Source organism: Domibacillus tundrae (assembly GCF_000970675.1).
In the GTDB taxonomy this organism is placed as follows: Bacteria; Bacillota; Bacilli; order Bacillales; family Domibacillaceae; genus Domibacillus; species Domibacillus tundrae.
Map to the genome: position 1 here is coordinate 1 of NZ_LAJA01000002.1, position 56,468 is coordinate 56,468.

The 56,468-nt window shown below is 40.6% G+C and carries 66 protein-coding genes and 2 tRNA genes (1 of these 68 running past the window's edge); 19 read left to right on the plus strand and 49 right to left on the minus strand.

The genetic code is table 11. From position 1 onward, the window contains the following. Window positions 1–508 precede the first annotated feature (508 nt). Together VQ00_RS04465 and VQ00_RS04470 are read right to left on the minus strand one after the other, a co-directional pair. Window positions 509–4,306, minus strand: a complete 3,798-nt coding sequence (locus VQ00_RS04465) for a hypothetical protein (RefSeq protein ID WP_046178961.1) — start codon at window positions 4,304–4,306, stop codon at window positions 509–511. 410 nt (window positions 4,307–4,716) lie between these two features. After that, window positions 4,717–5,775: a helix-turn-helix domain-containing protein gene (locus VQ00_RS04470; RefSeq protein ID WP_046178962.1), complete on the minus strand. Its 1,059-nt coding sequence runs from the start codon at window positions 5,773–5,775 to the stop codon at window positions 4,717–4,719. Window positions 5,776–6,202: 427 nt separating this feature from the next. On the opposite strand from VQ00_RS04470, the gene VQ00_RS04475 reads away from it, so the two are divergent. Continuing rightward, complete coding sequence (locus VQ00_RS04475; protein ID WP_046178963.1) at window positions 6,203–7,318, plus strand: site-specific integrase; 1,116 nt, start codon at window positions 6,203–6,205, stop codon at window positions 7,316–7,318. A gap of 130 nt (window positions 7,319–7,448) precedes the next feature. Here VQ00_RS04475 and VQ00_RS18420 read toward each other — a convergent pair. The 3 genes from VQ00_RS18420 to VQ00_RS04490 all read right to left on the minus strand — a co-directional run bounded on the left by VQ00_RS18420 (window position 7,449) and on the right by VQ00_RS04490 (window position 10,399). Beyond that, a tRNA-Val gene (locus tag VQ00_RS18420) sits at window positions 7,449–7,520 on the minus strand. A 577-nt stretch (window positions 7,521–8,097) separates the two neighbouring features. After that, complete coding sequence (locus VQ00_RS04485; RefSeq protein ID WP_046178965.1) at window positions 8,098–8,697, minus strand: lytic transglycosylase domain-containing protein; 600 nt, start codon at window positions 8,695–8,697, stop codon at window positions 8,098–8,100. A gap of 199 nt (window positions 8,698–8,896) precedes the next feature. After that, window positions 8,897–10,399, minus strand: coding sequence for a hypothetical protein (locus tag VQ00_RS04490; RefSeq protein ID WP_046178966.1), 1,503 nt, complete (start codon window positions 10,397–10,399; stop codon window positions 8,897–8,899). A gap of 219 nt (window positions 10,400–10,618) precedes the next feature. On the opposite strand from VQ00_RS04490, the gene VQ00_RS04495 reads away from it, so the two are divergent. Genes VQ00_RS04495 through VQ00_RS04505 form a run of 3 tightly spaced genes read left to right on the plus strand, consistent with a single transcriptional unit; the run spans window position 10,619 to window position 13,262 of the window. Next, the gene (locus VQ00_RS04495; RefSeq protein ID WP_046178967.1) at window positions 10,619–10,972 is read left to right on the plus strand and encodes a DUF485 domain-containing protein; all 354 of its coding nucleotides are present in this window, start codon (window positions 10,619–10,621) and stop codon (window positions 10,970–10,972) included. Continuing rightward, window positions 10,969–12,492, plus strand: a complete 1,524-nt coding sequence (locus VQ00_RS04500; protein WP_046178968.1) for a solute symporter family protein — start codon at window positions 10,969–10,971, stop codon at window positions 12,490–12,492. Before VQ00_RS04495 ends, VQ00_RS04500 begins: the two co-directional genes overlap by 4 nt. 17 nt (window positions 12,493–12,509) lie before the next feature. After that, window positions 12,510–13,262: a L,D-transpeptidase family protein gene (locus tag VQ00_RS04505; RefSeq protein ID WP_082091464.1), complete on the plus strand. Its 753-nt coding sequence runs from the start codon at window positions 12,510–12,512 to the stop codon at window positions 13,260–13,262. Window positions 13,263–13,272: 10 nt separating this feature from the next. Here the strand turns inward: VQ00_RS04505 and VQ00_RS04510 are convergent, their stop codons facing one another. The 5 genes from VQ00_RS04510 to VQ00_RS04530 all read right to left on the minus strand — a co-directional run bounded on the left by VQ00_RS04510 (window position 13,273) and on the right by VQ00_RS04530 (window position 19,961). Next, entirely contained in the window at window positions 13,273–14,499 is a 1,227-nt protein-coding gene (locus tag VQ00_RS04510; protein WP_046178969.1) for a PucR family transcriptional regulator, read from the minus strand. Between the two features lie 189 nt (window positions 14,500–14,688). Further along, window positions 14,689–14,868, minus strand: coding sequence for a hypothetical protein (locus VQ00_RS04515; RefSeq protein WP_046178970.1), 180 nt, complete (start codon window positions 14,866–14,868; stop codon window positions 14,689–14,691). A gap of 169 nt (window positions 14,869–15,037) precedes the next feature. After that, window positions 15,038–15,634: an SCO family protein gene (locus VQ00_RS04520; protein WP_082091465.1), complete on the minus strand. Its 597-nt coding sequence runs from the start codon at window positions 15,632–15,634 to the stop codon at window positions 15,038–15,040. A 101-nt stretch (window positions 15,635–15,735) separates the two neighbouring features. Continuing rightward, window positions 15,736–18,843, minus strand: coding sequence for an AAA family ATPase (locus tag VQ00_RS04525; protein WP_046178971.1), 3,108 nt, complete (start codon window positions 18,841–18,843; stop codon window positions 15,736–15,738). Beyond that, window positions 18,840–19,961, minus strand: a complete 1,122-nt coding sequence (locus VQ00_RS04530) for an exonuclease SbcCD subunit D (protein ID WP_046178972.1) — start codon at window positions 19,959–19,961, stop codon at window positions 18,840–18,842. The genes VQ00_RS04525 and VQ00_RS04530 overlap by 4 nt, the downstream gene beginning before the upstream one ends. A gap of 128 nt (window positions 19,962–20,089) precedes the next feature. Here VQ00_RS04530 and VQ00_RS04535 point away from each other — a divergent pair, with 128 nt between their 5' ends. Further along, on the plus strand, window positions 20,090–20,515 hold the full coding sequence (locus tag VQ00_RS04535) for a DUF2621 domain-containing protein (protein WP_046178973.1): 426 nt from the start codon (window positions 20,090–20,092) through the stop codon (window positions 20,513–20,515). Window positions 20,516–20,535: 20 nt separating this feature from the next. On the opposite strand, the gene VQ00_RS04540 is transcribed toward VQ00_RS04535, so the two are convergent. Both VQ00_RS04540 and VQ00_RS04545 read right to left on the minus strand, forming a co-directional pair. Beyond that, window positions 20,536–21,039: a CcdC family protein gene (locus VQ00_RS04540; protein WP_046178974.1), complete on the minus strand. Its 504-nt coding sequence runs from the start codon at window positions 21,037–21,039 to the stop codon at window positions 20,536–20,538. A gap of 23 nt (window positions 21,040–21,062) precedes the next feature. Further along, window positions 21,063–21,770, minus strand: a complete 708-nt coding sequence (locus tag VQ00_RS04545; protein WP_046178975.1) for a cytochrome c biogenesis CcdA family protein — start codon at window positions 21,768–21,770, stop codon at window positions 21,063–21,065. 169 nt (window positions 21,771–21,939) lie between these two features. Here VQ00_RS04545 and VQ00_RS04550 point away from each other — a divergent pair, with 169 nt between their 5' ends. After that, window positions 21,940–22,119: an aspartyl-phosphate phosphatase Spo0E family protein gene (locus VQ00_RS04550; RefSeq protein ID WP_046178976.1), complete on the plus strand. Its 180-nt coding sequence runs from the start codon at window positions 21,940–21,942 to the stop codon at window positions 22,117–22,119. Window positions 22,120–22,144: 25 nt separating this feature from the next. On the opposite strand, the gene VQ00_RS04555 is transcribed toward VQ00_RS04550, so the two are convergent. Next, window positions 22,145–22,669: a hypothetical protein gene (locus VQ00_RS04555; RefSeq protein ID WP_046178977.1), complete on the minus strand. Its 525-nt coding sequence runs from the start codon at window positions 22,667–22,669 to the stop codon at window positions 22,145–22,147. 505 nt (window positions 22,670–23,174) lie between these two features. Between VQ00_RS04555 and VQ00_RS04560 the strand changes: the two genes are divergently transcribed. Then, window positions 23,175–23,426, plus strand: coding sequence for a hypothetical protein (locus VQ00_RS04560; RefSeq protein WP_156153967.1), 252 nt, complete (start codon window positions 23,175–23,177; stop codon window positions 23,424–23,426). Between the two features lie 35 nt (window positions 23,427–23,461). Here the strand turns inward: VQ00_RS04560 and VQ00_RS04565 are convergent, their stop codons facing one another. After that, a complete protein-coding gene (locus tag VQ00_RS04565) occupies window positions 23,462–24,826 on the minus strand; it encodes an HD domain-containing phosphohydrolase (protein WP_046178979.1) in 1,365 nt (454 codons plus the stop codon). Between the two features lie 541 nt (window positions 24,827–25,367). Continuing rightward, window positions 25,368–25,529, minus strand: a complete 162-nt coding sequence (locus VQ00_RS18425; protein ID WP_216595824.1) for a hypothetical protein — start codon at window positions 25,527–25,529, stop codon at window positions 25,368–25,370. Between the two features lie 221 nt (window positions 25,530–25,750). Here VQ00_RS18425 and VQ00_RS04570 point away from each other — a divergent pair, with 221 nt between their 5' ends. Then, window positions 25,751–26,131, plus strand: a complete 381-nt coding sequence (locus VQ00_RS04570; protein WP_046178980.1) for a hypothetical protein — start codon at window positions 25,751–25,753, stop codon at window positions 26,129–26,131. Window positions 26,132–26,177: 46 nt separating this feature from the next. Here the strand turns inward: VQ00_RS04570 and VQ00_RS04575 are convergent, their stop codons facing one another. The 4 genes from VQ00_RS04575 to VQ00_RS04590 form a co-directional block, all read right to left on the minus strand. After that, entirely contained in the window at window positions 26,178–26,657 is a 480-nt protein-coding gene (locus VQ00_RS04575; RefSeq protein WP_046178981.1) for a DUF6884 domain-containing protein, read from the minus strand. A gap of 870 nt (window positions 26,658–27,527) precedes the next feature. After that, window positions 27,528–27,692: a YneF family protein gene (locus VQ00_RS17980; RefSeq protein ID WP_082091466.1), complete on the minus strand. Its 165-nt coding sequence runs from the start codon at window positions 27,690–27,692 to the stop codon at window positions 27,528–27,530. Beyond that, window positions 27,692–27,943, minus strand: coding sequence for a hypothetical protein (locus tag VQ00_RS04585; protein WP_046178982.1), 252 nt, complete (start codon window positions 27,941–27,943; stop codon window positions 27,692–27,694). The genes VQ00_RS17980 and VQ00_RS04585 overlap by 1 nt, the downstream gene beginning before the upstream one ends. A 246-nt stretch (window positions 27,944–28,189) precedes the next feature. Continuing rightward, window positions 28,190–28,618, minus strand: a complete 429-nt coding sequence (locus VQ00_RS04590) for an acyl-CoA thioesterase (RefSeq protein WP_046179023.1) — start codon at window positions 28,616–28,618, stop codon at window positions 28,190–28,192. Between the two features lie 558 nt (window positions 28,619–29,176). Here VQ00_RS04590 and VQ00_RS04595 point away from each other — a divergent pair. After that, window positions 29,177–29,971, plus strand: a complete 795-nt coding sequence (locus VQ00_RS04595; protein WP_046178983.1) for a VLRF1 family aeRF1-type release factor — start codon at window positions 29,177–29,179, stop codon at window positions 29,969–29,971. Window positions 29,972–30,367: 396 nt separating this feature from the next. Here VQ00_RS04595 and VQ00_RS17655 read toward each other — a convergent pair whose 3' ends face one another. The 6 genes from VQ00_RS17655 to yneA all read right to left on the minus strand — a co-directional run bounded on the left by VQ00_RS17655 (window position 30,368) and on the right by yneA (window position 34,786). Next, complete coding sequence (locus VQ00_RS17655; protein WP_052728329.1) at window positions 30,368–30,571, minus strand: site-specific integrase; 204 nt, start codon at window positions 30,569–30,571, stop codon at window positions 30,368–30,370. Between the two features lie 461 nt (window positions 30,572–31,032). Beyond that, window positions 31,033–31,248, minus strand: a complete 216-nt coding sequence (locus tag VQ00_RS04605; protein ID WP_046178984.1) for a YneF family protein — start codon at window positions 31,246–31,248, stop codon at window positions 31,033–31,035. A gap of 133 nt (window positions 31,249–31,381) precedes the next feature. Then, window positions 31,382–33,385 (minus strand): transketolase, encoded by a 2,004-nt coding sequence (gene tkt, locus VQ00_RS04610; RefSeq protein WP_046178985.1) that lies wholly within the window; start codon window positions 33,383–33,385, stop codon window positions 31,382–31,384. 119 nt (window positions 33,386–33,504) lie between these two features. Next, the gene (locus VQ00_RS04615) at window positions 33,505–33,738 is read right to left on the minus strand and encodes a DUF896 domain-containing protein (RefSeq protein WP_046178986.1); all 234 of its coding nucleotides are present in this window, start codon (window positions 33,736–33,738) and stop codon (window positions 33,505–33,507) included. Between the two features lie 73 nt (window positions 33,739–33,811). Continuing rightward, window positions 33,812–34,468, minus strand: a complete 657-nt coding sequence (locus VQ00_RS04620; RefSeq protein ID WP_046178987.1) for a YneB family resolvase-like protein — start codon at window positions 34,466–34,468, stop codon at window positions 33,812–33,814. Window positions 34,469–34,474: 6 nt separating this feature from the next. Next, on the minus strand, window positions 34,475–34,786 hold the full coding sequence (yneA, locus tag VQ00_RS04625; protein ID WP_052728331.1) for a cell division suppressor protein YneA: 312 nt from the start codon (window positions 34,784–34,786) through the stop codon (window positions 34,475–34,477). A gap of 156 nt (window positions 34,787–34,942) precedes the next feature. Here yneA and lexA point away from each other — a divergent pair, with 156 nt between their 5' ends. Further along, window positions 34,943–35,560 (plus strand): transcriptional repressor LexA, encoded by a 618-nt coding sequence (gene lexA, locus VQ00_RS04630; protein ID WP_046178988.1) that lies wholly within the window; start codon window positions 34,943–34,945, stop codon window positions 35,558–35,560. A 336-nt stretch (window positions 35,561–35,896) separates the two neighbouring features. After that, window positions 35,897–36,658: an SDR family NAD(P)-dependent oxidoreductase gene (locus VQ00_RS04635; RefSeq protein WP_046178989.1), complete on the plus strand. Its 762-nt coding sequence runs from the start codon at window positions 35,897–35,899 to the stop codon at window positions 36,656–36,658. Window positions 36,659–36,698: 40 nt separating this feature from the next. Here the strand turns inward: VQ00_RS04635 and VQ00_RS04640 are convergent, their stop codons facing one another. From VQ00_RS04640 to VQ00_RS04660, 5 genes are all read right to left on the minus strand, one after another. Next, window positions 36,699–37,484, minus strand: a complete 786-nt coding sequence (locus tag VQ00_RS04640) for an ABC transporter permease (protein WP_046178990.1) — start codon at window positions 37,482–37,484, stop codon at window positions 36,699–36,701. Between the two features lie 3 nt (window positions 37,485–37,487). Beyond that, entirely contained in the window at window positions 37,488–38,279 is a 792-nt protein-coding gene (locus VQ00_RS04645; RefSeq protein ID WP_046178991.1) for an ABC transporter permease, read from the minus strand. Continuing rightward, window positions 38,272–39,288 carry an ABC transporter ATP-binding protein gene (locus VQ00_RS04650; protein WP_046178992.1) on the minus strand — a complete coding sequence of 339 codons (1,017 nt, stop codon included), beginning with the start codon at window positions 39,286–39,288 and terminating at the stop codon, window positions 38,272–38,274. The genes VQ00_RS04645 and VQ00_RS04650 overlap by 8 nt, the downstream gene beginning before the upstream one ends. Before the next feature lie 143 nt (window positions 39,289–39,431). Continuing rightward, window positions 39,432–40,751 carry a D-serine ammonia-lyase gene (locus VQ00_RS04655; protein WP_082091468.1) on the minus strand — a complete coding sequence of 440 codons (1,320 nt, stop codon included), beginning with the start codon at window positions 40,749–40,751 and terminating at the stop codon, window positions 39,432–39,434. After that, window positions 40,748–41,938 carry a DNA polymerase IV gene (locus VQ00_RS04660; protein ID WP_046178993.1) on the minus strand — a complete coding sequence of 397 codons (1,191 nt, stop codon included), beginning with the start codon at window positions 41,936–41,938 and terminating at the stop codon, window positions 40,748–40,750. Before VQ00_RS04660 ends, VQ00_RS04655 begins: the two co-directional genes overlap by 4 nt. Before the next feature lie 93 nt (window positions 41,939–42,031). Between VQ00_RS04660 and VQ00_RS04665 the strand changes: the two genes are divergently transcribed. Then, window positions 42,032–42,367, plus strand: a complete 336-nt coding sequence (locus tag VQ00_RS04665) for an SH3 domain-containing protein (RefSeq protein WP_046178994.1) — start codon at window positions 42,032–42,034, stop codon at window positions 42,365–42,367. 59 nt (window positions 42,368–42,426) lie between these two features. Here VQ00_RS04665 and VQ00_RS04670 read toward each other — a convergent pair whose 3' ends face one another. From VQ00_RS04670 to VQ00_RS18435, 8 genes are all read right to left on the minus strand, one after another. Next, a complete protein-coding gene (locus tag VQ00_RS04670) occupies window positions 42,427–42,906 on the minus strand; it encodes a CSC1 family protein (protein WP_046178995.1) in 480 nt (159 codons plus the stop codon). A gap of 87 nt (window positions 42,907–42,993) precedes the next feature. Beyond that, window positions 42,994–43,758, minus strand: coding sequence for an STAS domain-containing protein (locus VQ00_RS04675; RefSeq protein WP_046178996.1), 765 nt, complete (start codon window positions 43,756–43,758; stop codon window positions 42,994–42,996). A 72-nt stretch (window positions 43,759–43,830) separates the two neighbouring features. Beyond that, window positions 43,831–44,124, minus strand: coding sequence for a Dabb family protein (locus VQ00_RS04680; protein ID WP_046178997.1), 294 nt, complete (start codon window positions 44,122–44,124; stop codon window positions 43,831–43,833). A 402-nt stretch (window positions 44,125–44,526) separates the two neighbouring features. Continuing rightward, window positions 44,527–44,727, minus strand: a complete 201-nt coding sequence (locus tag VQ00_RS04685; RefSeq protein WP_046178998.1) for a hypothetical protein — start codon at window positions 44,725–44,727, stop codon at window positions 44,527–44,529. Window positions 44,728–44,848: 121 nt separating this feature from the next. After that, a complete protein-coding gene (locus tag VQ00_RS04690; RefSeq protein WP_046178999.1) occupies window positions 44,849–45,031 on the minus strand; it encodes a hypothetical protein in 183 nt (60 codons plus the stop codon). A gap of 578 nt (window positions 45,032–45,609) precedes the next feature. After that, window positions 45,610–45,780 carry a hypothetical protein gene (locus VQ00_RS18430; RefSeq protein WP_156153968.1) on the minus strand — a complete coding sequence of 57 codons (171 nt, stop codon included), beginning with the start codon at window positions 45,778–45,780 and terminating at the stop codon, window positions 45,610–45,612. A gap of 105 nt (window positions 45,781–45,885) precedes the next feature. Beyond that, window positions 45,886–46,107, minus strand: a complete 222-nt coding sequence (locus tag VQ00_RS04695; RefSeq protein ID WP_046179000.1) for a hypothetical protein — start codon at window positions 46,105–46,107, stop codon at window positions 45,886–45,888. A gap of 51 nt (window positions 46,108–46,158) precedes the next feature. Then, on the minus strand, window positions 46,159–46,317 hold the full coding sequence (locus tag VQ00_RS18435) for a hypothetical protein (RefSeq protein ID WP_156153969.1): 159 nt from the start codon (window positions 46,315–46,317) through the stop codon (window positions 46,159–46,161). A 343-nt stretch (window positions 46,318–46,660) separates the two neighbouring features. Here VQ00_RS18435 and VQ00_RS04700 point away from each other — a divergent pair, with 343 nt between their 5' ends. Beyond that, window positions 46,661–48,130 (plus strand): recombinase family protein, encoded by a 1,470-nt coding sequence (locus VQ00_RS04700; RefSeq protein ID WP_046179001.1) that lies wholly within the window; start codon window positions 46,661–46,663, stop codon window positions 48,128–48,130. On the opposite strand, the gene VQ00_RS04705 is transcribed toward VQ00_RS04700, so the two are convergent. The 7 genes from VQ00_RS04705 to VQ00_RS04735 form a co-directional block, all read right to left on the minus strand. Further along, a complete protein-coding gene (locus tag VQ00_RS04705) occupies window positions 48,117–48,401 on the minus strand; it encodes a hypothetical protein (protein ID WP_046179002.1) in 285 nt (94 codons plus the stop codon). The genes VQ00_RS04700 and VQ00_RS04705 overlap by 14 nt on opposite strands. A gap of 171 nt (window positions 48,402–48,572) precedes the next feature. Then, entirely contained in the window at window positions 48,573–48,773 is a 201-nt protein-coding gene (locus tag VQ00_RS04710; RefSeq protein WP_046179003.1) for a hypothetical protein, read from the minus strand. 52 nt (window positions 48,774–48,825) lie between these two features. Continuing rightward, window positions 48,826–49,080: a hypothetical protein gene (locus VQ00_RS04715; protein WP_046179004.1), complete on the minus strand. Its 255-nt coding sequence runs from the start codon at window positions 49,078–49,080 to the stop codon at window positions 48,826–48,828. A gap of 268 nt (window positions 49,081–49,348) precedes the next feature. Next, window positions 49,349–49,939 carry a YiiX/YebB-like N1pC/P60 family cysteine hydrolase gene (locus tag VQ00_RS04720; RefSeq protein ID WP_046179005.1) on the minus strand — a complete coding sequence of 197 codons (591 nt, stop codon included), beginning with the start codon at window positions 49,937–49,939 and terminating at the stop codon, window positions 49,349–49,351. Between the two features lie 158 nt (window positions 49,940–50,097). Beyond that, window positions 50,098–50,667 (minus strand): manganese catalase family protein, encoded by a 570-nt coding sequence (locus VQ00_RS04725; RefSeq protein ID WP_046179006.1) that lies wholly within the window; start codon window positions 50,665–50,667, stop codon window positions 50,098–50,100. A 24-nt stretch (window positions 50,668–50,691) separates the two neighbouring features. After that, window positions 50,692–50,955 carry a spore coat protein CotJB gene (locus VQ00_RS04730; RefSeq protein ID WP_046179007.1) on the minus strand — a complete coding sequence of 88 codons (264 nt, stop codon included), beginning with the start codon at window positions 50,953–50,955 and terminating at the stop codon, window positions 50,692–50,694. Next, on the minus strand, window positions 50,948–51,193 hold the full coding sequence (locus VQ00_RS04735; protein ID WP_046179008.1) for a spore coat associated protein CotJA: 246 nt from the start codon (window positions 51,191–51,193) through the stop codon (window positions 50,948–50,950). Before VQ00_RS04735 ends, VQ00_RS04730 begins: the two co-directional genes overlap by 8 nt. A 148-nt stretch (window positions 51,194–51,341) precedes the next feature. On the opposite strand from VQ00_RS04735, the gene VQ00_RS04740 reads away from it, so the two are divergent. The 3 genes from VQ00_RS04740 to VQ00_RS04750 all read left to right on the plus strand — a co-directional run bounded on the left by VQ00_RS04740 (window position 51,342) and on the right by VQ00_RS04750 (window position 52,572). After that, window positions 51,342–51,572: a hypothetical protein gene (locus VQ00_RS04740; RefSeq protein ID WP_046179009.1), complete on the plus strand. Its 231-nt coding sequence runs from the start codon at window positions 51,342–51,344 to the stop codon at window positions 51,570–51,572. 261 nt (window positions 51,573–51,833) lie between these two features. Next, entirely contained in the window at window positions 51,834–52,334 is a 501-nt protein-coding gene (locus VQ00_RS04745) for a hypothetical protein (protein WP_046179010.1), read from the plus strand. A 167-nt stretch (window positions 52,335–52,501) separates the two neighbouring features. After that, window positions 52,502–52,572: transfer RNA gene (locus VQ00_RS04750), tRNA-Cys, on the plus strand. Window positions 52,573–52,875: 303 nt separating this feature from the next. Here the strand turns inward: VQ00_RS04750 and VQ00_RS19320 are convergent. Both VQ00_RS19320 and VQ00_RS04760 read right to left on the minus strand, forming a co-directional pair. Beyond that, window positions 52,876–52,998, minus strand: coding sequence for a hypothetical protein (locus VQ00_RS19320; RefSeq protein WP_281175899.1), 123 nt, complete (start codon window positions 52,996–52,998; stop codon window positions 52,876–52,878). A 308-nt stretch (window positions 52,999–53,306) separates the two neighbouring features. Continuing rightward, window positions 53,307–53,948 (minus strand): MBL fold metallo-hydrolase, encoded by a 642-nt coding sequence (locus VQ00_RS04760; protein ID WP_046179026.1) that lies wholly within the window; start codon window positions 53,946–53,948, stop codon window positions 53,307–53,309. A 316-nt stretch (window positions 53,949–54,264) separates the two neighbouring features. On the opposite strand from VQ00_RS04760, the gene VQ00_RS04765 reads away from it, so the two are divergent. Both VQ00_RS04765 and VQ00_RS18440 read left to right on the plus strand, forming a co-directional pair. Beyond that, a complete protein-coding gene (locus VQ00_RS04765; protein ID WP_046179011.1) occupies window positions 54,265–54,456 on the plus strand; it encodes a hypothetical protein in 192 nt (63 codons plus the stop codon). Further along, entirely contained in the window at window positions 54,434–54,610 is a 177-nt protein-coding gene (locus tag VQ00_RS18440) for a hypothetical protein (protein WP_156153970.1), read from the plus strand. Before VQ00_RS04765 ends, VQ00_RS18440 begins: the two co-directional genes overlap by 23 nt. A 57-nt stretch (window positions 54,611–54,667) precedes the next feature. Here the strand turns inward: VQ00_RS18440 and VQ00_RS04770 are convergent, their stop codons facing one another. Further along, complete coding sequence (locus VQ00_RS04770; protein ID WP_046179012.1) at window positions 54,668–54,970, minus strand: IDEAL domain-containing protein; 303 nt, start codon at window positions 54,968–54,970, stop codon at window positions 54,668–54,670. 474 nt (window positions 54,971–55,444) lie between these two features. Between VQ00_RS04770 and VQ00_RS04780 the strand changes: the two genes are divergently transcribed. Continuing rightward, window positions 55,445–55,666, plus strand: coding sequence for a DUF2188 domain-containing protein (locus VQ00_RS04780; RefSeq protein ID WP_046179014.1), 222 nt, complete (start codon window positions 55,445–55,447; stop codon window positions 55,664–55,666). 155 nt (window positions 55,667–55,821) lie between these two features. On the opposite strand, the gene VQ00_RS04785 is transcribed toward VQ00_RS04780, so the two are convergent. Beyond that, window positions 55,822–56,468, minus strand: the 3' portion of a protein-coding gene (locus VQ00_RS04785) for a glycoside hydrolase family 25 protein (protein ID WP_052728333.1). It continues 115 nt past the right edge of the window; only the last 647 of its 762 coding nucleotides appear in the window; the start codon falls outside the window, past its right edge; it ends in the stop codon at window positions 55,822–55,824.

Here is a 56,468-nt window from a genome sequence, read left to right on the forward strand (position 1 = left end):
AATTAATATTCTATATACAGTTATCTATTAATTCGCTAAAAATCATTTAAAGATTGTAAACAATATATCATATTTCCAAAAATTCTTTTCACTCAATGTTGGTAATTCCTTACACTTTTATTAATTATTTTACTCCTAGGTTTTTCTTTTTATAATTTTATGATATGTAACGAATACCCTACTCGATTGTAGACAAATAAAAACTCAAGTTAAATAACTTGAGTTTTTTTAAAATTTTATTAAAAAATGGAGAGATTATAATTAGTACCTTAGAATTTAATCCTACTCAAATTCCAACAAAACTACTAGCTGCAAATAGGAAATAGTGTGTATAGGTGCGTTGTTATAATATTTAAACGCACCACCGATCACCATTTCAGGTTATTTAGAAGAAAGGAACTAAGTACATAAGACAGAAATACAGATCTGGAAAGAAAAAGTCTTATCTAGTTGTCAATTATGACATTTTCAAGTTAATTGTTCTCTTCAGTTTCTATTTCCATTATTACTATTCAAAGCGCTCGTTTCGTTCTCTTTCTCGCTTCAACTCGTTATTTCGTTCCAAGCGTATTATTTCCTTAAATTCTATCTCTTCTTTTTCTGCCCAATCAGCGATTGATAAGTTTTCACATTTTTTTAAGATTGATATCAACCCCAAGCGTCTTTGTAGTTTCTCTGCTAATGACCCCGACCAGGATCTCGGCCAAAAGGAAGATTTGAATATATCTAAAATTAGCGTTGGTTCGTCAACGTTCTCAAGAATTCGTTTTGCTAAAGGAGTCCACTCTAAGGCATCCTCCTCATTTCTTTTTCGAAACGGGATGATCGCAGAAGCTAGGAATGGGTACCTGTTAGTTGGATCAGTCTTACACCAGTTAATAATTAAATCATTGTCAATTTGTAGAAAGGGATTTATATTCTTTAAAAAAAGACGTTTTGTCCTCTGATTAATGCTATTCTGTTCTAAAAGCTCATTTAGGAACATTATTGGCTGATTTCTGGCAAGAGCGTTTAATACGCCTTCCCAATCCATTACATTAACACTGTTGCTTTCTATAGATTTAAAAAGTTTTTTGTATAGAACTTGAGCATTAACTTTTGCAGATTCACCCATAAAACATTTGTCAGTAATATCCGTTAACTCATAACTTATCCTCCCTCCCTTATTTATTTCTCGCGTCAATTGACACTTTAATATTATCTCTTGTCCTACTATTTTTAAAATATCGCTAATTTTACCTTTCTCTGAATAAAAGCTAAGTCTCGTAGACAATATATCAACCGCAACTTCAATACCATCTGGATATGAAGCTATTGTGTTTATCAATTCTGATAATTCAGCGTCACTTATAGCCTCATGAATCCTACCGTAGTTTAAGTAGTTGTACTGCCATACTGGTGCTGCTCCGTATTGTAATGATCTTTTCAACCTCTCAATAGCTTGAATGTCGATCCGCACACCAGTTTGTAAGAAAGGAAACTCAGCAGAAAGTAAATCATTTTCAACGGCCTCGTCTAATATTTTTTCAACCAAACTTTCATTAATATTAAAAAGACCATTCAAAAATCCACGGAATACTTGGTATTTGCGTTTTGATTGTTCTACAGAAACCAATTGATCACACAAATCGCTCCACATTTTTTCTGGATTTTCACACCCTTCAGCCAGTCCTTGACCAAAAGCAAACAATTTTTGATTATCATTGCTTACTAGCTCTACTAAAGTCTCCTTAAAGATATCTTCCTTTAACCCAACTTCTTTACCGAGGGACCTAACTCTCTCTTCTAGTTGAAAATATTTACTTTCACCTTCAATATTGAGAGTCTCGATCAAGTTCAAAACGTTACTATTCAATAAAACATAAACTCTAACTTTTTCAACAAGAGAATCTGGTTTAAGGGCTCTACTTAAATCATTTAAACGACTAAGAGTTATTTCATCCATTCTTTTGGAGTCAAATCTTTTAGTTTCTTGAATTGCTATCCATCCTTCGCCCCAAGAGTTCTTAGTAGAAATAATTTTTGAAGCGGTCTCGAGTTGGTCGTACATACTTGCTTTTGTCCAAAGTCCTCTGAATTTTTTTGCCAACAGATTCTTAGCTTTTGGGGCTACCTTGTATTGTGATGTCGAGAGATTCACAGTATATTCTATAAATAATTGATACCAATCAGTTTCTTCTCTTTTATCTTTTGGAACAAATCCATAATCTCTTGAATGTGCACCGAATTCAAAACTTTCAAAAGAACTAAAATGCCATGACTCTAATGCTGCATCTAATAAGAAAAGACCTAATTCATTTTCTTTTTCACTATTTGATTCGGTCAAATTTTTAATTATACTTAGCCTTTGTTCAGCGGAGGCATGGGTACCTGACAGGTAAAGATAAAAAAGAGACTTAACTAACCTTCTTATAGGATTGTGATTCTCATTATTTTTTTCTGACAAAGCAAATCGGCAAAGTAATTCAGCAGAGCGAACAAACAAATTTTCATCGTATGCTAATGAACGAAGGATCCTCGTAAAAAAATTATAATTAATGTTATTACGCGAAAAGAAGATGTTTGTGTTCTCCCTCTTTGTTACTCTTTCAATTGAAGCAAGCGTTAAGTCTGGATTTAAGGGGGCGACGTTTTTAAGCAAATTGATGCCTAATTCATTTAAGTTACTTACATCTCCCAATAATCCATCTTCCTCAAGCCATTTTCTAGAAATCCCCACAGCTACTTCACTTTCGTGTAAATAGCTTAATCTTCTAGAAAAAGACTTTAAGAGCCTTTCAGAGCCACCTTTTTCAAATACATAGCAAATTCTTTCTACAGGTATATTTTCTAATGCTCTTTTTGCAAGTTTATTGGCTATTGCATGAGGCAAGACTGCCCTCCATAGGCTCCGTTTCTGCACTAGATCACGTCTCATTAACTCACTTACGTTCTCATAAACCTCTCTAGCTTCCATGCCAACTAATGAACCAAGAAGTCTTAATTCTATATCTGTATCTTCAGCCATTTGATTGTTAAAGGAGTATACAAGTGAACACGCTTCTGCAGCTCTTATTAGTGACTTATCATAATCATTCCTCTGTTGAAACAACCTGTTGAATAGTTCACTATCTTTCAATTCGGCTAAATTCTCTCCACGCTTAACCCTGCTGCTTAGCGCTATTGCAATTCGTGCGTTACCTCCTGAAAAATCGGCAATACTGCGGGCCCCTATTTCATTAATATAAGGAAAACGTGCTGATATAACTTTTTCGATCAATTCAGTTGAAGCTGGTTCTAAACGAATTACTTCAGTTTCTTCCGGCTGATCTTCCCGAACATCGTACTCTATTGTAATTAGCCTGACTTGACTCCCATTTGCCGCACATATAGAAGTTAAACGTCTGTGTAAACTTGGAGGACAATTATCTATAGCGAGAATTGCGGGCTTCTTAAGAGAAACTATACGTTCAGCAATATTGGTAGGATGCGGATTTGGACTGTCATTGATATCTGTGTAAAAAACTTGAGATTTATTTAACGGTTTTTCACCAATTCGCTCATCAAACAATGCTTGAAGAAATCTTGTTTTTCCAACCCCTGAAAGTCCAACCAAACGAATAGAAGATTTAGGCTTGTGAAGCATTGATCTCACTTCATTTATCCCATCAAGTGCAGAGAGGCCGTTCGATTTAGATTGGGGGTTATTATACAAACGAATATGTTTATCTAACATGTATTCTTCTTCCACACCATTAGGAGAAGCTGCCCAATTCCCATAAGGTCTCCACCCTTGAATTGGCTGTCCTATTTTGTCTCTTACCCAAAGAACAAGAGGTGGATGACTCCGAACCCATCCTGCAATTCTTTCACGGTCATAAAAGTCTAACTTAATATTTGTAGCATTAGGGTAATCCTCTAGTGCTTCTTGCATGGCTTTTTTCCTGTCTTTGAGTGCAGAGTCAGCAGTTGAGCCTTGACTACTCACAATAATATATGCGCCCTTAGCATCAGCTAAATCCTGTATAACTTGCCTAAGTTTCCCTGACGGTTTCATTTCACTAATTATTGCTGCTCGATTCATATCAGGTTTTTTTACTTGAAAACCCGTTTTTGACCTTGGAACATAGCCGTCATTTTGTAAAGCAGTTGAAAGGTCGACTCTAACATCAATACCACCATCTTTTGCATTTTGATGCCCGCCCCACGTAACACCTGCCGTTGGCAAATTCAATGAACGGAGATCGGCTTCGCAAAGAAGACCAATAAGCGATCTCAAATCGCTATCACTTAGTCTACTAATATCTTCCCCATAGATTTCAATCATAATAACCTAAGACCCCTTTATTGTTTAATTCAAATGATAAATTAAGCATAATTAATGATCAAAATTTCACAGTAATTATGATGTACTTATTCTTATTATAACTATTACTACGATAATTGAATGCACTAACTGTTTTTTATAACAAGAGTTTAAGACTGAATCATAACTTTAAGCCCTCGATTTCTTTAGAAATCGAGAAGACTTATACAGGATACTTATATTATTTCTTTAATATTACCTTATATTATTTATAGCTATGTTTTAACCTATCCATAGGTATAATTATAGCTATATAGTAGCTTTCTTTCTCTCTCCCCCTAGCTATTAAATTAACCCAGGGGGGATTAGAGTTTAACTTAGCTAAAATAAAAAAACTAACTCATTTACGAGTTAGTTTTTATCAATCCAGCTTAAAACTTTTGTAGATGACGTTCAGCTTCAAGCATTTTCAAACCGACTAAGAACCCTTTAGGATCGTCTCTTATGACCTTCCTTACAAGCGAAATATAATCTCCGTTCGATTCCTTCAATTTTTTAAATTCCTTGTAACTCTCGGTTTCGATACCAAAATAAGCATAAGGGTCGTCAAGAATGATTTCCTCACTTTCTTTCCACAACTCCTCCATACTTTTAGCTTGATAAAAAGCTTGCGCTTCTTGATACCAGAGTTCTAGGAATTCCTCATCTTCCTTTTCCCAACTCGATTCCTCCATCTCAACTATAATTGGAAGTTTATCGTATGGATTTTCAATTACTTTCTCAATTGGATGAAGAGACAGATCGTTGAATATTTCACTTCCAAAATGATCTGTCAGATGCTTATTCCAATCTATATTGATTTCCCTGTCAGTTGCAAGTTCAACGTGATAATTAAAAATATCCTTCAATAAGTAATATAGTTGATAATCATCACGCGCATGTGGATTTTTAAAAAGATAGGAAATGAACTTTCCATAAGCATCTTCCTCAGTTCCAATTAAGCTTTTAGGCTTTTCTACAATATCCAATACAGTGGAATACATTACGTCATATTGAATAATGCCTCTATAATTTTGAATAAGAACATTTACATAATAATGTGTAAACTCACTCATAATAATATAAGGATTGTAAGATAAATTTTGAACTTTGTAATGATTTGTTCCAAGATCGGCTCCACCAGCTTTCCAATTTATAAAACCTTTCTTACAAAGAGAATTTAAAGTACTTTTAATTGAAGCTGTGCTCTTTTTCCCTTGTCTAAAAGCTAGTGTCCCATGACTTGGAAAAGCATAGCCTCTTTCTCCCATTAATGAAAGTAAATCTATTAATAGGATTTTTTCGAAATCGGTCAATCGGTAACACCTTAAAATTTTCTGAGGAGTTACAACAAATCCCCTATTTGATACTAGCTTCAATTCCTTATCGTCTAAAGCAAAATCCGTCAGTTGTTTGGCTGTAAATATTGGTTCATCAAAATTTAATTTCATAATAATAATCCCCTTTAAAAGTTTTTTAACGTTCTAGTGTAGTTATACGTTCCCCTTAGACGAAAGTTAAGAAAGACCGCACCACTTTTTATAAAAAATTTCTTTGGTATTAAATTAGCCACCCTCACAAATTTCATATAAACTTTGATTTCATAGGCACTGGGGGGGTTGGGTTAATGAGTTCATATATATTTTTATTTGCTTTAAATCACAATTCTTGGCCTAGTGCATTGAAAAGCTTATAAAATAAAACTCGTCCTTAACTCCCTTTACCTATATTCGTATAAGTGTGAAGAGTAATTCTTTATACATTACGGAGGGGATTTACTATGAATTTTATTGTAAGCAGCACGGTTGTTTGCTACATTATCAATAGAGAAGCTTGTCATACCTTTAGAGGGCACCTCATGAAAAGGAGTTGTCAGCTATGGGTTATGTAAAGAAAGATGGTTCAAGCTGGTACTATACAGCAGAACTAGGCGTTGACCCTGTTACAGGGAAGCGTAAGCGTAAGAAACAGCGCGGTTTCAAAACAAAAAGAGATGCTGAAAAAGCTCTTGCTTTAGTAGAGGCTGATGTACTTAAGGGCACATACTTTGAGCAGTCTGACATTTTATTTAAGGATCATTTGGAAGACTGGTTTAAAACAAAGAAACACAGCATCAATTTCCAAACAGCAAAAACATACGACTCTTATATAAAGAATCGTATCGTTCCTAAGCTTGGATACGTCAAGCTAGCTCATCTAAGTCCGAAGCTTTTACAGGGATATGTAAATGATTTGATTGAGGATGGGCTGGCCAGCAGTACGATTAAAAAAGCGTACAATATAATCAAGTCTTCGTTGGATTATGCAGTTGATATGGAGCTGCTTTCAAGCAACCCTGTGAAGAAAATACAGCTGCCGAAGCCAAAAAAGGCGGAAATTACAGTATGGGAATTGCGAGAGGTCCAAGCTTTCTTGAAAGCCTCCACCTATCATCGATGGTACGCTGCTTTTCATTTAGCCATTACAACGGGAATGAGACGTGGGGAGATCTTAGGGCTTCGGTGGAAGGACGTTAACCTAGAAAAGGGTGTCTTGTATGTACAACAAACCCTTAGTAAGGACGGAAAACAGTTTCTAACGGGTGCTAAGACCGCTTCAGGGGTAAGAAGCATTAAGCTTTCTAATGAGACGGTAGTGGTCTTAAGAAAGCATAAAGCGACAGTTGCAAAAGAGAAATTACAGATCGGTCCTTTATATCAGGATTACGATTTAGTTATTTGCACAGAGGCAGGGACTCCCGTGAATCCCGAAAACTTGAAAAAGTCCTACAGCCGACTAATTCAAGCAGCGGGTGTTCCAAAGATCCGCTTCCACGATCTGCGTCATACTCATGCTACTATGCTTCTATCGCAGGGTGTAAATGCAAAAGTAATTTCTGAAAGGCTGGGTCATAGTAATATCAAAACGACTCTGGACATTTACTCCCATGTACTTCCTAATATGCAGGAAGAGGCTGCAAATCAAATTGATGTCCTGTTCTCAAAATCAAAATGAACCGCTTCGGCACCAATATGGCACCAAACCCGCTTTTTAGGATCATAAAACAAAAAAGACTACCTCAGAAGAAGTAGTCTTGTCCGCTTAAGCCCTTGCTATATAAGGGTTTAAGCTATTGAAACATTGATGATTCCTACTGGGTTCGAACCAGCGACCTCTACCCTGTCAAGGTAGCGCTCTCACTCGCCAGATGATAATCGTGCCCATTCTGCTTAGTCCTTCCCCAGTTTTTATTTAACCTTCAAGCCTTATAGCTGCTACTATTTCTTATTAAAGTGAAAGATCATCCAGGTAGCAGTGCATGTCTTAGGATCGGTCCAGTTTCGTATATTCTCCTTAACAACCAGTTGAATGAGCAACAGAAATGGCAGGCTCAAGCTTTTGTCTATCATTGGAACAGATTTCAAAAAATTTCTACTCCTAAATATGAGGATGGTGTGAACGAAAACTAGCTCATGCCCTCAGAATTACGCCTATTTATCACCGGAGCAAAAGAGTTTGAAACCATTAGCCAACTACAGTTTAATCCTTCTCCTGGCGTACACAGGGCTCCATAGAGGCGAAGCCCTTGGACTTACCAATACCCTTGATTCAAAAAAGAAAAGAGTCTCCGTAAAGCGGACAAGAGACTCTTACGGGGCCCATTCGCCCAAAAAGAAAAATAGTTATCGAATGGTCTTAGAGGACGATATTATTTTTCAGCAGAAGGTTTTTATAAGATACCGACTACTATAATAAAAAAGAACAATAAAATCCGCCGGGTTTCCGGCGGATTTTTATTGTTCCTGTTTCGTGTACTCGTCTACATAATATAAGATATCAGCCACATATTGATCGCTTTTGTTATACGCAAAAATCGCCCGTTCAACGTCGCCGTCCGCTGCGCCATTTTCGCTTAAATAATGAGCTGCACTGTAAATGGCATCTTCTGCATTAAATGGGTCTGATTTGCCGTCTTTGTTCCCATCTACACCGTATCCTCCGTATTTTGCGATAACGTTTGGATCTGTTTTTTCCGCTTCAGGAATATTACCTTCACCGAGACCGCTGCAGGTCGGGTGTTCCCATCCAACAAATGTGCATGGCATAAACTGCATCGGCCCTTCTGCACCAACTGGAGAAATCATCGGGTCCATCGTGGAGAATTTTGTTTCTACCCTGTGATGCGCCGCCAGAAGCTCCCATTGAATTCCGTATTCTGCTGCTGCAGCTTTATAAATGGGAATATATTCTTCAGGAATCGATTTAGACTGCAGAAATTTTGGCGTTTTGTCCGTCATTGAAAAAACAGCCAATAAGAGAATGGCGGCAAGTAAAAACGGGACCGCCAGACAGCCATATGCCCGCTTTTTCAGTTTTCTTCTTTTTTTTGCCATGATGTTTTTAACTCCTTTAATGCTCTTGCTTAACCCATCATAGAAAAGACGGAACGAAACTTCAAGCAAAATAAATCCCCAATGAGAAACTTCGGGGATTTATGATCATTAGTATGTATCCATTGCAAAATGATATAGTTGTACTGTCACATTTCTTATTGAGATACCTTTAATGACGTACCAAAAGAAAAGAGCTCTATTAAGCGATAGGACTCTCGGCAAGCACTTCCTCGGCACCCAGCTGTTTTAAACCCGGCGTTTTGGAAGCGGATTCCGCCGCTTTCTCGCGCAGTTTCAGCTCTTCGCTTTTCATTTCGGCTAAAGATTTTGATGCTTCTGCTTCTTTTTTTCTGAGCCGGTCGCTTTCAAACTGCCATCCGTTTACGGTTGTACGTGCGGCCGTTAACTCCGCAATTAAATCGGCTTCATAATACGGATACTTTTCCATTACTTCATCTGCCATTTTTTCATACGATGCTTGAAGTTTTTTCTCCAATGTATTTTTTTCCGTTTGGAAGTACGTATTTGACAGCCACGCCCCGGTCGCTTTTAAGACGCCCTTTTTTAACTTGTTTGTTTCCATTTTGGTCGTCACCCGTGTTAATTTTTCTCTTAATCGTGTATTTGACACACTGACATCTCCGAGAAACGGACGCGCACCGTCTGTTTTTAACAGCACAATCAGACGCTCACGCAAATTATGATAAACAACTCGCGCACGTTCTTCCGCACTTTCCGCTAAAGCAAGCTCTTGCTTAATTTGAAGAATGTTTGTTTCTTCTTTTTGCTGGTCCATTTTCAGTTCATTTATTTGTCTAAGCAGCAGCAGGTAAGCAGATTCTCTCGTCATCCATTCAGATGACAAAATCGATTCATCAACAGCTTGAGCACTTTCATCCGGCATATACAAAACCATCATAGCTGCTGGCAGCGACCAGCTTCCCGACAATAACGTTTTAATCGCCGCATCTGCTGTAAATAAAGCATCGGGGTGAAGAATCCATAATTCCTTCGGCAATCCCGGCGGCACATCTTTTTGAATAGGCGGCAAAATAGCGCCATACATGGCGAGGCCTGACCGAGTGCCCATTTCAAAGAGAAGTGAAGCTGTACCTATGTCTGCAATGATAGCGTCAAATGAGGCATCGCGGCTTATTTTCAAGTGTTCAAAAATTTGCACTTTTTTATAATCTGGAAGCTGTTCCCAATAGCGCCGAATGTTTTCTTGCAGCGGTTCTTTTTCCTCATCCGCTTTTTCATTTTTTAAAAACCGTTCCAGCAGCTTTACATATTCATAATGAAGCATAAACTCCAATTTATTTGACAGAAGAGACGCTTCAAATTGTTCTTCAATTGATTTATCCTTTTTCGCTTTTTTTTCAAACCACTTATTGTCAATCTCTGCCGCACGTGCCGTCACTTTTTCTTTTTCATTTAAGCGCGAGGCCGGCAATTTCAACAATTTAGACAAAGCCATGAATACATCAAGCTGCAGCACTTGATCCGAAACGTTATTGCGCTTTTTCATTTCATCCGCAATTGCTTTAAAGTAAGGGACAGCCTCTTCTTTTGAAAAACGGCTTTTCGCTTTCAATGCAAGCAATTCTTTTGCTTGAATTGAATAGAGGATAGCGTGAATAATCCGGAGTCTCGCACCTGTTACATTTGAGACAGCCACTCCAACCGATTTTATTTCTGTCATGTCGATCCGCTCCATTTACTGTCTTTTTTCTGATTGTACACGAAAAAGAATGGAAAGAAAATGAAAGACTATTTTTCTGACCGATTAGTCTTTTTTTCATAAAAAGTTCACTTTTTTGTCGAAAACAGTTGCTAATTTAAGATTGTTTTCTTAGAATGAAGATACAATTCTTGATTGAAAGCGATTACAGAATTGATTACGGCCTAGGGGAGGGCTATTATGGAACAGAAAATGGAACGTGTCGTACCTCAGCAACCGAAGCATGATTATGAAACTATTGCTTCCAGTCCGGAGTTTAAATCGCTGGTCAGAAAGAAAAACAAGTTTTTGCTGCCTGTTACCGTCTTTTTCTTATTGTTTTACTTTTCTCTGCCGCTCTTGACTTCATTTTCGACTGTGCTAAACAGACCAGCTATTGGTGACATCTCATGGGTATGGCTATTTGCCTTGGCACAGTTTATTATGACGTGGACGCTTTGCATGATTTATGTGAAAAAAGCAAACGGATTTGATTCTGATGCAGACAAAATTTTGACGCAGCATAATAAATTGGAAGGGCGTGACCGTATATGAGCGTTCTTGGACTCTTTTTCTTCGTCGCGATTGTGGGATTAACACTTTTTGTTACATATCTTGCTTCAAAGCGGACAAACTCAGCCAGTGAATTTTATACTGCTGGCGGCGGACTGACCGGTTGGCAAAACGGGATCGCCATTGCGGGTGACTATTTGTCCGCTGCTTCTTTCCTTGGAATTGCGGGCGCCATCGCGCTAAACGGATTTGATGGGTTTTTCTACAGCATTGGCTATCTCGTTGCCTACCTTGTCGTGTTGTATATTGTCGCTGAACCGCTCCGCAACTTAGGGAAATATACGCTTGCTGACATGATTACCGCACGTTTTAATCAGCAAAAAATTCGTGGAACCGCCGCCGTCAGCACATTAACAATCGTTTTATTTTACATGATCGCCCAGCTTGTTGGGGCCGGTGCATTAATTCAACTGCTGCTCGGCATTGATTACTGGATCGCCGTTTTACTTGTAGGAATTATGATGACTACCTATGTTTTGTGGGGCGGGATGGCTGCCACCAGCTGGGTACAAATTATTAAAGCTGTTCTATTAATGATTGGAACGATTGTTATTTCATTCCTTGTTTTAATGAAATTTGATTTTAATATTTTAAAAATGTTCAGCGATATGAAATCTGTTACACCTGCTGGCGATGCGTATTTAAATCCTGGCGTAAAATATACAAATGGCATTGATACGATGTCGATGATGATCGCTCTTGTATTCGGAACAGCCGGTCTTCCTCACATTCTTATGCGCTTCTTTACCGTAAAAGATGCGAAAACAGCTCGCAGTTCTGTTGTTTATGCGACCTGGATTGTCGGGGTCTTTTATATTTTAACGATTTTCCTTGGCTTTGGTGCCGCTGCTTTTGTCGGGTCAGAAGACATTGTCGCTGCAAACGCAGCCGGGAACATGGCTGCCCCGCTTCTCGCTCAAGCACTTGGCGGTGACTTGCTAATGTCATTTGTATCCGCTGTTGCCTTTGCCACCATTTTAGCTGTCGTAGCCGGTCTCGTCTTATCGGGTGCATCCGCTTTTGCCCATGATATTTATGGACAAATTATTAAAAAAGGAAATGTAACAGAAAAGGAACAAATGAAAGCAGCCCGCTTCGCTTCCATTGGTGTATCTGTCATCTCAATCATTTTGGCTCTAGGTGCACAGTCGATGAATGTTGCCTTTCTCGTATCGCTTGCATTTTGTATCGCAGCAAGCGCCAACTTGCCCGTCATCATTTACACGATTTACTGGAAGCGCTTTAATACAACCGGCGCACTTGCTGCGATGGTGACAGGCCTTGTCACCGCTCTTGTTCTCGTTGCATTGAGCCCGAATATTTGGAGCCCTGAAGGCACTGCAATTTTAACAGGAACAGCTCTATTCCCATTAACAAATCCAGCAATCATTTCCGTACCAGCCGGCTTCATTGCAGGATACGTCGGATCTATCGTTTCTGCAAAAGCAGATGAACGCAAGTATGCAGAGGTAACGGTGAAAGCCAATACTGGGTTAAAATAAACGAAGGAGCAGACGGAATGGTCCGTCTGCTTTTTTATTTTATAGAAAAGGAGATTATTCATTTGCGTAAAGCACTTGCAGTAAGTTTATGTATTCTTCTGGCAGCCGTACTCATTCCGGCACCTTCACAAGCAGCAGCGGATCCATATGCAGCAGCTCTCTTACATGTAAAAGACAGTAAACAAGTAATTCTTGCAGAAGGAAGCACAAAATCAGTCAAAGCAACAATCCGGCTTTACGAAAAAAATGGAAGCAGCTGGCAGCTAAAACGTGTTTCTCCTGCTGTAACCGGCAAAAGCGGGCTTTCATTTAACAAAAAAGAAGGCGACGGCGCGACGCCCACAGGCATGTACGAAATTGGCCGAATGTTTGGCTACGAAAAAAAACCGGCTGGTGTCCGCACGAGCTATACGGTCACAAACCGGTTTCATTATTGGGTCGATGATCCAAATTCCGTTGATTACAACAAATGGATTTATTACCGCGGCAATCCTTCATCACGCTGGAAATCGTTCGAACGCCTTAATCATGAATTGTATAAGCATGCCATTGTCATCCGCTACAACGAAAACCCGATTGTAAAAAATGCGGGCAGCGCCATTTTTCTTCACCGCTGGCGTACAGGATCTACACCGACGGCCGGCTGCCTCGCACTGAGCGAATCTCATTTAATCGTTTTAATGAAATGGCTGGACCCAGATAAGTCACCGAAAATTGTCATTGGTACACCAGACTCCATTCAGTCTGATCTAACCAATTCACCCACCTAAATACGTTCGATTATAATAAAGAATGGTCCATATGCCGGATCAATAAATCGATATACAAAATTGTTTTTTCGTTCATGTCTTTGCTGTTAAAACCGGTAATTTCGCTAATTCGCTTGAGCCGATAAGCGAGTGTATTCGGATGTACATGCATGACCCGGGCCGCATCGTTTACATTACCGTCATGAGCCAGAAATGTATAAATCGACTCAAGCATGTTTGCATTATGCGTCTCGTCGTACGCATTAAGTGCGTCAATAACGGCGTTTCTTTTGCCTAAACGGATGGCACGGAATTGTTCGATCGATTGGAAGATGCCCAGTTTGTCAAAGCAATGAGGCAGTATGATCGTGGAAAAAAGCTGCTTCATTCTAAAAACACGAAGCGTTTCCTGATAGCTGTCCTGCACATGCAGCGGATTTTGAACGGCTGTACCAGCGGCGCCCGCCGGTGAAATGCCGAGTCGTTCTGCTGATTTGGCAATAAAATCGTCAATGTAGCTGCTGACTGCGTCCAAGTCGTCCGTTTCTTTAAAGCGGATCAGCATAACGAGCTGCTCACCATCATATGTCCGGGCAATGCATGACAGCTGTTGAAGCGTTTCAGCCAAATAATCAATTTGCCGTTCAAGCGTCCGGTCAATCGGACGGCCAAAATCAAAAAGAATCACTAACAAGCTTCCGGTTAACGACAGGCCATACGTTTTATTCGCTTGCTCTACTTCATTACGGGTTGTAAAATGACCAGTTAATAGTTTCCAGAAAAATTCCTGATGGCTTTCCTCGGCGGCGCGTTTTCGCTTTTCATGCTGCAGCAGCTGATTTTTCACTGCTTTTGCTGCTTCTTTTAAAATCGTCATCTGTTCACCTGAAAAATGCGCACCAGACTGCGCCCAAATAAAACCGATCACTTTATCTTGTTTTCGGACAGAGATGGCGACGCGCTCACCGAGAGACACTTGATCAATCGCCGGAATGATAACGGGCTCTTCTGTTTCAAAAAGTGTTGGAATAGCACCGCTTTTCCATAAGCTGTTAATCACGTGCTCCGGCACTCTCCGTCTCATGATCGTCGCAATCCGAACCGGATCAATTTCTCCCTCATGACGGCTGTAGGCGATAATTTGGTGATTGGCATCTTCAATTGTAATCGGGCAAAGAAGCGCCTCGCTAATTCGGTCCGCCAGCATTTCGATTGATTCATATTCATGGGCAAAATAATGTGATTTATCGTTCGACATATCGTTCCTCCGGTGCAATAGGTTACGTTTATTATAATCGCCGATTGATCACTTGTAAAAAAAAATCAGGAAAAGCGGGCTCCATTGAACGGAACCCGCTTATTGATGCAGCATTTGACTTTTATCGGTGAAGGAACTTCTCGAAAGATAGACTCAAAATAGAAGGATTTTTGACTTAAGAATGAGGGATTAGTATTTTCTCGAACCGCATTTCGGGCAAATATAGACATCTTCCGCATCAAAAATGGATCCACACTTTGTCTGTTCGAGCACAACCATGGCACTTCGGAGTTCCGCCCTCTGCCCTTCCCATCCACACTCACATTTGACGCTGCTTGTTGAGCCGAATTTGTACATTCCATAGTTCATATTTATTCACCTCTTATTTAGATTATTCAGATAATTGTCTGTATATTCATTTTACACATTAATCCATTATCCTGCAACAGAATTTATATTAATTTTTTGTTAATTACAGAAAAGTCAAGACTTGTTTTATGAAAAAAACTCCAGATTTTCATCCGGAGCCGCCTTTATGTTACTGCGCTGATAATTGCTTTACATCTTGAACAATTTCATCAAATGGAACTTCTTCGCTTCCCTGTTTATTTCCCTGATAGCTTTTAACGACTTTCCCTTCTTGATCGACTAAATAAAAGCTTGTTCCATGCACAAATTGATCCGAATTCGGGTCTGGAATTGCGACCGCTTGAAAGCTTTTCTCCGCGAACGTGCCGATCTCCTCTTCTGTATAGCCTGTTAATAGCTGCCAGTTGGATTCATCCGCTTCATAGTGGGAAATATATTCTTTCAATGCTTCCGGTGTATCACGTGCCGGATCTATACTAAATGAAACAATTTCGTAATTTTCTACCCCCTCTTCATTCAGCATATCCTGCACGTCGCTCATGTTCCGTGTCATCGGCGGACAAACCGTTGTGCAGCTTGTAAATATAAAGTTCGCCAGCCATACTTTTCCTTCCAGATCGGCTAAGCTGACCTCTTCACCGTTTTGGTTCGCATTTGTAAAGTTTTGGACTTCTACATCCATATTACCTTGAAAATCTCTATTGCTGCATGCAGATAACATAATCAGGATCGCCGCTGCGATAAAAATAGATCGAAATGATATCAAAAAAATCCCTCCAAACCGCTTTTATATCTTTATGGTAGAGGAAACCGGCTCATTTCTCAACATTCTTCTTTTGGTTATCATGAATACTTTATGAACGTTTTTTATCCTTCTCCTGTGAAAACAAATTTTGCTTTGCTCCCAGTGTTGGACTGTCCTACTTCAAGCCGCGCATCGATTCTTTCTTTTAATTCCGGCACGTGAGAAATAATACCGACGAGACGGCCATCTGCCTGAATATCCATTAATGTTTCAATCGCCTGATCAAGCGATTCGGGGTCAAGCGTACCAAACCCTTCATCCACAAACATCGTCTCAAGCGATACACCACCTGCATAATTTTGAACCACTTCAGCTAATCCAAGTGCCAACGCCAGGGCAGCTTTAAAGCTTTCTCCCCCGGACAACGTTTTTACGTGGCGGTTAGCGCCCGTGTATTGATCAAAAACAAGCAAGTCCAGGCCGCTTTGCGCATTTCCTTTTGACCGTTCTGTTAAACGCTCTAGTAAAAACCGCCCATTCGTCATCACCGTTAACCGTGTATTGGCGGCAGCAAGAATATCTTCGAGAAAAGAGGCGAGCACATAGCGTTCAAATGTCACCTTCAGTTCATTTTTCCCGTGTGCGACTTCGTATAAATGACCCGCAAGGCGGTATGCTTCTTCAGCCCGCGCCATTTGACCGGCTATTTCTTCAACCGATCCACGAATATGAATGGATGCTTTTATTTGTGCCGTAATTGAAGCGGCTTGATCCGTCCAGCGGGCAAGCTCTTCATTTAAGGTATAAATTTCTTCTTCCAGCTTTACAATGTCTGTCCGGATACATCCATCAAGAGCCGTTTTAAGTTCTGTTATCAATAAAAGAAGATCGCGCTGCTTCTGTTCATATTGCTGAACCACGTCTTTCATTTCGGCAAGCGACTCAATCAGCTGCGTCGCTTCTTTATAACGATCAAGCGATCCAAAACCGGCTTCTTCGCACTTTTGAAGAAAAGCAGACTTCGCTTCATGCAGCATAGACTTCGCATTTTGTACTGCTTGCATACGCTCATTGAAAACGGACTCCGCCGTCTGCCGTGCTATATTTGCTTTTTGAACGGCTTCCATAGCTTGTTCATATTGGTTTTGAAGACCGGTTGTTTCTTTCCCCAGCCGGTCAAGCTCTTTTGTAAAATAGTCACTGTTCCGCATCGGTTCCGGGATGGCTTGTTCAAGCTGCTGCAGGGTACTTTTCGATTGAATAAAGGCCGAATTTGCATTCATTTCTTCGATTCTATTTTGTTCCAGTTGTGCAGTGAGCTGTTTTTTTTGCTGTTTGACGTTAAGAAGCTGCTTTTCCAGCTTTTCTTTTTTGATCATATCCTGCTCTGCCTGCTTGCGACTTTTTTCCGCTTGCTTTAAATGGGCAGCTGCCTTTTCCACCTGAAAATCCGCAGGCAGCTTCTTTTCTAATTTCTCTATATTGTCCCGCGCACTTTTCAGTGAATAGCGGGCTTCTGTCCACTTTTGTTCTGCATTGCGATTTTCTTGGTTATGGCGTTCAGCTTGTTTTTCCGCTTCTTCAAGCTCCTGTTCCGACAATTGAGAAATATTTGCTTTGGCCGGATTTGGGTGGTGGACAGCTCCACATACTGAACAAGCCTCTCCCTCTTTCAACTGCCGGGCAAGCATTGCCGACTGCCCTTTATTCCATTCGATTCGGATATGTCGTAATTCTTCCAGTGAGGCAGCAGCACTCGCAGCTGTTTTTTCAGCCTGCTGCCGTGCCGCTTCTTCCAGATTCTCTTGTTCTCTCAGCACGTTTTGAGCAACTGTCAGTTCGTGAAATTGATCAAGCAGCGCCCTTAGTTTTTCGATTAAGTGTCCCGTTTCTAAATATGTTTCTTTCGAAGACTGCAAAGCATGAAGCGACTGCTCCACTTCCTGTTCAGTGCCGGATATGTCTTGATCCTTTTTCATCACATGAAGGACGGCTTGTTTTATGTTTTCCAGGCGCTCTTCCGCTTTTTTTGCATCATCTGCTGCACTTCGATATGCATAAACGGCATCTTTAATGGACTGAAGCTTTTGCAGCTGTTTCGCTGATTCATCACGAGCTGGCTGCAGGTCTTGCTCTTTTTTTAATCGCTCACTCGCCTGTTCAAATAAACGATTTGCTTCTTGCATCGCTATCGCTGCTTCATTTCGGCGTTTGATAGCCGCCTCAGCCGCTTGACGTGCTTTTTGTTCAACCATTTCGTATGAAAGGAGCTTTTCCGCCCGTTCTGCCCGGTCAATTTGAGATTGGCTTGTTTTTATAGCTTCTTTTTTTTCATCAAGCTGTTCTTTTTCTTGAAGAGCCGTCTCCAACCGGTCAAACTGTGCATTTCGAGACAGTCCCCGTTCCCGTTCCCCTAGTAAAAAATCCCGGTGGCTGCTCACATCTTTCACATGTTTCTGCAGCAATTCATATTGCTTGTTCATCTCAGTTAAATCAATGTCGAGCTGCGTAAAGATAGCGTCTTTTTGAATGGTTTCCTGCTCAAGCAAATTACGCATATCGAGTGAATAGGCCGGCAGGTTTTTTAAAAGAGCGATTTGCTGATCCGCCGCTTTTCCAGCTTCATTTTTAAGCGCATCAGATTTTTCTTTTAACACATCTTCCACACGTTTATAAAAAGACGTTTGAAACAGCTTTTGCAAAATCTTTTCTTTTTCCTGGCTTCCGGCCATTAACAGTTTTTGAAATTCTCCTTGTGGGATCATAAGAATTTGCCTGAATTGATTCGCTTCTAGACCAATTAATTCGTTCATTTTTTCATCTGTATCCCGGACGTTTGCCGCTAGGAGCTCCTCACTGCCATCCGCTTTTTTTTCATACAGTTCAGCCGCTGCACCTGCCGTCGTCATACCGCCGCCCCGTGATTTGGGCTTTTCCTGCTGCGGCGTCCGCTTAATAAAAAATGTCCGTCCTTTTAATTGGAACAGGAGGGCGACTTCCGTCATTTGTTTTGGATCAGCAAACTGGCTTCTCATTTCTGAAGCACTCCGGTGGTCTCCGCTCGGTTTCCCATACATGGCGAAACTAATCGCATCGAAAATCGTTGTTTTACCTGATCCTGTTTTGCCGGAAATGACAAACATTTTTCGATTTTCAAGCTCTGAAAAATCAATGACCTGACGGCCTGCGTACGGACCAAATGCTGTCATTGTTAGCGTGATCGGCTTCATAAGCGGCTATCCTCCTTTTTTGCTTCTTCCAGAACGGTTGTCATATAAGCCCTTTTTTCTTCTAAAAAAGGGAGTCCTGTCATTGCGTGATAAAATTCCTGAAAGAGTTCCAGCTCATTTTGCTTTTTTTTCGTTGAAGCAGCAGATTCAAAGGCAGTGGGAGCAGCAGACATTTTTTCAAGGTGAAGAATATGTGGAAATTTATATTTCAGCTTCGCCATTGGATCGATGAGCGCCCCTTCACCTTTTATTATCACTTTTATATAGTCATCAGAGGCATCCTGCTCCATTAATTCATCAAAATAACCAGCCATTACTTTCATTTCACGCACTGGTTTTAACGTTTCTTTTGTGACAGATACCTGCTTTTGTGCATCGATTTCCACAATTGATACACTTTTTGTATGCGCTGCTTCCGAAAAAGAATATTTGAGCAACGAGCCCGCGTATTTAACGGAAGGATGATGAATCGCCTGCGGATTGTGAAGGTGCCCGAGTGCCGTATACTGAAATGGCGCAAAAAGTTCGACCCCAACATTTCCTGTTCCTCCAACAGATAAAATGCGTTCAGAATCACTCGTTTCGCCACCAGTTACAAATGCATGGCCAACCGCAACATGTATTCCGTCCGAATCCATGTTTTCACTTAATCGGCCTGTCAACACGTTCATCGCATCGTGGTGGGTATGAACAGAATCATCGTCAAATAAATGCCGGATAACACCAGGTTCAGCGTACGGCAAACAATGAAAATGAACACCTTCAATAACTGGACAAAACATATCTTTTTCCATTTTTCCGGCAAGATAAAAACGGTTTTGCCGGAACCACGTTGAGCCGAACGCAAGCCGTTCCGAGCTGTCATGATTGCCGGAAATCGCGACAATCGGTACATTCATTTCAACATTAATTGTAAAAAGCGTTTCATTCAGCAAATTCACCGCGGAAGCTGGCGGAACCGACCGATCATACAAGTCACCCGCTATCACAAGCGCATCCGGCTGCTCCCGTTCAATTAATCGAATCAGCCCTTGCAAAATAAAGCGCTGATCCTCGATCATTGAAATGCCATGCACCATCTTGCCAAGATGCCAGTCAGCCGTATGAATAAATTTCATTTCAATTCCCTCCTGCACGTATGTATGTTCCGATCATATCAGATGAATAGGATATTGAAAAGAATCAACAAGACGCCTTCTGTTTGGTATAATGAAAGCAAAGAAGATATCATAACGGGGGTTGCAGCATGCTTGAAGGCTGGTTTTCTTACTTTATCGTCGCTTGGACGTTTATTCTCGTAGGCTTGTTTGCGATTGGCGGATTTTTCATGTTTCGGAAGTTTTTAAAAAAACTGCCGAAACATGATGGCCGATCTGACATGGACTGGGAAGAATATTATGTAGACAAAACACGAAAATTGTGGGGATCTGAAGAAAAAAATATGCTTGAAGAATTGGTCAGCCCGGTTCCGGAATTGTTCCGTGATGTGGCCCGCCATAAAATCGCCGGCAAAATTGGCGAACTTGCCTTGAAGGAAAAAGCCCGCCGTATTTCCCTTGATTTAATTATCCGCGGCTATATTATGGCTACACCAAAAAGAGATCATAAATTCTTACGAAAAAAACTCGATGAAATGAAAATCGATGCCGCGCCATACAGCCATTTATTTTAACATGAAAAAACAGCCTTCACTTAAAAGGCTGTTTTTTCTGTCATGGCCACAGAACGTTCTGGCAGCTGGCATTTTAACACTTTATATTTTCTATACATTACCACCCGCCATGGAAGAATCATCGCGAAGGCGAGAATAAAAAACATGCCGCCGAGTTCTCCTACATCAATTGAAGTCGATAAAACAAGCTTTCCGACGATTCGAACGACGAGCAGCGTCATTAAAATGATCGGAAACGCTTTTGATCGTTTCAAATAAATGTCATGACCGCGTATTTCAAAATTTGATGTTTTAATAAGCAAGAGTGAAAAAAGACATCCTACGGCCGCTGCTTCAAGCAATTCAAGTCCGGTTACCCGAAACATCGGGAATAAAAACATGAACGCACCTGTGCTCATAAAAAGTGGCGGCATAATAATTTTTTTAGTTGAAGTTGGTTTTTTAGCCGCTTTCATCCGGACAAATAAAGTGGCAATCCCCATCATAACAGCTGCCACGGATGATGCCGCAACCATCCAATCCATATTGATCATTCCTTTAGGGCAAATTAAAAGCCGGTAAACCCGCCGAACAATGGTGTCAGGATCATAATGATCTTTGTCATCCAATCAAAAAACAGGATAATACCCATTCCTATCATAACATACCCGCCGATATTTACAATCTTTGCACTGTGCGTGCGTATCCATTTCATCCGTCCAATAAAAAAAGACAGAACAAAAAATGGAATGGCAAAACCAAGTGTGTACGCCATCATATAGAGCATAGCAGAGTCCGGATTCGTGCCGGCCATATAAATAACCGCAAGCAAAATAGGACCGGTACACGGTGTCCATCCCGCTCCAAATGCCAAGCCGATCAATGCCGACCCAACATAGCCGACCGGACGATTTTTAAATTCGACCCGCTTTTCGGACATCATAAATTTCGGCTGTAAAATGCCCGTCACAACCAATCCGAAAAAGATAATAAAAATCGCACCGAGCTGACGAATGAGATCGTCCCACTCTTTTAAAAATTGGCCGATAAACGATGACCCAAAACCGAGCAAAATAAACACGAGCGAAAAACCTAGAAGAAAGAAGAGAGTATGCAGCATACTTCGTTTTTGCAGCATCGCATTGTCGTTTTTCAGCTCATTGACACTCATGCCGGTAATATAGGATAAAAATGCAGGATACAGAGGCAGGCAGCAAGGAGAAATAAAACTTAAAAAACCTGCACCAAACGCCAGGAAAATATTTAAATCGGTCATGAATTCAACATCCTTTCCCTTCCCATTGTAACAGAAACGAGCGATTTTACACTTTGACATATATGTGAACAGAAAAAAGTGAAAAAACGACAAATTTTTTTGAAAATAAGTAAATGATTGGGTATACTAGATAGTGTAATTTACTAAACAATGGAAAGGGTGGTCCGCTGTGGATAAAGAAACCCTGCTTGACGCCATCGAAGCAAAGCGGACTGAACTGCTGAATATTGCTTTTCAAACCGGACTCACTTCTCCTCTTGCGATTGAATACAGCCAGGAACTGGACCGGCTTTTAAATTTATATGATGAACTTCACATTCGCAGCTTAAAAAAAGCGCAAGTAAAATAAAAAAACTGCCCTTGGGGACAGTTTTTTATTTTTTCTTATAAATGCCTATTAAACCGTTTTCAATGAATATTTGATCAAATTCAGCTATAACTTTATCACCGGGCACAAGTTCATTTCCGAATATATTTTCATCATTGAAAATAATATCGCCTGACTGCGGGCTTGTTCCTTCTAAATTCATCTGCCCATGTTCATACCACACACGATTAATTGTATAGACCACTTTTTCCGGTTTTACATATTCGGCAATGTTAAAATTGCCATCTTCCCAGTAAGTCCGGATGCGATCTCCTACAGATAATTCAATTTCAACATCCGTCGGCTTAAAACGAATTATTTCACCGTTGCTCGCAGTTGCTCGGTAATAGCCTTTTTCAATCTTAGGAGACTTGAATGTAACAATATAATGCTTTAGTGAAATACCTTCTTTTTCTAATATTTCATATGGGGTACCTGTTAATTCATCTTCATATTCTGATGCTAGTACCGGGACACTTGCGCTGATCAACATAAATGGAAGAATAAATAAAGACAAGAATCGTTTTTTCATTTTGCTGCCCCTCCTTTTCTCTCAATATTTATATGTACCCCCATCTCAATCAATTACTCTTTAAAAAAATAAAAATTTATCTAGATCAGTTAGTTCATCTGTATACTGATCCTTTTTGAGGCGCTACACTATAAGTCAGTTACTAAAAAGAGAAAAACACGTCAACTAATGACGTGTTTCAGAGTGTAGACAAAGTCAGCATTCGTCTTTTTAACGAAAATTTCTATTACCGAAAAAGGCAGGTATCTTTCAGAGAAGCAGGCTCGTTTTTTTACCTGGAGCCGGCAGGTGAAACCACCCGGACTTCGCTTTCCGCGGGCAGTGCGGGCGCTTCCTCGGCTGCGCCTGCGGGATCTCCCGACTCACTGTACGTCCCGCAGGAGTCTTCGTCCGGGCGGCTTCACCAAAAGCAGCGAGAAGAAGCAAGTCCTGATAGGCTATATGTGTGGAACAAACGCCAAGGACATGACTGCATACTCTTGCGCCATTGCCGCTGCTGCAAAAGATGGATCTGCCAGACATGGCTGTTTCGTTTAAACGCACAGGCAGTGGGCGCGCAGCGAAGACTCCTATGGGACTGACTGGCATGGCAGCTGAGATCGGATCTGCCGCAAAGCGGCGGAGACGAGCTCAGCGCCTGCCCCATGGAAAGCGAAGCCGCGCGCCCGCCGCCTTTATCGGCTCCCGTCAAAACAGCTTTCATGTGAAGAAACAAAAGGTGATTCTGTTAAAAATTTTGTTTGTCTACAGTATGTAAAGTGAAAAACACACCAAGAGAAGGCGCTTTTCCGGTCACCTTTGAGTATCAGTATACATAGCTTGTTCTTTATGCATATGTTGAAGAATTTGTTGAATTCCCAATAAAGCATCATGCTCTTCTCCCACTGATAGTTGACCAGTATCCCACCTAAGATCAATTTCTTTTATGGTTTTAACCACAACATCAATAAATACATTTTCAACAGTTAGCCCATCGATCAAATTTTTATAGTTTTCAAATGCTCTTTCCCAATCTCCAGCTATTAAATTATTTATATATAAATTCCAATACTGCTCCCTTTTAGAGCCTGCTGCTTCTTGTTCTACATGATCCCATCTGATGAATTTTGGAATCGTTACAGATAAATTTGTAGGTAATTCAAATGTGACTGAACTACCTAATTCTTGTAATGTTGGTCGATAAGGCTGCTGATCATTGACTACCTTTACTCGAGCTTTTTTACCATTTGATAACTTCACAATTGAATCTGGCGGGTATATATTTAGCAATTCAATAAAGCTGATCAAATACATTAAATCATATTTCTTTTTCTTATTTAATAGAAGCTCAATCGCTTTTGTTGCTAAAATAGGCTCACGATATGATCGCTTTAAGGTTAGAGCGGAATAAGAATCGACAATTCCCATTATCCGGATTTCTTTTGAAATATCTTTATCTGTCAATCCATTTGGATAGCCTGATCCATCTAAACGTTCATGATGAGATTTACAGATGGTCTCAAATATTTTCGGCAGCTTATTTTTCTTTGTCCAGGTTACTCCTTCCATTGTGTGGCTTTTTAAAATATCAAAGTCACTCTTTGTTAGCTTTTCTTCCTTGTTTAATAATTCTTTCGATATCTGTAACTTCCCTATATCATGAACTAAGCAGCACGCAGCAAATATATCTAATTCTCTTATTCCTACTTCATTTGCTAATAATGAACCCAGTAAAAAAACATCGAATGAATGGTAATAACTATATGAATCTAATTTCTTCAAATTAAACACTGCATTTGAAATACGGTCATCCTCCATTACATGAATAAACAAATTTTCTAGCCACATGAGTTTATCATTGTCATGAAGAACATACCCATATCTTGATTCATTCACCACATAAATCAAACTGTCATAAAAAAGCTTTTTTGTACTTAGAATTCCTTTTGAATATAAAATAGATGTCTTCTTTTTTACCTCCCAGGTATCTTGATTAGTCTGAATGCTTTCACCGGCCTCCAGAACCTCAACAGTTGAAATATTCCAATTAATTAATTTTTCTATTGCAGTACGATTGATTAGAGTTCCTCCGCTAAGCAGCAATGTTCCATTTTTATAAACATCGCTATAAAGAATATCCCCTTTAACCAAGTCTCCTAACTCTTTTACTAACGCCAAATAGCTCACCTACTCTAAAATTTTTATTCAAAATAAAATATAAAAAGAAATCATTATTTTTCCGATAATTTTGTACGTTCATTTATTTTCGCTGGAAAGTACTGTAACTGTGTTCTCCTAACCTCCTGCCCGCATTGTCGTAACTTTTACAACTAAACAACCGCGCCTTTATATCCATTTCTTTTGATATATTTATTAGGAAATCTTTCTTTGCTTGGAACATATTTTACACTTTATCACTTTGTTTGTGCTATTTATACTGTTTTTTAATTTCAGCAGTTATTTTTCTGTTTATTTTGTCGTACTTTTCATGACTTAAGTCACTCTATTTGATTTGATACTTAGCTTTTAAACACCTGTTACAATTTTAATTACCCTCACCGTTACAGAAAGGAAAAAACATACTTATATAATATATTTAAGCTATATCACTCTTATCTTTCTCCTTTTTTCATATCTACTACTGATTTCATCCTCTAAAAACACAAAAAACCACCTCTTCCTGTTTATCTTTCAACAGAAAAAGGCGGTTATCTTAGTTTTAATGAGCAGACGGATTGTTCTCTTTAATAGGTTTCCTTGCGTTAATATACAGCATCGTTGTCTGAGCACTTGCATGGCCTGCTTGATTGGCGACTTCATGGATATTCATCCCTTTTTCTAATAAATTCTCCTTAGCTACTACTAAAATTTCGATTATCAAGCATAGAACATCTTGCAATACGATTCAGTATTCTAGCTTAGTCATTTTATTTTCCATAGTTATGTATTCAACAGTATGATTCCAAGCATTTAAATTTAAATTATGTTTTACCGCTAAAAACATATTTATTTAGTGCAAAGCTGCTCCCTTCTGCTAAACCGCCGCTGTTTCATGGATACACAATAAGGAACACTGTTAGCCGTTATTTCTGGGGGAAGAAATTGCATCCTTTTGTATTGGAGCAGCAAGGAAAAAAGTGTTCTATTTGTGGCTGGACACCTGAACATGAGACTGAAATGAAACACCTTCACTTGCATGAAATAGAGGAATACGATTTCTCCAATAAAGCATGCCATTTGATCGCTATTCAACTCATTTGCAAGAAATGTCATTCGTTCCAACATATCATGCGGACTGAGTTAGTTTCGACAAAGGAACAGTGGAAGAGTTTGATGCAGCATTTCATTCGTGTAAATAGCTTCTCTCCTGAAATTGTAAATGAGTTCGGTTTGGTGATAACGAAAGCACTACAACAAGAAAGCAATAAGGAAAAGCCGTTAAAAGCACGCTCTTTAAAGGGATTGTATAAGGGACTTTCTTAAAAACAGCATCAATAAAACAATATTTAGAAGTCATATCTTTCATCGGCTAATACTTATTTTCCTTGCTCGAATCCGTTATTTCCTTATTAATAAGCAAAGAATTGTTTAGCTTTTGAAGCATATAACCGATCCCCTTACAATCATTCAAGGGGTATTTATAGCTATAGTTGCTTCCAAAAGCTTGCTCCACAACTTTTCTATACTTTTTTCCGCCTAAAACGACTAATTCATCAAAATCCGCTAATTTTTTTTCTGGAATTTGCTGTTTTAATTTATCAATGCTGATAATTTCGGGACTCTTAGAATTAAATGCAACATTGTAATTTGAATGAATCATATCTTGCGGAAATAAGAAGCCATGTTTCGCTGAAAGAATAACCCAATGTTCAAAGAAACGAGAAGCATAATTTTGACAAGAGTTATGGAACGAACCGATATAAACATTTTCCGCTTCTGTTGGTCCAGCATCCGGTTTCTTATCCCACACTTTTTTTGCTCCGCATGGAATAATACATAGTCTTTTCATTACTTTCTGTTCACTCCTTCTTGATTTAATAGTGTTTCGGGGAATAGCTCACTAGCTAAGCCAATTAGCAAGTATTCCAGAATCTTGAGCGATGTTTCACCAAATTCCTTCCATTATTATATTATCTAATGACACATGTGAGAGACCTCGTCCTTGATAGGATAAAAAATACGCATCCTCTTTAAGGATTCTGTCTTTCACATACTCTCTGCGGATTCTCTCGTACTTCACCAGCACTTTTTTCAACGCAGGACATGCTCCTTATTTCCTTTTCCATGCACAAGAATAGATGCTTCTCCTACGTTCTCACAAGGCAGTGTTCGTATCTCCATCGCTCTAAGCCCACACAGTCCGCCAGCATAGCGATGATAGCCTTGTTGCAGGCTTCTCTAGTTCTTGTAGCTGAATGCCTCTATCATGTTGTATATGTCTTCTGCATTAAAGCCTTTCATTACCTTCTTCGACACTTTAGGGGTTTCAACCTTCTTCATTTACACTGAAACGACACTTTGTGGCTGTAGCCCAGACTGCTGCATAAATATTTTCTAGTTATGTAATTTCCCGCTTCTCTTTCAAATAAAGTTTGATATTCTTTAATTCCTGCTTCTTGTTAATCAGGGTTTTTTGCGTGAATCCTTTCGGCAGACAGTAATAGATCTACTCATTAATTACATCTTCTAATTCCATAAAAAAACCACCTCTCTTAGTTAATCTTTCAACAAGAAAAGGTGGTTATCGTTATTTACAAGGGAAATAAACCAAAATAAAGTGAAAACAGCGATGAAGGTTTAACCTTTTACGCTATTTAAACAAATGAACAATGGATTAAAACTGCCTTAAACACGGTTCTATCCCTTACACAGCAAGGACTTATTTATCCTGCTGCTTGTTCATTTGTGCCATCATTTGGTTGATTTTCTTCTGCGATGGTTTCATTCCCATTTGCATCATCATACGCAGCATTTGCTCGTTAATTGGCGGATTCTTTTTCAAGTAATCCATCATGTAACGGCGTGCGATGAAAAAACCGATGATTAGATTTTCTTCGCATTATACTCAATAATGATCATTGATTTAGTTTTCAGCTCAATAATATTGCTGCTACCACAGTTATAACAATGCGAAAGAGCAAAATTTGCAATCTGAGTAAATTCAGAAGCTTTTTCTCTGTTTTCCTTTTCACAACTTACGCAATTCCACTTTAAAAGAAACGTTTCTGGAGATTCAACCTGGAAAGTTTTATCCCACATTTTCATGTATTCTTCCATTGTAACTACCTGTTTCATTATTTTATACTTCCTTTCAATCCTTCGTTAATTTCCCTATATCTTACGATTAAATCAGAATTAAATTTAGTGCCAGAAAAATCTAAAACCTCGGCTGCTTTTACTGTGTTTATTCAAAGACCGGCTATGTATCCTTCTTTGCCTTTCTTCATAATGGTGGGTTGTTGCTTGAAGGAAACGTACGACCAAGCAACCGTTGAATTATTGGGACGTTGCTGAATGGTTTTATAAACATTCCCGTCTTTGCTAGACTTTCCTTTTAATTTCTTCATATTTTTGAAACCACTCGGGAAATGCCTTACTGAATCTAACGGGTTTGAAATCACCGTTTTCCTTTTTTACGATGATATGTGTAGTAGTTCCTTCCGCGCAAATGTCACCTTCACCGTTGACAATTTGAAAACCATAGGCAGCTCTTAATGCGTGATTTTTTTCCACCCATGTCTTGACAAAGGCTTTATCTCCAAGCTTTATAGGTTTCTTATATGTAACTTCAAGGTTGTGCACTGGTGCGTAATATCCCGCTTTTTCCATATCTAAGTAGTTGTATCCAATATCCTCTATAAGTTTTGTTCTACCTAGTTCAAACCATTTTATGTAGTTTGCATGATAAACAACACCCATCATATCGGTATCAGCATATGAAAATTGAATTTCTTCAGTTGCAATATACATATTATCCATTCCACTCATTTCCTTCTTAATGATAGTTCTTGTTCGACACTTCTTAAAATAATAGCATAGGTTTTGTTTTTTTTTATTAAAATTGGCTTTATGAAAGAACAGTATTAGTTTCTATTCATATCATTTATGCTTCGAAAATAAATTTTCATAAAGATTCCCCTTGTTATCTAATCAAAAAGCTAAATACCCTGCTCTTATTACTATCAAGAACCAGATAAAACACTCAGGTTGGTACGATTGATAAATTGAAAAAGCCGCTCCGATGCGCTAACATCGAACCGGCCGGCTTCCCATAAGAGATGATCAGCAATACCGGGGAATAACCCACCAGAGCGCTCGACTCAATGGCGGGTTATTTTTTTGGTTAAATGAAAAGATCGCCGCTGTTTGCTTCAAAAAAGACAGCCGGATTAATCCACTTCCCAGCCTGCAGCTCATCTGTAGGCATTTTTAATAAACACCATACCTGTGACTAAGACTTAGTTTTATATTTGGTACTCGAAGGGCAGGCTAGTACTGTAAAGAAATTTGAGGAGGTAAAATAAATTTATGACTCTAAACAAAGAACTCCAGACCTTAAAAGAATATCACAGTGGTGAACGCGGCGTATTGAGTGTTTATTTAAACACCAACCCAGCTGATCCAGACCAACTAAACGGTGCATGGGAAATTCATTTAAAGAACGGCTTAAAGGATTTAGATAAGTATTTAACAGATTCAAAAAATGAAAATGAATTAAAATTGTTTAAAGAAATTAAGAAAAAAGTATTAAAAGAAATCGATGATAATAAGGATGATTTGCGCAAAGGAGTCGTTATTTTCGCTTCAGAGAATCCAGAATTATGGTCGGTTCACTATGTGCAAGTCCCTGTTAAATCAAGCTTTCATTGGGAAGATCATCCGGTGTTAGAACAATTGGAATACATGCACAAAGCCTATCCAGAAGCAGGAATCATTTTACCAAGCTTCGGGGAAGTTCGAATATTGGATACTGTAATGGGATTGGTCAAAGAAGATTTTTCTTACAGCTTCGACCCTAACCTTGAAGAGTGGGGGAAAAAGAAGGACATGGATCCCGGTGGTCGACATGTAATTGGGAGTAGTAAAGTAGACTTTTTAGAGTCCCGGCTTAAAGAAAATTTGCAAAGGTTCTTTAAAAGCATGGGGACAAACGTAGAACGATTAAAGAAAGAAAGAGGTTGGGTAGAAATCCATGTAGCGGGAGAAACCGAATTGGCAATCGCTTTTGCTGAAACCTTACGAGAAAAACCGGCAAGCTGCATTTACAAAAATCTAAATAACAGCAAACCGAGTGAAGTGATAAATCAAGTTTTAGAAAAATAAAAATGCTTTTACATTTTTCTTAACTTTGAAAAATACTCCTTATCAAAGAAAACGTGAAATTGTCTGGTATTAAATCGTTGCAGCGCCTGCCTCAAAAGAAATGAAACGGTAAGCGAGATATGACGTGCCATGCTGAAATGGCTCTATAATCAGACGGAATTTTCCGTTTCGAGATCGCCGTTACTACTAAAATTCCGAGGCCATCAGCTAGGCTGTTGCCGCTTGCTATCATCGATTGCCAAAGATCTTGAAAATCAGGATCGGTCTGTCCTCGCAAGAATTAATTCAGAAGAAGCAGGATTAGAATAAACTGAATAAAAACGTAACCTCCCAAACAACTTCTTTTTTGGGAGGTTGTTTGATTGCATTATTTACCTTTTTGACAAATGATGATAATCATTGAACAAGAATGGAGGTTTCCCCCACACTTTCAATGGTCAATGGACATAACTCCATCGCTCTAAGCCCATAATCCACCAGCATGGCGATGATTGCCTTATTTCGGGCTTCTTTGATAGGTCTTGTAATGCTGTATATATCGTCTGCGTTGAAGCCTTTCAGCACTTTTTTCGATACTTTAGGCGTTTCACCTTTCTTCATTAAGTTTTCTTTCCAATACCCCTCATTAGACACACCAATTAAAAAACGCTGAAAATAACCTTAAACATCGACACAATATTCAGCGGTTGCAGCCCCGACTGTTTCTTATAGTGGATATACGATCTCAAATCATCCAAGTAAATACCCTCGAACTGCGAAATTCTCCGCTTCTCTTTCAAATAAAGTTTAAGGTTCTTGAGTTCCTGGTTCTTGTTAATCAGCGTCTTTTGAGTGAATCCTTTTTACAAACAGTAATAGACGTACTCAGCAATTACATCTTCTAATTCCACAAAAAAACCACCTTCCTTGGTTAATCTTTCACAAGAAAAGGTGGTTATCGTTATTTACAAGGAAAATAACTCAAATAAATGCAAAAACAGTGAGGAAAGATTAACCTTTCACCCTTCTGCTTGAATAAATGAATAGGGAAAAATCGCTTTAAACCCTTATACAGCAAGGACTTATTTATCCTGCTGTTTATTCATTTGTGCCATCATTTGATTAATTTTCTTCTGCGATGGTTTCATTCCCATTTGCATCATCATCATACGCAGCATTTGCTCGTTAATTGGCGGATTCTTTTTCAAGTAATCCATCATGTAACGGCGTGCGATGAAAAAACCGATAGCGATGCCGGCAGCGAGTGCCAGGACAGCCGTAAGCACATACCAAAACATAAACGTGTTCCTCCTTCAAGTTATCTATTCAAAGTGTACTAAACCATTCACGATTATACAATAAGAGCCTGTAAATTTTTGCGGAATGATGGCGTAAAAAAATCCGGAACCGAGGCTCCGGACTGAAAACATTTTATTTTTCTAACAATACTTTTACACGCGATACAACATTTTCAACAGTAAAGCCATACTCTTTCATAACAATATCCCCAGGTGCTGAGGCGCCAAATTGATCAATCGCCAAAATGTCACCTTCATCGCCTGTATATTTATGCCAGCCGAATGAAGAACCGACTTCGATTCCGAGACGTTTTTTCACAGACTTCGGAATAACAGATTCTTTGTAAGCTGCATCCTGCTGATCAAAACGATCAAATGACGGAATGCTGACAACATTCGCATGGATGCCTTCGCCTTGAAGAACTTTTTGTGCTTCAACAGCCAATCCCACTTCTGAACCTGTTGCAAGAAGAAGAACATCAGGTGTTTTTTCAGCTTTTACAACCGTATAAGCACCTTTTTCAACACCCTCATGCGCCTGTTCTTTTGAGCCTGGAAGAACCGCCAAGTTTTGACGCGTCAACACAAGAGCTGTTGGCGTTGATTTGCTTGTGAGTGCCAATTTCCAGGCTGCCGCTGTTTCGTTTCCGTCTGCTGGACGAATAACAGACAAGTTTGGCATACCGCGGAACGCGGAAAGCTGTTCAACCGGCTCATGTGTCGGTCCATCTTCACCAACAGCAATACTGTCGTGTGTAAAGACGTACGTAACTGGAAGCCCCATCAACGCAGCTAAACGAATTGCCGGACGCAAGTAGTCCGAGAAAACGAAGAACGTGCCGCCAAACACTTGAAGTCCTCCGTGAAGCGCCATTCCATTCATCGCTGCACCCATCGCAAATTCGCGGACACCAAACCAGATGTTGCGACCTTCATAGCTGCCTGGCATAAAATCAGCTGTATTTTTAATGGATGTTTTGTTAGAGCCGGCTAAATCCGCTGAGCCGCCAAGGAATGTTGGAACTGCTTTAGCAATCGCGTTTAGTGCTTCACCAGACGTATTACGTGTCGCGTTTGATGTTCCTTCTTCATAAACAGGAAGAGCCGATTCCCAGTCATCCGGCAATTCGCCGTTGATAGCTTTTTGGAGCTGTCCGGCAAGCTCGGGATAACTTTCTTTGTAAGAAGCAAATAATTTGTCCCACTCAGCTTGCGCTTCGGCACCGCGATTGACCGCTTCTTCTTCAAAACGACTGTATACGTCATCTGGCACGTGGAAGTCCTTGTCAAATGTCCATTTGTAATATTCTTTTGTTAATTTCATTTCGTCTTCACCAAGCGGTGCACCGTGAGAAGCGGATTTACCGGATTTGTTTGGTGAGCCGTAGCCGATGACTGTTTTTACTTCAACAATCGTTGGAGCGTCATCGTTTTGTTTTGCTTTTTCAAGCGCGTTTAATACTTCGTCGAGATCGTTTCCATCTTCCACACGAATGTAGTTCCAGCCATATGCTTTAAAGCGGCCTTCTACACTTTCAGAAAATGACTTATCAAGTTCGCCATCTAAGGAAATATCGTTGGAATCATAAAGAACAACTAAACGGCTTAATTTCAAATGAGCTGCAAATGAAGCCGCTTCTGATGCGACACCTTCCATTAAATCACCATCGCCGCAAAGCGCGTATGTATGGTGGCCGATAACTTCATGTCCATCTTTGTTGTATACAGATGCCAAATGGCGCTCAGCCATTGCCATACCGACAGCCATTGCAATTCCTTGTCCAAGAGGACCAGTCGTCGCTTCAACACCGTCTGTGTGCTTATACTCCGGATGACCCGGTGTTTTACTTCCCCACTGACGGAAATTTTTGATTTCATCAAGCGAAAGACCATAGCCGGCAAGGTGCAGCAAGCTGTATAAAAGCATGGAACCGTGACCTGCTGAAAGTACGAATCGATCCCGGTTAAACCATTGTGGATTTTTCGGATTGTGATTCATTACTTTTGTCCAGAGCGCATACGCCATAGGAGCAGCACCCATTGGCAAACCCGGATGGCCGGAGTTCGCTTTTTCAATTGCATCGATGGATAGCGTGCGGATTGTTGTGACCGCAAGTTGATCTGTTTTATCAAACATGAGATTCATCCTTTCAAAAGGGGATTTACCACTTTATATTAAAGGTCTTTGACGGAATATACAACAAAAATACAGAACAATATGAAAAAAGAGACAGCTTTCACTGCCTCCGTTCTGGCTCAATTCATTTTTCTGCGTTTCTGGATGTCGCGCACTTTTTTCGGTGTCACCTCTTCGCCGTTCGGGTCAAAGACACGAACATGTTCGACCGTATCCCGCATAGAAGTGCGGAAGACCGTCAAATACTCTTGGCGAAGTGCCGCCTGCTCTTTCAACTCTTCGTCTGTCAATGATGATTTTTTTGATTTTTTTGCCAACTCGTTTATACGTGCAATCTTTTCAGATGATAACATTTTTTGCTGCTCCTTTCTCATACTCAGTTATCGCTATCGTACAGAAATGAACGGAGTCTGACAAGAAAAAAGCTTACATATTGCCGGATTCATTTTCAATATATTCCATGTAACGCCGGTGAACGGTTGCGCGTGAAATATCATAACCAAATCCATGGAGCGTTGCAGCTATTTCTTCATATGTAAGACCATTTTCACGAAGTCGAACGATTTCCATAGTTGGCACTTCTTTCCGGACCCGGCCATTTTCATTGCCTCTGTTTTTTAAATTTTTCTCTGGACGGTAGCCTTTTTCTACGGCTCGTTTCATGCCCCGTTTAATTTTTAAATTATGGATTTTTCGCTGGTATTCTTCTACCATACTGACAATTTGCAAAACCATCGAATCGGATTCAGACAGCTGCATCTCTCCATCATCCGCTATACTAAAAACCGAAACGCCTTCTTTGAATAAACAATGAATAAGTGCAATCTTAGCGTTTCCGCGTCCAATCCGGGTTTCGTCTTGAATCAAAACAGCTTCAATATCTTCTTGTTTAATAAGATCGAGCAATTCGAGCATTCCGGGACGATTCAACTCATAACCACTGGCCCGGTCCCTGATTACACGCACCGGCTCAAATCCCTTCAAATTAGAAAGAGCGAGGAGTTCTTCTTCCTGGCGTTCAAGCGACGATTCCTGCGCTTCTTTTTCCGTGCTGACACGGCAGTAAATAACCGCTTTTTTCATTCAGTATCATTCCCCGTCTGCCAATTGAAGACTGCTGTCAGATGTTACAGCAGGTACTGGAATGGTCAGTTCTTCCCCCGGCACTATTTTAGTTGTAATTAAATTGTTTTCATCTTGTACCCATTTAATAAATTCAATCTGATTCATTTTATGTAGTTCTTGATAATCCTCAGCTAAACTCCAAAGCGAATCGCCTTTTGCTACTTTTATGGCCTGATAAGCTGTTTCGTCTGAACCGGAAAAACTAAAATATAAAGCCGCTGATGCCATCATTACCGCTAATAATAACATAAAAGAATAATTTTTTGCTTTCTCCACTAAGAACACCCTTTCCTCGAATACTCGTTCGTGCTATAATTTCATTGTAAGGCGAACGATTGTTTCAGTCAAGAGAAAACTCGAACTTATGTTTGTTAAATTTCAGAACACATGTTATACTGTACGTAAATATTAAATAAGAGAGGTGTAGAAAAAGTGACTAAATTATCAAAACGTCAACAGGACATTCTTGATTTCATCAAAGATGAGGTTCGCCGAAAAGGCTATCCGCCATCTGTTCGGGAAATTGGTGAAGCAGTCGGACTTGCATCAAGTTCAACGGTCCATGGCCACCTTGCCCGTCTTGAAGCGAAAAACTACATCCGCCGGGATCCTACGAAACCGCGTGCCATTGAGATTTTAGATACGGACAGTTCTGTACCGAAACAGCATCCTGTCAATGTGCCGGTCATCGGAAAAGTCACAGCTGGTATTCCCATTACAGCGATCGAAAATGTGGAAGAATACTTCCCTCTTCCCGAGCGTCTTGCTCCGCCGGATGAGCAAGTTTTTATGCTTGAAATTGTTGGAGAAAGCATGCGTGAAGCAGGCATTTTAAACGGTGATTACGTTGTTGTCAGACAACAGCAAACAGCGAAAAATGGAGATATTGTTGTTGCGATGACAGAAGACGATGAAGCAACGGTAAAAAGATTTTATAAAGAGGCGGACCATATTCGTCTTCAGCCCGAAAACTCTTCGATGGAGCCGATCTTGCTTCCAAACGTGACGATTTTAGGAAAAGTCATTGGTGTGTACCGTGAAGTTCATTAAGCTTGTCTATCTTATGTAACACACACGTGCTGCATGAAAAAAATCCCCTAAATTTTTAGGGGATTTTTTTGACATATAAAAACACCTTGCCCACAGGCAAGGTGTTTCTCGAAATTTGCGGCGTCCAAACCATGTTCCACAACATGTTCCTCATAAAAGGAATGCCTGTCCGTCTTACGCAAACGAGCTCATCGCATAATTTATATTACGCTTTTTTTTATCGATTGTCAACCTTATTTTCATTTATGACAATACGATTGCGAATGCCATTCTTTTTTGCAAAATTTCATTACTTCTTTTATTGTTATAGTAGTCAAAACAAGGAGCTGAGAAAAAATGAATAAAACCGCTTTAATTACAGGAGCTTCAAGCGGGCTGGGCCTTGAATTTGCAAAAATTTTTGCAAAAGCCGAATATAATCTCGTGATCATCGCGCGCAGCAGGGACAAACTAGAAGCGTTTGCGGATTCATACCCAAATACAGAAATGAAACTAATTACGAAAGATTTAAGTAAACCTGGAGCTGCAAAAGAAGTGGCTGAAGAACTTGACCGGGTTGGGATTCAAGTGGATGTTTTGATCAATAATGCCGGTTTCGGGCTGCTCGGTTCATTCGCTGACCTAAGCCTTGAAAAGCAAACAGAGATGATGCAGCTGAATATGATAGCGTTGACGGAATTGACTCATCTCTTTTTGCCGGGCATGCTCAAGCGAAATTCCGGCCGGATTTTAAACGTCGCAAGCACAGCCGCTTTTCAGCCTGGTCCGATGATGGCTGTTTATTTCGCAACTAAAGCGTTCGTTCTGTCGCTTTCTGAAGCACTCGCGGAAGAATTGACGCATACCAACATAACTGTGACTGCTTTGTGCCCGGGAGCGACAAAGACGAACTTTGGAACGGTTGCCAGTGTTGAAGAGACGAAAATGTTCAGCCAAGCGATGCCGGCTGAACAGGTTGCCGAAGAAGCAGTCAATGGACTATTACAAGGAAAACGTGTCGTGATCACTGGCAGTAAAAACAAAGCAGGTGCTTTCGCTGCAAAACTGCTGCCGCGCAGCACAACCGCAAAAGTTGTTAAATCGTTCACTCGACCGTAACATCAAAAAAGCCAGCCCATTTGGACTGGCTTTTCATTGTTTAATTGCCTGCACCGCGATATTTTGTGACGCCTACGTTCCACATAAAAATGGAGAATGTAAAAAAGACAAGACCGACAACTGGTGTTAAAAAAGCATATGTATACCAGTCTTCACGGCCTAAAAAATACGCAGCCGGATAAACACCGACGAACGCAAACGGCAAAATCCATGTAAGCACAAAACGAATAACATTGTTATAAATATTAACTGGATAGCGGCCGTAGTTTCCGATATTATACATCATTGGCATAATACTTGTCGGGCTGTCCGACCAAAAACTGATGCTGGCAATTAACACAAAAATGGATGCATACACGAGTGTACCGCCCAGCACAAGAAGCACAAAGATAAATGGATCATACCAAGCCATACTTAAATCAAGAAGGCTCCCCGCATATAACATGACCGCGATGCCGGTAATCACGCCAAAAAGTGATTCAAGCTCCATCCGTTCAAGCACAATTTGAAAAAGGCTGTGAATCGGCCGGGTTAAAATCCGATCCATTTCCCCTTTGACGATGTACCGGTCATTAAAGTCCCAAATGTTAAAAAATGCGCCGAATATAGCGAACGGCACGAGGAAAAAGCCGTAAATAAAAATAATTTCTTCCCGTGACCATCCGCTAATCATTGTCGTATGTCCGAATACAAGCAAAATAAAAACAAAATTAACGGCTTGCGACATTAAATCCGAAAAAATCTCTACAACCATATCGGTCCGGTACGTGAGGCGTGTCTTCATATATTGCGCCGCATATTGAAAAAATAGCTGTACATATTTCATGTTTTACCCCCCCTGCACAACAAGCTGTTTTCTGGCGATCAGCCATAGAATTTGAATCGGGAGGATCAAAATGAGCACCCAGACAACTTGAAACAGCACCGCATTTATGACTTCAGATCCGCTGAAACTTTCCGTGAAAATCATACTCGGCACGTAGCTGATTCCTTGAAACGGTAAAAAATCCATAATCTTCTGTGCCCAGCCGGGAAAAAAACTGATGGGCAGCAACAGACCAGAAAACAAATCAATAACGACTCGTTTCGCCCGAATTAGTCCCATATTGTTATAGAAGAAAAAGGTTAAAATTCCCGTAAGCAAATTGATTTGCATGTTAATTAAAAAACTAAATACAAGCGCAAGGGCAAAAAGCAGCCACGTTGCCGGATTGGTTGAAAAAGCAATCGGAAAAATGAACATCACAACGACCATCCCCGGAACAGAGAAGAAAGACAAGCGGAAAATGCCTTCACCGAGCCCCTGCATCGTCTTCATCAGTAAGTAATTATACGGACGAATGAACTCGATCGCTACTTTTCCTTCTTTAATTTCCTGCGCAATTTCCCGGTCGATATTATTAAAATAAAACGCCCGCGCCATCCAGGCAATGGAAATATAAGAAGTCATTTGCAGTGCGCTCATTCCTTCAATCGATCCTTTGTCTCCATAAATCGCATTCCAAAGAAAATAATAAGCGCCAATGTTAATGCTGTAAATTAAAATGCCGCTATAATAATTGGTCCGATACGCGAGCATCATTAAAAAGCGGATCCGGATCATTTCGATATACTTACCCATTTGTAATGCCCTCTTCATAAATATTACGGATTATGTCTTCAATTGATATCTCATGTACTTTCAAATCGGTAATTTTGTGCGCAGCAACTACGCGTCCAATGACTTCTGAAATGACATGTTCTTCATTGAGCACGTTTGCAATCCAGACGTTTTGACGGTTGCCTGGTGTCCAAGCGGCGTCCAGCTCTGCTAAGAGCGGCTGCAGGGAGTGTTTTGTCACGGCTGTATCCGCAAACTGGAATTCAATTTGCTTGCCTTCTCCCCAATTCGACCGCAGGCTGCTAAGCTGCCCATCATAAATAATCTTTCCTTCATCGAGCATGACAACGCGCTCACAAAGCGCTTCAATGTCACTTAAATCGTGCGTCGTGAGCAGCACCGTTGTATTATATTTTGCATTCATTTCTTTTAAAAATTCTCGGATTTTCAGCTTTACAAGAACATCCAGCCCAATTGTGGGCTCATCTAAAAATAAAAGCGGCGGATTGTGCAGCAGTGCAGCCGCGAGTTCACATCGCATACGCTGGCCAAGCGACAGCTTACGAACCGGCTTATCGAGCAGCGGTCCAATATCAAGCGATTCAATCACATGGTTCATATGCACATTGTAAACGTCATCAGGCACGTTATAAACTTTTTTCAACAGGCGAAACGATTCTTGAACAGCGATATCCCACCAAAGCTGGGACCGCTGGCCAAATACAACACCGATCGAGCGGACAAATTGCTCACGTTCTTTATGCGGGTCCATCCCATTTACGCGAACAGTTCCGGATGTTGGCGTCAAAATACCCGTAAGCATCTTAATGCTCGTTGACTTTCCAGCCCCATTTTCCCCAATATATCCAACCATTTCACCTCTTTTTACCGAAAATGAAATGTCATTTACCGCGGGAACCACTTTATAATTACGCGTTAACAAATCACGAAACGCACCCTTCAGTCCCGAACGGCTTGAATGTGATTTAAACTCTTTTCGCAGCTCTTTTACTTCAATCATGTTTTCCACAGTACACGTCTCCTCTTTGTTTTCACCTTCAATAGTTTACCGGAGAGTGTGTGTAGACACAAATTATTTTTCTTGAATGGGCATGATCGTTTTTTCTCAAACAAAAGCATCCCTTATAAAGAAAATAGTTAGTTCCAGCCTATCTAATTCATAGTGAAACACATCATCGGAGTATTGCGGCCTTTTTTTATATACTGCTCCATAATGTCATCCGGCACCATGCTTCCTCCCGTAGCCCAAACGAGATGAACCGGCTGGCCTTTCACTTTTTTCTGACCGGCAAGCAGCGTCGATCCAATCATGCCAGCGAGAGCAGACGGTTCAAGCTTTATGTTTTCCGATTCCACAAGACCACTAAGCATAGCGAACAACTGGTCATCGTGTACCGTATAGCTGCCGGCTAAAAACGGTTCAACAAGTTTCCCGACAAATCCAGACGGGCGGCCCACAGCGAGACCGTCCGCTTCTGTTTGATTCGTTAAGCCGATATCCTGAACTGCAATTTGGTCATGAAGACCAGTGGCAAGACCAAGCAGCATGCATGGGCTTTCTGCAGGTTCCGCAAAAAAACAATGGACATGCGGCCCGAAAACGAGCTGAAGGCCAAATGCAACGCCGCCAGGTCCGCCGCCAATGCCACAAGGCAAATATACATAAAGCGGATGGTCTTCATCCACTACAACACCAGCGTCATCAAATTGCTTTTTCAATCGAAGTCCTGCCACCGCATAGCCTAAAAATAAAGTATGCGAATGCTCATCATCGACAAAGTACGCGTTCGGGTCCTGCTTTGCTTCTTCTCTTCCTTGCGCGACCGCTTTCTCATAGTCTGCTTTATGTTCAACAACGATGGCGCCTTTTTCACGAAGCAGTGCTTTTTTCCATTCTTTCGCGTCCGCAGACATATGAACGGTCACATTGAACCCCATTTTGGCGCCCATAATGCCAATACTGAGACCTAGATTTCCAGTCGAACCGACAATAATCCGGTGGGATGAAAATAGCTTTTTGAATGCTTGATCAGCAAAAGCATGATAATTATCTTTTTCAGTAATCAGACCGTCTTCTAACGCAAGCCGTTCAGCGTATGTTAACACTTCGTAAATGCCGCCACGCGCTTTAATCGATCCGGATACAGGCAGATTATGATCCTCTTTCAACCATAATTCGCCTTGGATCGGTTGAGCAGACGCTTTTTCAAGCCACATTTTCATTCGAGGGATTCGGGTAATCGACGACTCGATGATGCCATTCGCTGCCTCTAGCTTCGAAAAAGCGGATTCGAGATATGGCGCAAATCGCTCTAGCCGGTTTTCTGCTTCCTGTACCTCTCGGATTGAAAATAAAGATGAAACTTGATTCTGACGATTGTGGTTGATCCAAAGCACATTTTTTCTTTGTTGCAGTTTTTCGATCATGGATACAATTGATTCATCAAAAGAAAAATCCAGTCCGTTTCTCATTCCATCCATCCCTTTTTTATAATACTGTCGCCAAATTTCCGCTTTAATGCTTCGACAGTTGTGAAAAGCGGCTCCAGCTTGTCTGCTTCTTCTTGAAATGAAAATAAGTCCATTTGGGTCGTCTGCATCCGTTTATCAACAGCATTTTGCGCTGTTATGCCAAGGAGCCTGACCGGTTCGCCATTCCAGTGTTTGAAAAAAAGCGTTTCGGCCGCAGCAAAAAGATCTGCTTCTTCTTGAATATCTCGCTGTAACGTCTGGCTCCTTGTAATGGTTTTAAAATCATCGTAGCGAATCATCACTTGAATCGTCCGTGAGACCGCTTTTTTCTGTTTCATTCGTTCACTGACCGCACGAGACAACATACGCAGCTTAACACGAATAGAAGCCGGTTCAATGATATTTTTCGGAAAAGTAGCCGAGTTGCCGATGCTTTTATAAGACGTATTTGCTTCCGGATCAACAGGACGGTCATCGATGCCGTTTACTCGGTCACGCATCCGGACACCTCGCACGCCCATAATGGATTGAACTTTTTTCACGTCTGCTTTCGCCAGATCTCCCATTGTCAAAATTCCATGCGCTTGCAATTTCGCAGCTGTTTTTTCGCCAATTCCATGCGCGTCTAATACCGGCTTATTCCAAAGTACACGCTCCACATCCCGCTTTCTTAACACAGTGAGTCCGAGCGGTTTTTGCATGTCGCTCGCCATTTTTGCCAAAAATTTATTTGGAGCAATTCCGATGGAAATAGGGATGTCAAATCGTTTTACTGTTTCTTGCTGAATCTTCATCGCAATGTCGATTGGAGACCCAAGGTGCGCACACTCTGTAATATCGAGATACGCTTCATCAATAGACGCATATTCAATCAAAGGAGAAACCTCTGCTAAATATGCAAAAATCCTTTTTGAGTATTCTTTATAGATTGCATGATTCGGCTTGATCACGACCGCTTCCGGTACGAGCTTTAACGCTTCCCCGAGCGCCATCGTTGTATATATCCCTTTATCTTTGCACAAATAATTGGCGGCCACTACGATGCCTTTTCGTTCTTCCGGGTTTCCTGCGATGATCACCGGCTTGTTTTTCAGCGCCGGATTTTCCGCCATTTCCACGCTGGCAAAAAACGCATTTGCATCAATATGGAGAATAACGCGTCCATTTTTCGGATAAAAACCTTCCATGTTTTCACCTCCCAAGGAAAAAGTTGTCATCGTTTCTATACAAAAGTTTTGAAAAAGGTATAATTTTTCCATTGAATGCAGGGAAGATTTACTGTGAATGTTAAAAAAATCGTTATGTTTATTTTAACATCGTTTCTCGTTTTATCGGTATTTAGCCAATCAGGCAATACCGATAAAACGAAAACAGGGTATGTCAGTCTGTCAAGCGGTACATTACATGTCAGAAGCGGTCCCGGAATAAATTATAAAGTTGTCGGTTCTTTACAAAACAATTCGCAAGTTACTGTTTACTCCCAAACAAAAAGCGGCTGGTCTGAAATTCGGTATAATAGCAAAAAAGCGTTTGTCGCCACGAAGTATTTACGTTTTTATAGTTATAAAATGGATTCATCAAAAGCGCAAAGAACGGCAAGACGGTCTCTGAATTAACAAAACTGGACAAAAATTAAGCACAATTAACCCCATGGCCTCCGCCATGGGGTCTTTTCTCAATCAAATTCTTTATATACTTTCCCAAACTTCAAGACGTCATAAATCGCTTTCCCGTCACTCGGGTTTTCTTCTCCATATTCCACCGGAAGGAGCGCAAAAAACACAAGATAGACCGAAAAGTAAACAAACTGATAAAAAAACATATGTACCGGAAGAATACCAGCGTGAATAAAGCCATTGACAATCAAAATGGATAAAGTATTAAAGATAGAACCGCCTGCGTAAATAAGCGCATGCTTCCACCGGCGTTCACGTCTCAGCTGATCGTATCGGCAGGCAGAATCAATGAAATAAAGTTTGCGGATTTCAATGTTTTTCAATTGAAACAGCTTGCCGCCCCGGCCAATAATTAACGATGTTTTACTGCCGAACAAATACGCAAAGAATGCATGTCCACCTGTATGAATGAGCAGCGTCAACGGAAGAGTTATAAAAAACGCCCACATGAATGTACCCATATCGCTTAAATTAAACATGCTGAAAACTCCTTTTTAAAATCATATTCGTAAGGAGTTTACCTCATCTATCTGTATTAAAACGCCGGACATCAAAATGAAATAATTTTAATGTCTCTTTTTATTTTGAATAATATATTGAAGTCCTGCGTAAGCCGTTTGAAACGTCTGAATATGGTGTTCAAGCCGGCCAACTGTCTGTGCCAATTTTGGTTTAATGCCCGTCATAATGCATTCCGCTCCAATTAACCGGAGACAGTCAGTCAATTTTTGAATATGGTGATGAATCGCGTCATCCGCTATGAACAGACCACTTAAATCCAGCAGCACATACTGAATACGATGCTGTGTACATTCTTCCAGAACTGAGATAATCATCCGGTCTGCGCGTTCCGTGTCAAATTCGCCAATTAACGGCAAAGAGATGGTCTTTTCCCAAATGTGAATAATTGGAACGGAGAGGGCATGAATAAGTTTTTCTTTTTCCGCTTCTTCTTCCGCTTTTGTTGTGACATCCGTCAACATGACAATATAACCGTTTATATGGCCGTGTTCATTTTTCATCGGCGTCACAACTATGTCTGTCACAATCCGGTCTTTAATTGTAATACGCGTCCGGTGGCTGTCTTGAAGTGACTTCATTACTGCTTGCTGCCGTTTTGGCGATGCGTGAAACTGATCCATATTCATGCCGATTATGTCATCAACGCTCGTTAAGCCGTACAATGGCGCAATGACGGTCAACAAATTTGCGGCATTCGCATTCATCCATTGAATGGTATACGTCGTATCCGCAATCAAAATGTTATCCCCCACACTATCCAGTACATGTATTGCGGACAATTGCTCAGGAATGTAGCCTAAAGCACTCATATGTCTCCACCTTATCTATAGTATGATCATTATAAAAAAAGACTCCGTGATCGCTCAAGGAGTCCTAATCGGTTAAATTTCGATATCAACGACGATGCTGTCGAGCCGGCCCACTTCACGGATAAAAGCTGCCACTGCTTGATGTTCGGGATGCGGTCCATAGGCCTCAAGTGCTGCTTTGTTTTCAAAGCGCGTTGTCAGCACCACTTGATAGCCTTGATTTTTTTCTGAGAAATTAATGCCTGCTTGAATGTCAATCACACCATCAAGGTGCTGCTCAAGCGCTTTAAACCGTGCAGTCACTTCCTCAAGCTGTTCGACAGTCGTCGTCTCCGCAAATTTAACAAGTACGATATGATCAATCATGTTATGTCCTCTTTTCATAAATCAATATAATGTGAATATATCATTTTTACAACCGGCGGTAAACATTTGTTCCTTTACCTCGGTTTTCTTTTCGATAATTGACGAAACCATTGTTCATCATTCGTCATAATGGCAAGTGCTATAATATTGAAAAGCAGGCATTGTTTTTCCGAATATAATCGTGATGTGTGAAAATGAAAAATTCAGAAGTGTTATTTGGATATGGAGCTTTAGCAGCGGTTTTGTTTATGATTGGTGTTTTTCTTTACTGATTGATTCACGAAAGGAAGAAAAAATACAAAAAATAAGTTGATTGAGCAATTTGACTCAACAAAAGAATCCCGCCATCAATAACAGATAGGGGACTTAAAAGACTCAGATTAAAGTAGTTATTTATTTGGCTTATCCTTTTGCTGGTACTTCTGCAGGCGGCTCTAATGGCGTTTCTGCCGGTGATTTTGCTGGCGCTTCTGCTGGCGGCTCTATTGGTGTTTCTGCCGGTGATTTTGCTGGCGCTTCTGCTGGCGGCTTTATTGGTGTTTCTGCCGGTGATTTCGTTGGAGTTTCCGGTGGTGGTTTTGGTGTTTCTGCAAAATCGCTCATATCGATTCTCCTTACCTATTGGCAGCGTTTAGTATAATTAATTAACTTTATCCTTGTTTTTTAAACTTATTTTTCAAAAAAAAGAAAAAGACCGATTGAGATCAGCCTTTTTGTATGTCTTCTAAGTCATACTTATAACTTTTAATTTATCCTTACTCACATTCAATTTCTTGCTTAATTCTTCTTTAACCAGCATACTTACACCGCTATCTGAGTCCGGGTTTATTTCCACCTGTTCATATTTCTGCCGGCCTTCCGGCATCCCATTAGAGTCCAAAGGGTAATAACTCACTTTAATTTTCACTACATCATCTCCATGTATCTTATATTCGACAAAAGGAGATAATTCCCTGCCTCTCTCGCCCCCATTTAAGTGATATGATTATTAGGGCAAAGTATCATTCATTTCTGTTAAAATAGAATTGCGAGTACTATTTTAACGGTCGGGGGCTTTTTCTCGGCTTTTTTGTATATTTTCTTTCGAAATGGGCATGCTGGAGGTGTAAGGAACCCATCCTTCCACTCCTATATCAACCTTTTTATGCCGGGGATCTCCTCGGCTTTTTTTATTTTGTTTGTATAAAACTTTCTGAACCAGGTCATACTGTTGGTGGTAAGGCAGTCCCAGCCTTCCAAGCTATATTCCCATTAACACAGTGCAGTCAGAGCCCCCTCTGGCTGTTTTTTCATGCAAACCCCCACCGCTTATTCGCTGCCTCAAGTCTTTCCGGCGTCAAATCCTGATACCCCTCAAGAATATACCCATCACTCACGCGCTTCTCCATAAACCACATATATTGCGCCTTGCTGAGATTCCGGTTTGAATTGACCGTGCGCTTTGGCTGAGCTGTTTGTTTCACTTTCGGTAAATAAGCCGGAATTTTAAATTAAAATTAATTGCCCACGATCCAGAAAAATTTCGTCAACTTCACTCTGCAGCCATAAAATCCGCTTTGCACGGTATTGCTCACATAACTGATTGACGTGATACCAAAGAAACATTCCCATAATCGTTAAAATGATTGTTTGCGCTGCATTAAGCACCCAAAACATGACGCTTCTTCACCACTTTCGCGTTTATTCCTTGCTGGCTAAGCCGCTTGACGATAATGGCGTATGGCCGGCGGCGCTTCCTTGGGGTATCCTTTTTATCCATACTCATAACCATCCTTTGTCTTTTGCCCTGCTCAGCGTTTCACCCCTAACCTGCTTTGGATTCACCAGATATGCTTCATATAAATGCCGATGGAAGTTTGCTGCAGCCCTCTCCAGCTTGTTTAGCTCAACTGTTAAATCCTTCACCCTGTCTTTTTCTGATTTGCTGACCTCTTCCGGCGGTTTGCACCAGTCAAATTCTTCTGACCAGATCTGATCGTACACATCACTCCACTTCTTTAAAAGGAAATTTGTCTTCTAGTGTATGAAGAAAGGTTAAGCAAATTCATCCTTCTGTTTGCGCGGCGCTATCTCGTAGCTGGTGATCACAACTTTTGTGCCGGTATAACGGGACAGAATTTCTTCAATCACGGCCTTTACTTGTTCTGCTTTTTCCGGCGTGAAGTCAATCGGCTTGAGAATAGGCTTTTTCACTAAATGACCGCCTCTCGTAGTTGAAATTTGTGGGCTGGCTTAATACTATGCCTCCCTTTATTCCGATATGGCTGGATAAAATTCTTTCCAAAATGATTTTCAAGTTCTCCGCTTTTTCGGGAGTTATTCTGATTGGTTCGAGTGACTTTCTCAATGAAATTCTTCCTTAGCTGACTTCTTTAGATTTAACATTTGCATTTTCCGCTACAGCAATTGGTGTTTGGAATTTTGTCAGCTTATATGATCCAAATTTGAATAAGAATGTAATGACAAAGAAGTTGTATATCAGGATGCATTGAATACTACTATGAGTTAAGGACTGCTTGCTAATGAGGTGAAACGAATGAAAGTCGCTCTTTATATACGAGTATCAACGGAAGAACAGGCGCAGCATGGGTATTCCCTTGCTGCCCAGGAAGAAAGACTGCGCGCCTACGCGATGTCCCAGGACTGGAAAATCGTGAAGGTCTACCGAGATGAGGGCCGGTCAGCGAAGGATTTAAAACGGGATCAATTGCAACGAATGCTGACAGATTTAAAAGTTGGTTTATTTGAAGTGATCCTAGTTTATCGGCTCGATCGTCTCACGCGCTCGGTCCTTGATCTATACGAGCTGCTTAAAATTTTCGATCAGCATGACGTAAAATTCAAGTCAGCGACAGAGGTTTATGATACGACAACAGCAATCGGGCGCTTATTCATTACCCTTGTAGCCGCACTGGCACAATGGGAGCGTGAAAACCTTGCTGAACGTGTTAAATTCGGTATGCTGAAGAAAGCGAGTTTAGGCGAATGGATGGGCGGCATCATTCCTTATGGTTATGCGTTTGATGGAGAGTCTTTTCGTGTAATCAAAAATGAAGCAGATATTATCAAAAAAATATTCAAGATGGGGAAAACAAAAGGCATGGAGAAGATAGCCAGCATATTAACCAAGGAAGGTTATCGCACAAAAAAAGGCTTTAATTGGAGTGGTTTTGCGGTGCATTATATTCTGAGAAATCCTGTTTATATCGGGATTTTCCGCTATAATGACGGCAGTGGAAAAACATATCAGTCTTTAGAAGAGCAGCGGACATTTAAGAGTGATCTCATTGATCCTATTGTTACAGAAGAAGAATTTTGGGACATGCAGAAGATCCTTGATAACCGAAAACATCAATACGGAAAATCATTAACCGGCAAGTATTACTTTACCTCTGTTCTGCGTTGTGGCAAGTGCGGAGCTTATATGACCGGGACCGCTTATAAATATAAAGAAAAAAACGGGGAAATAACGAAGACAAAATATTACCGCTGTTCGAACAAAGTGAGGACGAAAGGCTGCACCATGCCTCAAATACAGGAACGTAGATTAGCGGAAGAGTTGATACGCGTATTTGATGATTTGACCAAAAGCTGGTTTTCAAAGCCGCAGGCAAAGCAAATTGTTGATTTAGATGAAAGTGCAAAGGCTGCCGCTAAAAAACTTGATAAAATAAGAAAAGCAATCGATAAATATAAATTAATGTTCATCAACGATCTTATCGATATTGAAGAATTAAATAATCAGCTCTCGGTTTTGAAAACACAAGAGGAAAATTCGACTGCTGAATTGAATAAACAATCCGAGCTGAAAAATGCGACCGAGCTCTCCCCGCAAGAATTAGAAAATCTGATTTATCATTTTAAGTCCGTTTGGGATATTGCCGAGGACGAAGAACGCAAGCAGTTAATCACGTCTATCTTTTCAGAAATTGTAATTGATGCTAAGGTGGGATCTTCTTATGGACCAGGGACATCCAAGCATTTTTGGCTCGTTAGTGCGAAATAGCGGGAATGCCAAGGGCATATATGCTTTTACCTAGGATAGGGAGATCAATCATTGCATCCCAATCTTCTTTCGCAAGGGTTAAGCCAACTGCCATAATGTTTTTGCTTTCAACAACCTCAAGCGCCGGTTTCATGGCTGTTATCCGTTTGTCCAAATACGTAGATACCTGTACTATATACACTTCATTCCGCAGCCTGGAAAAATCGCGGATAAATCCGATAATCTGTTCTTGCCCATTCGCAATAATGACCCAGTCACCAGGTTTGAGCATGTGTCCCCCCTCCTCGCCGCCACTGCTATTAATATTAGATGCATGCGGTCACATGAATGCGCATGTTTTTAGCATTGATTTTAAATTTTCGATTTAAATACTTTACGTACTTTCCGCATAAAAAAGGTGCTGTTTCCGTCAAGTTTACCTGACTGGAGACAACACCTTTTTTTATTCTGGAGAAGACATTCCACCTGCACCGGCAGAAAGATGATCTGGACGAACTTGAAAATGTTGATTTTCATTTACTTTTTCATCCACCGGCATTATTTTCAGTTGAATTCCAAGATCCTTTAATGCGTTTATAACAGTAGATTCGATAGTAGGATGGGCTGTTTCATCAAATAATAGTTCCACTAATACTTTTTTCATTCAATTGCCTCCCCTTTTATTTGTAGAAGGAGTATTCCACCTGCTTATTTGTTTATTCTTCTTGTCCTGCGTTTTTTTCGAGAAATTCATAGCCGGATACAGTGACTGAACATTCATCTTCAATCAAATAGCCAACAATTTCTTTCCCTTCTCCGGACCGCTTTACGGTAATTCCTGTGGCTAGGTTATTGGAATCGAGAAAATGAAGTGCTTCCCCGAATAATTCAAGATCTGTGTCCCCCTGCTCTGGTTTCATACCGTTTTTCATCGTATTTAATATGTGTAATGCCCGCTTTTCTACTTGCATGACTGGTCACTTCCTTTTTTCATTTTCAGTATCATTCTTTTCCCGTTTTTGTTTTATTGTATGCCTTTTTTCAAAAAAAATATTTGAATTTTGCACATAATGTATTAAAAAGGAATATCCTTTCTGAAACGGCTTATACTATTGATGTTTATTTATTTTCAAAAAGGAGTGGATTTCTTATGTTCAAAACGAGGCGGCGTGATTTTTTGTATTTCTTTGTTTATGGAGCAAGTGTGTTAACCGTTGCTTTCTTGCTTTCGACTGAGCATCATGGTACGATTTCAAACATCGGATAAACGTGTGGGTCTGCCGCGATATGTTCCGGATAGATAAATCCTGCCTCAGTACGCGGAAACCGGATCCCTATTTGCCCAAAACATTGGTCGACAAATTCTGAACAAATATACTCTTCGTTTTCTTTATGCCGGCCGATTCCGAGCTTAATTCTGGTTAAAATCCGGATCAATTCTGCTTGATCATAATTTCGGTTAAGAGAATCAATGGCTTTTCCAATCATATTTTGTAAAATAGACCGGTCAAAAGAAGAGTCAATTAATGTTTCATGACGCGCTGCGTAAAGCGCTCCCTTGTACTTCTTTCCCGTATTTTCATAGTTCGTCACATAATGCAAGAGCGGGATAATGCGCACGCCGGCGTCCTCTACGCTTTCAAATACGAGAATCCGGCCGTGCCATTCGAATAAAAAAGCGACGTGGCTCACAAAAGAATCAGATGTTTTTTTGATAAATTCGCTGATTAAATACGTCCCGCTGCAAAATAAAAGGTCACCGGTTCGAATACTTTCTACGGCTTGTTCATAAGGAACCTGGATGATTCCTTGAAACTTTTTTATCCCCACTCCACACCCTCCTTTGAAAATAATCCCCGTCATTTATACGATATGCTTTGTTTTCTAAGTTGTTATGAACAAACCTTCACTTTTTTGCCGATTTGTCCAAGAAGCATTTTTTCCCACAAGAAAAGCCAGAGCTGCTCAAGCGCTCTGGCTTTTCTTGATTAAAATACTTTTTTCTGATCCCGCTCGTCTTTTAAAATCTCAACTGCTTCCCGAAAGCGCTGGGAATGAACAACTTCTCGTTCTCTTAAAAAGCGAAGTGAGTCATTTAAATCCGGATCGTCGGACATGTCGATAATCCATTGATATGTCGCTCGCGCTTTTTCTTCTGCCGCGATATCCTCATATAAATCAGCAATCGGATCCCCTTTTGCCTGAATATAGGCAGCGGTGAACGGCACACCTGCTGCATTATTGTAAAAAAGGGCACTGTCATGGCTGACATAATGCTCAGCCAAGCCCGCGTCACGGAGCTGCTGCGGCGTTGCATCTTTTGTCAGCTTATAAATCATCGTTGCAATCATTTCCAAATGGGCAAACTCTTCCGTCGCTATATCGTTAAGAAGTCCAATTACTTTACCGGGAATGGTGTAGCGCTGATTCATATAGCGAAGCGCGGCCGCCAGTTCCCCGTCCGCCCCACCATACTGTTCCATTAAATATTTCGCCAATGTCGGATTGCACGTACTGACTTTTACCGGGTACTGCAGTTTTTTCTCATACGTCCACATTCCGTTTCCACCTTTTCCACTTTTTTAGACTTGCCAAGGCCACGGGGACTCGCTCCAGGCCCAATCGGTTTGCGAAGGATTCAAACTGCCTTGCTGCAAAGGGCCAAATTGAGATTCAAACGCCCGTTTCAGCTGTTTGCTGTATTGGGAAAATTGGTTATATTGCCCAATTGCCTGCTGGTCTGTCGGGTGTGTATCTAAATAAAGCATTAATTCCATTACAACAAAATCGGCTGTCTGAATTTCTTCCAGCTGTTTGTAGTATTCTTTAGGAAGAGGTTTAGTCACGGGACTTTCCCGCTCCTTTCCGGTATGGATTATCATAATAATCATAAAAAACTTTCCAAAGCGTTCCTTTTCTCAATGCATCAGCAGGAGAAAATTGCGGAAGATCCGACGGCTGAAAGCCTAAATATAAATTGGGGGGCGTGCTGTAATACTTGCGTCCGATCGGCGGACACGGATCAAAAGGGCTATGAGGCGGAACATATGATTTTGCACTCGTAAAAGGCTGCTGGCTTTTCACATTTTCTCCTCCTATCAGTTGTCCATTGTATATATGTATGTCTATCATTGCCCAATATGAATAGGCAGAACCGCTGCCTGAAAATAGAGAAAAACAGTTTTTCTTTTTTTGTTTTAAGGGTACAACATACAAAAAGGAGCGATTCTAGATGAATATTGACTATCAGCGTCTTTACGAAGATTACTTAATTTCTACAGAAGAAAAAACGAGACAGCTTGAGCTTGATGAATTTGAAGATGAAAAGCAGCACATGGCCAACTGGCTGCAGAAAGTCCGCGGAATGACGCCAGAACAAGCACAAACCGTCATTAAACATTCGCCTATCAGCAAACAAATCGAACATGCGCATAAAAGAAAAAGCGATACATCGAACCGTTAAAAAATGAATGATATAAACGCCCGTCACCATAATGATGGGGCGTTTTTTCAATACGCTCTCTACTCATTTTTTTAAAAATCATAAACTATATAAATTGAACAAAGATTCTTATTTTAGAAAACAGGGACTGTTTAGGCTGGTGCGTTTCGTATAGGTGCAAGGATGATCACCGATTTGTTTTGGAAGCCATCCTGCCCCACAATCCCTTATGTGCGCAAGCATGACTCGGTCCTGCGGAGGTTTTTGAACAGGGGCCGATAGGTGAAGCCGGCCGGACTTCGCGTTCCGCGGGCAGTGCGGCAGCTTCCTCGGCTGCGCCTGCGGGATCTGCCGATTCACTGCACGTCCCGCAGGAGTCTTCGTCCGGCAGGCTTCACCAAGTGTTTGGAGAAAAAAGCAGTGAGTGTTCAAGCCCGTGCGCTTTGCTCTTTAAATGGGGCATCGTTTCGTTTTAAATTGAAGCCTGCCAGCCCCCCCTTTTCTTCTCTATCCCTTACTCGTCAAAAAGCAGAGGCGGTGGGTGTGCGGCGCAGACTCCAGTGGGACGCGGGCCAGATGAGATCGGTGGAGCGCGGCGGAAACGAGCTCAGCGCCTGCCCAAGGGAACGCGAAGCCGTGCGCCCGCCGCCATTTCGGCTCCTGTCAAAAGCAGCAAGCCAAAACGGCTCTCACACAAAAGCAAAGGTAAAAAATAGTGATGAAGTTGTTTTTTTAGGCAGGCTACTCTTTAGTTATCAGTTACTGCCGCTTCTGTTATTCTAAAAATGAGACATCGATTCTTTTTGTTCAACTTATATAGGGGAATATTTCATTTCCTTTATCCTCGGTTCAATTCCGAGTACCACCTTTTCTATTTATTTTTTGAAAATTGATAAACTAGGGGAATATTTCGTTTATGTGGTGAATAAACTAGATTTACAACACATTACGGTGGTATAGCCAAGCGGTAAGGCGCAGGTCTGCAAAACCTTTATCCTCGGTTCAATTCCGAGTACCACCTTTGCAACACATGCAAAACAGCAGAGGAGCCTGAATATCCGGGCTCCTCTGCTGTTTTCCCCTTAACTTATCCAATTTTCAGTAAACGAATGTCATGAAATGCCTGATGTAAATTCGCTTTCACTTTTAATCCATCGATATTCAACCCAAGTGTTATCATCGTTTGAGCCACTTCAGGACGGATACCGGTAATACAACCAGTACCGATAATTCCAGAAAAGCACTTTTTGCGTTATCAAGTGTCTTCTGATGAAATTGGACGTACGTTAAGCTGAAGTAGTACACTGCATGGTCTAATAATGGATCAAATAAAAGAAACAAGTTTAAAAATAGATGCAGCAGACAGGTTATTCGCGGCCGCTTCTGCCTCCATCGCTTTCCATATGTATGCACGGTAATAGCTTGTATCTTTCAGAGCTTCATCCAAAGGCGTCCCCAGGCTAAAAAAGTAAGCACCTGTTTCTTTGCCCCACTTCTCTATTTTTTCAAATGAGGTTTGAGAATCTGAATGGTCACTTATCCTTCACCAAGAAGTTCAATAAATTGAGTTCGAATGTCTATAATTTTTTGCTCAATAGTCTTGAATGCCTTTTTTCTTGTTCAGACATAGACACTCCAGGCATTCTTTCCTGATGAACCGATTTGGCAATTTCTTGTTTTTCTCTCAAAATCGTTTCACCCAATAATTTTAGTTCATCCTTCAGGATTCTTCCTCCTTGTCCTTTTTACAATTCATCATCCTCGCTTTTTATTAAAAAACGGATTATGTTTGATTTCCTGTCCAATCGTTGTCACTTGATCATGACCCGGCAGCACATATGTACCTTCTGGCAATAAAAATAATTTTTGGCGAATGCTTTTTAAAAGCTGACTTTCTTGTCCGCCTTTTAAATCCGTTCGGCCGATACCACCTTCAAAAAGCGTATCCCCGACAATGACCAGGCCGGATTCTTTAAAATAAAAGCTGACACTTCCGGGGGAATGGCCAGGCGTTTCAAATAATTGAAAGGTAAACCCGCCAATGGCAAGCTCTTCTTCTTTTGAAAACAAATGATCCGCACCCTTTACGGCAACAGACGCAACACCCTCATACTGTTCAGATCCATTCAATAACGGATTCGAAAGCCACTTTTTCTCTTTTTGATGCACATAGGCCGGAATATTGTACTTTTCACGAAGCACATCTACCGCGCCTATATGATCAAAATGGGCATGTGTCAATAAAATCGCCTGCGGTTTCAGCTTTTTCTTTTGAACAAACTGGTGAATTTTCTTTTCTTCACCACCTGGATCAACGATTAAACAACGTCCTTTTTTATTATAAACAACATACGCATTCGTTTGAAGAAGCCCAAGCGGCAATCGTATCCAATCCAGCATTATTTCTGCCCCCTTTTCTTTTCAGGCAGGTCTTGTAATTGTTCAAGTAGTTCGTCCGTCAGCATTTTTTCTTGATGAAAAACAGTCATTTCTTTCAAAGATGTTCTGCCTCATTTCTATTTTAAGCTTTTTTTATTATAGTGTATGGAAACAAAGCCGTATAGCGCTTCTTAAGTTCGAGGCTTCACTGACTGATAAGGTATATTTCCTTAATTATTTGGGTATACAGTAATAGGGCCTCTCTTTTTATCCTTTACACGAATTTTTCTCTCTCCTTTCAAGGCAGAGAGAAATTTTGGTGGGAGGTGGTGAAATGAGAAAAATCCAAGGAATCCATCATTTAATTTCTTATCTTAATTCGGCTGCTTTTCCACTGACGGAAGAGGAAATTCATGATCTACTAACAGAAAAGAAGCTTCCTCATAAAAATCCTGCCAGCGGGGTTCTCATTTTTGATTTAGACCACATTGATTGGTGGATCAATGAAAATCAAAGTAAAAAATAAACATAAACGCCTCTTCTTCAGACGAGGCGTTTATGTTTATCCAACTAAAAACGATTGCCAGTGGCATGCCTTCACCTTTTTAGCGTTTTATAAAGCGGTTTGTTTTGGAGCAAAGAAAAGCGCCATGGCGGGTGCTTTTAAAGAACAATGTTAAACTTCACATCTCGCTTATACCTTTTAACGTACCTTTATACACATTCAGTCAACTGTTTCATGAGATGACCGTCTCCCCTGTTAATTCTTCAAACCACTGCTTGTCCTTTGTTAAAAGCGCTAAATCAATGAGCGTCGTCTTATCTTGATATTGATCAAGCAGTGCGGCAGCAGGATTGAGCCGATTTGATTCATAAATACCCTGCTTTGGTTTGCGCCATTCGATTGCTCCGCCAATTACCCACCCCACTTTTGTGAACTCAACACATTCTCCGTGCCAGCTGTAATTGTTGATGTTGCTCACATATCCAATCGCTGTCGCATCGCCAATTTTAATTGTTCTCCACTCCCCTATTTTCATCAGGGTTTCCTCCCTTTCTTTTTACTTTTGCCTCAAAAAAGGAAATAACATTTGATTTTCTTCACAGTGGGTAAATGTATAATTCAAAATTCCATAAACAAGGAGATTTTCTGTATCATGGCACCAATTGAACTTTTCGGATGATTTTTATCTGTTTTTTTTAATGGTCTATTTCATTGGTTCCCTGCTTTTTATGTTAAGAAAACCAAAGTTGTTTTCGAAATTTGATTACGTTCTTCACAAAAGCAGCATGAGGAAACCAAAAGAAAAAAATAAGCAGGCGCTTCTGGCGTTTTTTATTTTTATTATTTGAATATATGTAAAGAATTGAGGGAATAGACTTCTGTGATGTCCATTCTGACATTGCCAAAGCCAGCCATAAATTTGTATCAACCTTTTATGATCCGCATTTTCTTCTCTCTTCTGATCAGTGTTCAAGCAGGAAATTATTGTGAAATTAAGGAGATGGATTTCATGAGCAAAGACCAACACGTTTCAAAACACGAACAAGGCTGGCAAGTAAAAGGCGCCGGCAACTCCAAAGCAACCAAATTATTCGAGACTCAAAAAGAGGCTCAGGACTTTGCAAAAGGGATTGCAAAAAATCAACAATCAGAAGTGATCATACACGGCCGTGACGGACAGATTCGGGCAAAAGACAGCTATGGAAATGACCCTTTTCCACCAAAAGGGTAACATTTCATTAGCAGGCATACACATCTTTTTCCGAAATAAATTACGTATGAAGCTTTGCTATGGCAGGGCTTCTTTTTTCTGGATCTTCCTATAGAGGCACACCTGGATATACAAAAAAAAAGCCCGAATCCGCTGTCATTGCGGCCGAACCTTTATCACTTATGCTTAAATATTCGATTGACAACTGTAACAGCCAGTACTGCAGCATCCTCTAATGTGAATAGCTTTTTTTCTCTTCTGCCCCTATGTTCACTCCCGGATACCCGCTTTTCATTTTTTGCGTTTTTGAACTTGCCGAGCAGCTCCATTTCTTCGGGTGATCTAGATGATGCTCCAAAATCAGAAGATGGTTTTCCAAGGAACCATTCCAGCGTTTTGCTCCCATTTAATCGGTTCAAATCGACATTTCCTTTAATGCCGGCCATTTTTCCGCTGTCAGTGTACTGCCAAAGATCACACGGAAATGCCGGTTTATTGCTGCTATAGCGAGGAATCCAATTGAAATCGGCTTTTACTTTGGCCGCTTCAAATGCGGCGTATGTGTGATGACCGACGTATAGGCCGACTTTCTTTGCACCCAAACGCCGGAGTTCATCAATAAACGCTTGGGTGCCGGCTCGCATATCGTTCATTGTTTTTGCTTCCACATCCGCCACCCAAAACAAAGCCTCCTGATCCCCGCGTTTCCAAAAATCGCGTGCTTCCACCTTCGCATCATTTACGGATACAAAACGGCAAAATGCATAATTACCGAATGGAACGTTATTCTTCTTGCATCCGGCCGCATTTGCTGCATACTGGC

Bases quoted from the DNA above. Each gene is read 5' to 3' on its own strand.
- VQ00_RS04475 (WP_046178963.1), top strand. From the start codon at position 6,203: ATGGGTTATGTAAAGAAAGATGGTTCAAGCTGGTACTATACAGCAGAA.
- VQ00_RS04525 (WP_046178971.1), bottom strand. From the start codon at position 18,843: ATGAAGCCGATCACGCTAACAATGACAGCATTTGGTCCGTACGCAGGC.
- VQ00_RS04780 (WP_046179014.1), top strand. From the start codon at position 55,445: ATGAGCAAAGACCAACACGTTTCAAAACACGAACAAGGCTGGCAAGTA.
- VQ00_RS04500 (WP_046178968.1), top strand. From the start codon at position 10,969: ATGAGCGTTCTTGGACTCTTTTTCTTCGTCGCGATTGTGGGATTAACA.
- VQ00_RS04510 (WP_046178969.1), bottom strand. From the start codon at position 14,499: ATGTCGAACGATAAATCACATTATTTTGCCCATGAATATGAATCAATC.
- VQ00_RS04595 (WP_046178983.1), top strand. From the start codon at position 29,177: ATGACTCTAAACAAAGAACTCCAGACCTTAAAAGAATATCACAGTGGT.
- VQ00_RS04465 (WP_046178961.1), bottom strand. From the start codon at position 4,306: ATGATTGAAATCTATGGGGAAGATATTAGTAGACTAAGTGATAGCGAT.
- VQ00_RS04645 (WP_046178991.1), bottom strand. From the start codon at position 38,279: ATGGGTAAGTATATCGAAATGATCCGGATCCGCTTTTTAATGATGCTC.
- VQ00_RS04675 (WP_046178996.1), bottom strand. From the start codon at position 43,758: ATGAGTGCTTTAGGCTACATTCCTGAGCAATTGTCCGCAATACATGTA.
- VQ00_RS04710 (WP_046179003.1), bottom strand. From the start codon at position 48,773: ATGAAAAAAGTATTAGTGGAACTATTATTTGATGAAACAGCCCATCCT.
- VQ00_RS04555 (WP_046178977.1), bottom strand. From the start codon at position 22,669: ATGAAAAAACGATTCTTGTCTTTATTTATTCTTCCATTTATGTTGATC.
- VQ00_RS18430 (WP_156153968.1), bottom strand. From the start codon at position 45,780: ATGTTTTGGGTGCTTAATGCAGCGCAAACAATCATTTTAACGATTATG.
- VQ00_RS04505 (WP_082091464.1), top strand. From the start codon at position 12,510: ATGGTCCGTCTGCTTTTTTATTTTATAGAAAAGGAGATTATTCATTTG.
- VQ00_RS04715 (WP_046179004.1), bottom strand. From the start codon at position 49,080: ATGCAAGTAGAAAAGCGGGCATTACACATATTAAATACGATGAAAAAC.
- VQ00_RS04740 (WP_046179009.1), top strand. From the start codon at position 51,342: ATGAATATTGACTATCAGCGTCTTTACGAAGATTACTTAATTTCTACA.
- VQ00_RS04670 (WP_046178995.1), bottom strand. From the start codon at position 42,906: ATGTTTAATTTAAGCGATATGGGTACATTCATGTGGGCGTTTTTTATA.
- VQ00_RS04530 (WP_046178972.1), bottom strand. From the start codon at position 19,961: ATGAAATTTATTCATACGGCTGACTGGCATCTTGGCAAGATGGTGCAT.
- VQ00_RS18440 (WP_156153970.1), top strand. From the start codon at position 54,434: ATGAAAATCAAAGTAAAAAATAAACATAAACGCCTCTTCTTCAGACGA.
- VQ00_RS04635 (WP_046178989.1), top strand. From the start codon at position 35,897: ATGAATAAAACCGCTTTAATTACAGGAGCTTCAAGCGGGCTGGGCCTT.
- VQ00_RS04680 (WP_046178997.1), bottom strand. From the start codon at position 44,124: ATGATTGATCATATCGTACTTGTTAAATTTGCGGAGACGACGACTGTC.
- VQ00_RS04700 (WP_046179001.1), top strand. From the start codon at position 46,661: ATGAAAGTCGCTCTTTATATACGAGTATCAACGGAAGAACAGGCGCAG.
- VQ00_RS04615 (WP_046178986.1), bottom strand. From the start codon at position 33,738: ATGTTATCATCTGAAAAGATTGCACGTATAAACGAGTTGGCAAAAAAA.
- VQ00_RS04575 (WP_046178981.1), bottom strand. From the start codon at position 26,657: ATGAAAAGACTATGTATTATTCCATGCGGAGCAAAAAAAGTGTGGGAT.
- VQ00_RS04545 (WP_046178975.1), bottom strand. From the start codon at position 21,770: ATGACCGATTTAAATATTTTCCTGGCGTTTGGTGCAGGTTTTTTAAGT.
- VQ00_RS04485 (WP_046178965.1), bottom strand. From the start codon at position 8,697: ATGGCAAAAAAAAGAAGAAAACTGAAAAAGCGGGCATATGGCTGTCTG.
- VQ00_RS04560 (WP_156153967.1), top strand. From the start codon at position 23,175: ATGGATCTGCCAGACATGGCTGTTTCGTTTAAACGCACAGGCAGTGGG.
- VQ00_RS04660 (WP_046178993.1), bottom strand. From the start codon at position 41,938: ATGGAAGGTTTTTATCCGAAAAATGGACGCGTTATTCTCCATATTGAT.
- VQ00_RS04725 (WP_046179006.1), bottom strand. From the start codon at position 50,667: ATGTGGACGTATGAGAAAAAACTGCAGTACCCGGTAAAAGTCAGTACG.
- VQ00_RS04495 (WP_046178967.1), top strand. From the start codon at position 10,619: ATGGAACAGAAAATGGAACGTGTCGTACCTCAGCAACCGAAGCATGAT.
- VQ00_RS04685 (WP_046178998.1), bottom strand. From the start codon at position 44,727: ATGAGCGATTTTGCAGAAACACCAAAACCACCACCGGAAACTCCAACG.
- VQ00_RS04620 (WP_046178987.1), bottom strand. From the start codon at position 34,468: ATGAAAAAAGCGGTTATTTACTGCCGTGTCAGCACGGAAAAAGAAGCG.
- VQ00_RS04515 (WP_046178970.1), bottom strand. From the start codon at position 14,868: ATGAACTATGGAATGTACAAATTCGGCTCAACAAGCAGCGTCAAATGT.
- VQ00_RS04590 (WP_046179023.1), bottom strand. From the start codon at position 28,618: ATGTATATTGCAACTGAAGAAATTCAATTTTCATATGCTGATACCGAT.
- VQ00_RS04765 (WP_046179011.1), top strand. From the start codon at position 54,265: ATGAGAAAAATCCAAGGAATCCATCATTTAATTTCTTATCTTAATTCG.
- tkt (WP_046178985.1), bottom strand. From the start codon at position 33,385: ATGTTTGATAAAACAGATCAACTTGCGGTCACAACAATCCGCACGCTA.
- VQ00_RS04585 (WP_046178982.1), bottom strand. From the start codon at position 27,943: ATGAAACAGGTAGTTACAATGGAAGAATACATGAAAATGTGGGATAAA.
- VQ00_RS04535 (WP_046178973.1), top strand. From the start codon at position 20,090: ATGCTTGAAGGCTGGTTTTCTTACTTTATCGTCGCTTGGACGTTTATT.
- VQ00_RS04640 (WP_046178990.1), bottom strand. From the start codon at position 37,484: ATGAAATATGTACAGCTATTTTTTCAATATGCGGCGCAATATATGAAG.
- VQ00_RS04605 (WP_046178984.1), bottom strand. From the start codon at position 31,248: ATGTTTTGGTATGTGCTTACGGCTGTCCTGGCACTCGCTGCCGGCATC.
- VQ00_RS04655 (WP_082091468.1), bottom strand. From the start codon at position 40,751: ATGAGAAACGGACTGGATTTTTCTTTTGATGAATCAATTGTATCCATG.
- VQ00_RS04470 (WP_046178962.1), bottom strand. From the start codon at position 5,775: ATGAAATTAAATTTTGATGAACCAATATTTACAGCCAAACAACTGACG.
- VQ00_RS04770 (WP_046179012.1), bottom strand. From the start codon at position 54,970: ATGAAAATAGGGGAGTGGAGAACAATTAAAATTGGCGATGCGACAGCG.
- VQ00_RS17655 (WP_052728329.1), bottom strand. From the start codon at position 30,571: ATGAAGAAAGGTGAAACGCCTAAAGTATCGAAAAAAGTGCTGAAAGGC.
- VQ00_RS04540 (WP_046178974.1), bottom strand. From the start codon at position 21,039: ATGGATTGGATGGTTGCGGCATCATCCGTGGCAGCTGTTATGATGGGG.
- VQ00_RS04490 (WP_046178966.1), bottom strand. From the start codon at position 10,399: ATGACAGAAATAAAATCGGTTGGAGTGGCTGTCTCAAATGTAACAGGT.
- VQ00_RS04705 (WP_046179002.1), bottom strand. From the start codon at position 48,401: ATGCTCAAACCTGGTGACTGGGTCATTATTGCGAATGGGCAAGAACAG.